This window comes from Pseudoalteromonas sp. NZS11_1, assembly GCF_015864275.1.
Classification (GTDB): Bacteria; Pseudomonadota; Gammaproteobacteria; order Enterobacterales; family Alteromonadaceae; genus Pseudoalteromonas; species Pseudoalteromonas arctica.
The window spans coordinates 1-57,671 of the sequence record NZ_JADYXK010000003.1 but is presented as its reverse complement, the minus strand read 5'-3'; the positions used below and the strand labels follow the sequence as shown (position 1 = coordinate 57,671).

Annotated in this window: 50 protein-coding genes, 8 tRNA genes and 1 pseudogene (1 of these 59 running past the window's edge); 34 read left to right on the top strand and 25 right to left on the bottom strand. The window is 39.1% G+C overall.

Going from position 1 to position 57,671, the window contains the following annotated elements; genetic code table 11:
- The 6 genes from I6F44_RS04050 to I6F44_RS04025 all read left to right on the top strand — a co-directional run.
- Positions 1-1,317, top strand: partial view of a TonB-dependent receptor domain-containing protein gene (locus I6F44_RS04050; RefSeq protein ID WP_121954055.1) — the 3' portion only. It extends 1,299 nt beyond the left edge of the window; 1,317 of the gene's 2,616 nt are visible here — the last part of the coding sequence; the start codon falls outside the window, past its left edge; it ends in the stop codon at positions 1,315-1,317.
- A gap of 732 nt (positions 1,318-2,049) precedes the next feature.
- A complete protein-coding gene (locus I6F44_RS04045) occupies positions 2,050-2,925 on the top strand; it encodes a class I SAM-dependent methyltransferase (protein WP_121954056.1) in 876 nt (291 codons plus the stop codon).
- 724 nt (positions 2,926-3,649) lie between these two features.
- A complete protein-coding gene (locus tag I6F44_RS04040; RefSeq protein ID WP_121954057.1) occupies positions 3,650-6,262 on the top strand; it encodes a TonB-dependent receptor in 2,613 nt (870 codons plus the stop codon).
- A 1,010-nt stretch (positions 6,263-7,272) separates the two neighbouring features.
- A complete protein-coding gene (locus tag I6F44_RS04035; protein WP_121954058.1) occupies positions 7,273-8,151 on the top strand; it encodes a tetratricopeptide repeat protein in 879 nt (292 codons plus the stop codon).
- A gap of 111 nt (positions 8,152-8,262) precedes the next feature.
- Positions 8,263-8,565, top strand: coding sequence for an H-NS histone family protein (locus tag I6F44_RS04030; protein WP_007586043.1), 303 nt, complete (start codon positions 8,263-8,265; stop codon positions 8,563-8,565).
- A 124-nt stretch (positions 8,566-8,689) separates the two neighbouring features.
- Complete coding sequence (locus tag I6F44_RS04025) at positions 8,690-10,441, top strand: DEAD/DEAH box helicase (RefSeq protein WP_121954059.1); 1,752 nt, start codon at positions 8,690-8,692, stop codon at positions 10,439-10,441.
- A 35-nt stretch (positions 10,442-10,476) separates the two neighbouring features.
- On the opposite strand, the gene I6F44_RS04020 is transcribed toward I6F44_RS04025, so the two are convergent.
- Positions 10,477-10,812, bottom strand: coding sequence for a ribonuclease E inhibitor RraB (locus I6F44_RS04020; RefSeq protein ID WP_007378192.1), 336 nt, complete (start codon positions 10,810-10,812; stop codon positions 10,477-10,479).
- 214 nt (positions 10,813-11,026) lie between these two features.
- On the opposite strand from I6F44_RS04020, the gene I6F44_RS04015 reads away from it, so the two are divergent.
- Genes I6F44_RS04015 through I6F44_RS04005 form a run of 3 tightly spaced genes read left to right on the top strand, consistent with a single transcriptional unit; the run spans position 11,027 to position 17,360 of the window.
- A complete protein-coding gene (locus tag I6F44_RS04015; protein WP_121954060.1) occupies positions 11,027-12,751 on the top strand; it encodes an autotransporter assembly complex protein TamA in 1,725 nt (574 codons plus the stop codon).
- Positions 12,751-16,440: an autotransporter assembly complex protein TamB gene (gene tamB, locus I6F44_RS04010; protein ID WP_121954061.1), complete on the top strand. Its 3,690-nt coding sequence runs from the start codon at positions 12,751-12,753 to the stop codon at positions 16,438-16,440. The genes I6F44_RS04015 and tamB overlap by 1 nt, the downstream gene beginning before the upstream one ends.
- Positions 16,441-16,472: 32 nt before the next feature.
- The gene (locus I6F44_RS04005) at positions 16,473-17,360 is read left to right on the top strand and encodes a peptidylprolyl isomerase (RefSeq protein ID WP_121954062.1); all 888 of its coding nucleotides are present in this window, start codon (positions 16,473-16,475) and stop codon (positions 17,358-17,360) included.
- 58 nt (positions 17,361-17,418) lie between these two features.
- On the opposite strand, the gene queF is transcribed toward I6F44_RS04005, so the two are convergent.
- A complete protein-coding gene (queF, locus tag I6F44_RS04000; RefSeq protein WP_024590784.1) occupies positions 17,419-18,264 on the bottom strand; it encodes an NADPH-dependent 7-cyano-7-deazaguanine reductase QueF in 846 nt (281 codons plus the stop codon).
- A 59-nt stretch (positions 18,265-18,323) separates the two neighbouring features.
- On the opposite strand from queF, the gene syd reads away from it, so the two are divergent.
- Entirely contained in the window at positions 18,324-18,863 is a 540-nt protein-coding gene (syd, locus tag I6F44_RS03995; RefSeq protein WP_197173327.1) for a SecY-interacting protein, read from the top strand.
- A gap of 63 nt (positions 18,864-18,926) precedes the next feature.
- On the opposite strand, the gene I6F44_RS03990 is transcribed toward syd, so the two are convergent.
- The 3 genes from I6F44_RS03990 to I6F44_RS03980 form a co-directional block, all read right to left on the bottom strand.
- On the bottom strand, positions 18,927-19,700 hold the full coding sequence (locus tag I6F44_RS03990) for a Zn-ribbon-containing protein (RefSeq protein WP_002958242.1): 774 nt from the start codon (positions 19,698-19,700) through the stop codon (positions 18,927-18,929).
- 13 nt (positions 19,701-19,713) lie between these two features.
- Positions 19,714-19,980, bottom strand: a complete 267-nt coding sequence (locus I6F44_RS03985; RefSeq protein WP_007378199.1) for a hypothetical protein — start codon at positions 19,978-19,980, stop codon at positions 19,714-19,716.
- Positions 19,981-20,076: 96 nt separating this feature from the next.
- Positions 20,077-20,313 carry a DUF2789 domain-containing protein gene (locus I6F44_RS03980; protein ID WP_002958240.1) on the bottom strand — a complete coding sequence of 79 codons (237 nt, stop codon included), beginning with the start codon at positions 20,311-20,313 and terminating at the stop codon, positions 20,077-20,079.
- Positions 20,314-20,466: 153 nt separating this feature from the next.
- Here I6F44_RS03980 and I6F44_RS03975 point away from each other — a divergent pair, with 153 nt between their 5' ends.
- Complete coding sequence (locus I6F44_RS03975) at positions 20,467-21,120, top strand: GNAT family N-acetyltransferase (RefSeq protein WP_121954064.1); 654 nt, start codon at positions 20,467-20,469, stop codon at positions 21,118-21,120.
- An 851-nt stretch (positions 21,121-21,971) separates the two neighbouring features.
- Here I6F44_RS03975 and I6F44_RS03970 read toward each other — a convergent pair.
- Positions 21,972-22,271: a DUF3301 domain-containing protein gene (locus tag I6F44_RS03970; RefSeq protein ID WP_002963032.1), complete on the bottom strand. Its 300-nt coding sequence runs from the start codon at positions 22,269-22,271 to the stop codon at positions 21,972-21,974.
- Positions 22,272-23,300 (bottom strand): DUF3549 family protein, encoded by a 1,029-nt coding sequence (locus I6F44_RS03965; protein ID WP_024593673.1) that lies wholly within the window; start codon positions 23,298-23,300, stop codon positions 22,272-22,274. It lies immediately after the preceding gene.
- Positions 23,301-23,404: 104 nt separating this feature from the next.
- On the opposite strand from I6F44_RS03965, the gene I6F44_RS03960 reads away from it, so the two are divergent.
- The 3 genes from I6F44_RS03960 to I6F44_RS03950 are packed head-to-tail and all read left to right on the top strand — an operon-like array spanning position 23,405 to position 24,931.
- A complete protein-coding gene (locus I6F44_RS03960; protein WP_010553682.1) occupies positions 23,405-23,725 on the top strand; it encodes a YqcC family protein in 321 nt (106 codons plus the stop codon).
- A complete protein-coding gene (truC, locus tag I6F44_RS03955) occupies positions 23,718-24,482 on the top strand; it encodes a tRNA pseudouridine(65) synthase TruC (protein WP_121954065.1) in 765 nt (254 codons plus the stop codon). The genes I6F44_RS03960 and truC overlap by 8 nt, the downstream gene beginning before the upstream one ends.
- On the top strand, positions 24,482-24,931 hold the full coding sequence (locus I6F44_RS03950) for a flavodoxin (RefSeq protein ID WP_197173326.1): 450 nt from the start codon (positions 24,482-24,484) through the stop codon (positions 24,929-24,931). Before truC ends, I6F44_RS03950 begins: the two co-directional genes overlap by 1 nt.
- 76 nt (positions 24,932-25,007) lie before the next feature.
- Here the strand turns inward: I6F44_RS03950 and I6F44_RS03945 are convergent, their stop codons facing one another.
- Both I6F44_RS03945 and gloB read right to left on the bottom strand, forming a co-directional pair.
- A complete protein-coding gene (locus tag I6F44_RS03945; RefSeq protein ID WP_007586008.1) occupies positions 25,008-26,588 on the bottom strand; it encodes a LysM peptidoglycan-binding domain-containing protein in 1,581 nt (526 codons plus the stop codon).
- A 155-nt stretch (positions 26,589-26,743) separates the two neighbouring features.
- Positions 26,744-27,517 (bottom strand): hydroxyacylglutathione hydrolase, encoded by a 774-nt coding sequence (gene gloB / locus I6F44_RS03940; RefSeq protein ID WP_197173325.1) that lies wholly within the window; start codon positions 27,515-27,517, stop codon positions 26,744-26,746.
- 53 nt (positions 27,518-27,570) lie between these two features.
- Here gloB and I6F44_RS03935 point away from each other — a divergent pair, with 53 nt between their 5' ends.
- A complete protein-coding gene (locus I6F44_RS03935) occupies positions 27,571-28,356 on the top strand; it encodes a class I SAM-dependent methyltransferase (RefSeq protein WP_101217180.1) in 786 nt (261 codons plus the stop codon).
- A 162-nt stretch (positions 28,357-28,518) separates the two neighbouring features.
- Here I6F44_RS03935 and rnhA read toward each other — a convergent pair whose 3' ends face one another.
- The gene (gene rnhA / locus I6F44_RS03930) at positions 28,519-28,983 is read right to left on the bottom strand and encodes a ribonuclease HI (RefSeq protein ID WP_007378210.1); all 465 of its coding nucleotides are present in this window, start codon (positions 28,981-28,983) and stop codon (positions 28,519-28,521) included.
- 68 nt (positions 28,984-29,051) lie between these two features.
- On the opposite strand from rnhA, the gene dnaQ reads away from it, so the two are divergent.
- From dnaQ to I6F44_RS03865, 13 genes are all read left to right on the top strand, one after another.
- A complete protein-coding gene (dnaQ, locus tag I6F44_RS03925; RefSeq protein ID WP_121955402.1) occupies positions 29,052-29,765 on the top strand; it encodes a DNA polymerase III subunit epsilon in 714 nt (237 codons plus the stop codon).
- Between the two features lie 9 nt (positions 29,766-29,774).
- Positions 29,775-31,145 (top strand): TIGR03503 family protein, encoded by a 1,371-nt coding sequence (locus I6F44_RS03920; protein WP_007586003.1) that lies wholly within the window; start codon positions 29,775-29,777, stop codon positions 31,143-31,145.
- Between the two features lie 97 nt (positions 31,146-31,242).
- A tRNA-Asp gene (locus I6F44_RS03915) sits at positions 31,243-31,319 on the top strand.
- A gap of 27 nt (positions 31,320-31,346) precedes the next feature.
- A tRNA-Asp gene (locus I6F44_RS03910) sits at positions 31,347-31,423 on the top strand.
- A gap of 41 nt (positions 31,424-31,464) precedes the next feature.
- Positions 31,465-31,541, top strand: a tRNA-Asp gene (locus I6F44_RS03905).
- A 31-nt stretch (positions 31,542-31,572) separates the two neighbouring features.
- Positions 31,573-31,649: transfer RNA gene (locus I6F44_RS03900), tRNA-Asp, on the top strand.
- 38 nt (positions 31,650-31,687) lie between these two features.
- Positions 31,688-31,764 (top strand) — tRNA-Asp (locus tag I6F44_RS03895).
- A gap of 37 nt (positions 31,765-31,801) precedes the next feature.
- Positions 31,802-31,878 (top strand) — tRNA-Asp (locus I6F44_RS03890).
- A gap of 54 nt (positions 31,879-31,932) precedes the next feature.
- Positions 31,933-32,009 (top strand) — tRNA-Asp (locus I6F44_RS03885).
- A 4-nt stretch (positions 32,010-32,013) separates the two neighbouring features.
- Positions 32,014-32,090, top strand: a tRNA-Asp gene (locus I6F44_RS03880).
- A gap of 399 nt (positions 32,091-32,489) precedes the next feature.
- A complete protein-coding gene (locus I6F44_RS03875; RefSeq protein ID WP_197173324.1) occupies positions 32,490-33,218 on the top strand; it encodes a helix-turn-helix domain-containing protein in 729 nt (242 codons plus the stop codon).
- Positions 33,219-33,509: 291 nt separating this feature from the next.
- Complete coding sequence (locus I6F44_RS03870; protein ID WP_121954355.1) at positions 33,510-34,100, top strand: ABC transporter ATP-binding protein; 591 nt, start codon at positions 33,510-33,512, stop codon at positions 34,098-34,100.
- The gene (locus I6F44_RS03865) at positions 34,097-35,212 is read left to right on the top strand and encodes a DUF6136 family protein (protein ID WP_121954354.1); all 1,116 of its coding nucleotides are present in this window, start codon (positions 34,097-34,099) and stop codon (positions 35,210-35,212) included. Before I6F44_RS03870 ends, I6F44_RS03865 begins: the two co-directional genes overlap by 4 nt.
- Here I6F44_RS03865 and fadE read toward each other — a convergent pair whose 3' ends face one another.
- Positions 35,213-37,669 (bottom strand): acyl-CoA dehydrogenase FadE, encoded by a 2,457-nt coding sequence (gene fadE, locus I6F44_RS03860; protein WP_121954353.1) that lies wholly within the window; start codon positions 37,667-37,669, stop codon positions 35,213-35,215.
- A 324-nt stretch (positions 37,670-37,993) separates the two neighbouring features.
- Between fadE and I6F44_RS03855 the strand changes: the two genes are divergently transcribed.
- A complete protein-coding gene (locus tag I6F44_RS03855; RefSeq protein WP_024591316.1) occupies positions 37,994-38,758 on the top strand; it encodes a class II glutamine amidotransferase in 765 nt (254 codons plus the stop codon).
- 38 nt (positions 38,759-38,796) lie between these two features.
- On the opposite strand, the gene I6F44_RS03850 is transcribed toward I6F44_RS03855, so the two are convergent.
- The 5 genes from I6F44_RS03850 to cmoA form a co-directional block, all read right to left on the bottom strand.
- On the bottom strand, positions 38,797-39,531 hold the full coding sequence (locus tag I6F44_RS03850; protein WP_007586948.1) for a DUF3108 domain-containing protein: 735 nt from the start codon (positions 39,529-39,531) through the stop codon (positions 38,797-38,799).
- Positions 39,532-39,547: 16 nt separating this feature from the next.
- Positions 39,548-40,195 (bottom strand): phosphoribosylglycinamide formyltransferase, encoded by a 648-nt coding sequence (gene purN / locus I6F44_RS03845; protein WP_121954352.1) that lies wholly within the window; start codon positions 40,193-40,195, stop codon positions 39,548-39,550.
- On the bottom strand, positions 40,195-41,247 hold the full coding sequence (purM, locus tag I6F44_RS03840) for a phosphoribosylformylglycinamidine cyclo-ligase (RefSeq protein WP_121954351.1): 1,053 nt from the start codon (positions 41,245-41,247) through the stop codon (positions 40,195-40,197). Before purM ends, purN begins: the two co-directional genes overlap by 1 nt.
- Positions 41,248-41,437: 190 nt before the next feature.
- Positions 41,438-42,406, bottom strand: a complete 969-nt coding sequence (gene cmoB, locus I6F44_RS03835; protein ID WP_007586955.1) for a tRNA 5-methoxyuridine(34)/uridine 5-oxyacetic acid(34) synthase CmoB — start codon at positions 42,404-42,406, stop codon at positions 41,438-41,440.
- A gap of 12 nt (positions 42,407-42,418) precedes the next feature.
- Positions 42,419-43,144 (bottom strand): carboxy-S-adenosyl-L-methionine synthase CmoA, encoded by a 726-nt coding sequence (cmoA, locus tag I6F44_RS03830; protein WP_007378000.1) that lies wholly within the window; start codon positions 43,142-43,144, stop codon positions 42,419-42,421.
- 116 nt (positions 43,145-43,260) lie between these two features.
- On the opposite strand from cmoA, the gene I6F44_RS03825 reads away from it, so the two are divergent.
- Entirely contained in the window at positions 43,261-43,947 is a 687-nt protein-coding gene (locus I6F44_RS03825) for a DUF3334 family protein (RefSeq protein WP_007586957.1), read from the top strand.
- Between the two features lie 47 nt (positions 43,948-43,994).
- Here I6F44_RS03825 and I6F44_RS03820 read toward each other — a convergent pair whose 3' ends face one another.
- The 7 genes from I6F44_RS03820 to I6F44_RS03790 form a co-directional block, all read right to left on the bottom strand.
- Complete coding sequence (locus tag I6F44_RS03820; RefSeq protein WP_121954350.1) at positions 43,995-44,981, bottom strand: IS110 family transposase; 987 nt, start codon at positions 44,979-44,981, stop codon at positions 43,995-43,997.
- A gap of 329 nt (positions 44,982-45,310) precedes the next feature.
- Positions 45,311-45,988: a response regulator gene (locus I6F44_RS03815; RefSeq protein WP_121954349.1), complete on the bottom strand. Its 678-nt coding sequence runs from the start codon at positions 45,986-45,988 to the stop codon at positions 45,311-45,313.
- 4 nt (positions 45,989-45,992) lie between these two features.
- Positions 45,993-47,351, bottom strand: coding sequence for an ATP-binding protein (locus tag I6F44_RS03810; protein WP_231612789.1), 1,359 nt, complete (start codon positions 47,349-47,351; stop codon positions 45,993-45,995).
- A 221-nt stretch (positions 47,352-47,572) separates the two neighbouring features.
- On the bottom strand, positions 47,573-48,079 hold the full coding sequence (locus tag I6F44_RS03805) for a hypothetical protein (RefSeq protein WP_197173322.1): 507 nt from the start codon (positions 48,077-48,079) through the stop codon (positions 47,573-47,575).
- A 37-nt stretch (positions 48,080-48,116) separates the two neighbouring features.
- Positions 48,117-50,300, bottom strand: coding sequence for a YHYH protein (locus I6F44_RS03800; protein WP_197173321.1), 2,184 nt, complete (start codon positions 50,298-50,300; stop codon positions 48,117-48,119).
- Between the two features lie 231 nt (positions 50,301-50,531).
- Positions 50,532-51,032: a M48 metallopeptidase family protein gene (locus I6F44_RS03795; protein ID WP_197173320.1), complete on the bottom strand. Its 501-nt coding sequence runs from the start codon at positions 51,030-51,032 to the stop codon at positions 50,532-50,534.
- Positions 51,033-51,056: 24 nt separating this feature from the next.
- Positions 51,057-51,905, bottom strand: a complete 849-nt coding sequence (locus tag I6F44_RS03790; RefSeq protein WP_197173319.1) for a DUF72 domain-containing protein — start codon at positions 51,903-51,905, stop codon at positions 51,057-51,059.
- Between the two features lie 247 nt (positions 51,906-52,152).
- Here I6F44_RS03790 and aspS point away from each other — a divergent pair, with 247 nt between their 5' ends.
- The 3 genes from aspS to I6F44_RS03775 all read left to right on the top strand — a co-directional run bounded on the left by aspS (position 52,153) and on the right by I6F44_RS03775 (position 54,892).
- Positions 52,153-53,931 carry an aspartate--tRNA ligase gene (aspS, locus tag I6F44_RS03785; RefSeq protein WP_197173318.1) on the top strand — a complete coding sequence of 593 codons (1,779 nt, stop codon included), beginning with the start codon at positions 52,153-52,155 and terminating at the stop codon, positions 53,929-53,931.
- A 117-nt stretch (positions 53,932-54,048) separates the two neighbouring features.
- Positions 54,049-54,279 carry a hypothetical protein gene (locus tag I6F44_RS03780; RefSeq protein ID WP_076924392.1) on the top strand — a complete coding sequence of 77 codons (231 nt, stop codon included), beginning with the start codon at positions 54,049-54,051 and terminating at the stop codon, positions 54,277-54,279.
- 16 nt (positions 54,280-54,295) lie between these two features.
- On the top strand, positions 54,296-54,892 hold the full coding sequence (locus I6F44_RS03775; protein ID WP_197173317.1) for a pentapeptide repeat-containing protein: 597 nt from the start codon (positions 54,296-54,298) through the stop codon (positions 54,890-54,892).
- A 72-nt stretch (positions 54,893-54,964) separates the two neighbouring features.
- Here the strand turns inward: I6F44_RS03775 and I6F44_RS03770 are convergent, their stop codons facing one another.
- A complete protein-coding gene (locus tag I6F44_RS03770) occupies positions 54,965-55,288 on the bottom strand; it encodes a hypothetical protein (RefSeq protein WP_010555318.1) in 324 nt (107 codons plus the stop codon).
- Between the two features lie 129 nt (positions 55,289-55,417).
- Here I6F44_RS03770 and I6F44_RS03765 point away from each other — a divergent pair.
- Positions 55,418-56,116, top strand: a pseudogene (locus I6F44_RS03765) (alpha/beta hydrolase).
- A 112-nt stretch (positions 56,117-56,228) separates the two neighbouring features.
- On the opposite strand, the gene I6F44_RS03760 reads toward I6F44_RS03765, so the two are convergent.
- The gene (locus tag I6F44_RS03760; RefSeq protein WP_197173316.1) at positions 56,229-57,431 is read right to left on the bottom strand and encodes a bifunctional alpha/beta hydrolase/OsmC family protein; all 1,203 of its coding nucleotides are present in this window, start codon (positions 57,429-57,431) and stop codon (positions 56,229-56,231) included.
- Positions 57,432-57,671 lie beyond the last annotated feature (240 nt).

Below are 57,671 nucleotides of genomic sequence, written 5' to 3'. Positions count from 1 at the left end.
TACGGTGGCTTAGCTTACAACCAAGCAAATGGAATTGATTTAGGTTCTGATGAAGGTGTTGCAAATATGAAAGCAACAACCCTACAAAGCTCATCTTCTACTTTCAATCAATACAATGCCGGCATCGGATTCGATTTGTTTGAATTACCAGGCGGTACGGTAGCGCATTATTTCGGTGCTGAATTTTTAGAGCAAACGTATGCTGATATTTACGATGGTCAGTCAGAAGCTGGTTTAATAGGCGGCTCTGCAGGTAACTCTGCGCTTGGTGATCGTGACATTACGGCTTTCTTTTATGAAGTTGCAATGCCAGTAGTAGATTCACTAGAAGTTAACATTGCCGTACGTTACGATGACTACTCTGACTTTGGTGATAATGTTGCTCCTAAGATATCTGCTCGTTGGCAGGCAACAGATACTGTTGTAGTACGTGCTTCTTACTCTGAAGCTTTCCGTGCACCAGGTCTTGACCAATTAAATGCCGCTACTACTTTTAGTGCTGAATCAGCGATTGATTACTCTCAAGGTGATACATCGTCTAAGCAAATTGATACATACTACAAATCAAATACAGAGTTAGGTCCTGAAACATCAGAATACACTAACTTAGGTATAGCTTGGGATGTGATTGAGAACTTCGGTGTTAAAGCTGATTACTTCAATTTATCAATTGATGACGTTATTCAAACTAAAACTGTTCAAGGTCTTCTATCGGATGAAGCGGCTGGCAGAATAACTGCTTTCGCACCTGGTTCTGATGTAAGTAATGAAACTTTTTACTTAATACGTTCAGAAACTGGTCGTTTATTAGAAGCTGGTACTGGTTACTTCAACGGCAATGGTTTTGAGATTGAAGGTTTAGATTTAACTCTTTACGGTCATATCGATACTAGTGTTGGTGAGTTCCGCATGAACACTGTAAATAGTTTTGTATTATCTTACGATGAAGAGCGTGGCGGTAGAGTTTATAATACTGCTGGTTGGAGTGGTCAACCTGACTTCAAATCTAATACTACATTAACTTGGGCGCTTGACGACCATAGTGTAGCTTGGAACATGAACTACACGTCATCTACTTCTGAGAATGAAGCACCAAATGAAGATGGTATTTTAGAGCAAGATGGTGAACTTGAAGATTGGTTGATTCATAACCTTACGTACAGCTATAACGCAGGTGTTTATGGTACAGTTCGCTTATCAGTAAGCAACTTAACAGACGAAGATCCTGTACTTACATCTACAGGCGCTTACGATAACGCTGATTTATATAACAACTATGGTCGTGATTACCGTATCAACTATACAATTAACTTTTAACTTGTTAATTTGTTAATAAAAAAGGGCTGAATTTATTCAGCCCTTTTTTTATAAAAATGCTTCGTATTAATGTCAGTTTATGCATCAGGATTTTTAAATGAAAAACCTAAAAACTTCGCGTACTACATACCTAAAATAAGACTATATCCAGAACTTTAAATTAGCAGAAGTAGATAAAGTGAAGGCATCGTTACTATAACAAGCCCTAAGTATAAGAGTGCCCATGATTAATACTGTATTTTTTATCTGAAATAGATTGGGTTGCTTGAAGCTAATATGTCCAAATCCTCGCACGAAGATTTTACACCTCTAACGCCAACTCGAAAAGTGAATGAAAAATCTCATGCTCAATAAAATGCTTTCTGTAATTGATAAAGAGTGTGGTGCAAATATAAGGAGAAATATGCAACAGATTTCCCTAGTAATGCACGACTCTGGAAATAACAACTCAGAATCTGTTTGCTTTGCTACTCATTAGTTACAATTTATATCAGTTGTATTGGCATAGCATAGAGAATGGTTAGGAGGTTTAAGCTAAAATTTTATTGAATAAATGTAACTCATTAAAAAGTATAATAATACTCGTTTAGCAGCCAATATTTATATACAATAAAATGAGACTGTACTTAATTATTAGAAATAAAATATCAAATTAAGTGCATAAAAAGCTCGGTACTTGAGCCACTGGCTCTCTATTAAAATCTTCAACTTATCTCAGAACAGGACAAAATAATGATGAAAAACTATTGGAGTGATTATTGGGCTCAAGGCTATCTAACCTCATTTGGACAAGATATAAAGAGTAATTACACGGGTAAATTAAAGTCTTGTTGGTTGGAGTTTGCTGAAAAGTTAAATTGTAATGACAAAGTACTTGATATTGGTACTGGGAATGGTGCTCTTATTCGATTAATTCAAGAGAATAGTAGCGTTCAATTTAATGTCATAGGTGTAGATAAAGCTATTGTTAACGAAAAAGTAGCCGGTATAGAGTCATCAAATATTTTATCTAATGTAAGCGCTGAAGTCTTGCCTTTTGAAACAGCAGAATTTGATGCGATAGTAACACAGTTTGCTATCGAATATAGCGAGTTAGCGAGAAGTATCCCAGAGCTTTTTAGAGTATTAAAGAAAGGAGGCCTATATCAAATTGTGTGTCACGAAATGGATTCGGACATAGTGAAGCCAAATGTACTAATATTAGAGTCTGCAATTCGGGTGCAGAGTGAATTATTAGTTCCTTTAAAACAACTAATAAGCGCACTAAAAAAAGAGAATAAAGATCTGATTAATAGCAATATTTCTATTATTAATGAATATGTGGAGCTAGAAAAAAAGATACACCCACTTGCAATAAAAGGTACCAGGTACACTGATTTTTATCATTTTATTTTAAAGAATAGAAAGATAGATCTCGAGAAAGCTTATTACCTATTTTCTCAAGAGTTAGAAGGGCTGATTTATAGGTTAACTGATTTAAAGCAAGCCGCTTTGAATGCCCAGCAACTTAAACAACTGTTAGCTTCAAGAGGGGATGTATATAAAGAAGTTCTTGTTGATTCAAATAAAGAGTATATAGGCACGCTTTACAGGGGCTATAAACGTTAAAATTAAGTTTTATTAGCCTATTCTAATATTAATATCCCTACCTGTTAAAAAGCAATAAAATCTCTCCATCTATAATTATGTCTCTTGGGGCATACCTAATGAGGCTGTCACTTCAACTGATAGAGTCGCAGCCGTCTTCGTATTCTTTAAACAAAGCTTTATTAAATTGTGTTGTTGAAAGCCAGCTTCAAATTTACTCTATAGTCCGACGAATTAGGGCAGTGTTTTAATATCGTTGAGTTATAAAAGTCATTAGTTGCGTCATATTGCTCCAGTCATAACGATAGCATATCTCCTCTGTTGCTTTGAATAAGGGACAATGTATGTTGCATATTTATACTACTGTTACCTAAAACTGTGCCTAAGCATTTTTTAGCGGGATATCTGTGCGTGCTTTCCGGTTCGCTTCTATCTCACCATTTTTTGCTACTTTTATATCTATATTTCTCATCCCTAAAAGAAAATTAGTAACTTACTTAAGATGATTATTAAGATTTAATTTTGCAAAAAAAACAAAAGTTAATGTTTTGCAATAATGCAAAAATAACATCATGTTTGTTTTTTGTTGCGTTAGATCGTTGTAAATAAAAGGGTTTATTTGGTTAGCTAAGTGTTGACCTTTTGCATAAGTTGGGACTACTATTCAAATCGAAATAGGTATTGTGATTAATTACAGACCGTTTTGAAAATAAAACAATTAAAATAGTATTCTAGGGAAAATTAAATGTTAAATAATAAAGTTTCAAATGCTGTTCGCTTGGCGATCGCTTTTGGTGCTGCTTCAACAGCAGCTTTTTCTGCAAGTTCATTTGCTGCGGAGACGGGAGTGGACAAAGTAGAGCGTATTGAAGTAACAGGCTCTCGTATTAAGCGAACTGATCTTGAAGGTGCATCACCTGTAAATATAATTACTTCAGCGGATATGAAGGTTGAGGGTAATTTTACTGTTGCTGATGCATTACGAGGAAGTAGTTTTAACTCTTTTGGCTCATTCTCTGAGCGCTCGGGTAGTTCAGCTCAATCTCAAGCTACTATCAATTTACGTGGAGCTGGCTCGAGCCGAACTCTTGTTCTGCTAGACGGCAAACGCATGCCTGGTTCACCTACATTAGGTGGTCAATCTGCAAATTTGAATTCTATTCCAATGGCAGCTGTTGAGCGTATTGAAATATTAACCGATGGTGCATCATCTACTTATGGTTCAGATGCAATGGCTGGTGTAGTAAACATCATAATGAAAAAGAATTATGAGGGTTTACAATTTCAAGCTGAAGCCGGTCATCGCGAGCAAGATCAAGGTACTACCAATACAGGCTTTTCTGTAACGGCAGGGTACTCTACCGATAAAGGTAATGTAACAATTGCATTCGATCATCAAAAAAGAGAGGGGATTGCTGATCGCGACAGATCTTATACAGCACCACAACTAATCGACCGTGATGGTGATGGTACTATTCAAGCATATGATGAAACTGTAGGCTGGTCTTGGTATGGCGCAACAGTTTTATCACCTGATTATTCTGAGGCACAAGCATCTCCAATTTGTGCAGATCAAGCTGCAAAATATGGTGATGATGCGTTTAAAGAAATAGCAGCAGATACTGATTATGCACCAGGCTCTAATTACTGCATGTATGCGCACGCTAATGTATCTTATAATAAAGCTTCTATTGATCGTAATACAGTTTACATAGACTCAAATTATGAATTAAGTGATTCAGTTGAGTGGTACGGACGTGCAATGTTTGTACAAAATAGTTCATTCGGCCGTTACGCGCCGGCTGCTGCACAATGGGCATCATTGAGTGCTGATAACCCAGTAAATCCTTATGGCGAAGATGGAGCATTAGGTTTATGGCGCTGGGCTGATTTAGGTACGCGTGATGGTAATGTAGATGATTATAGCCAAGATTATTTAACTGGTTTACGCGGAGATTTAGATTGGAACAATGCTACTTGGGATATTTATTTTCATACAAATAAAGCTGATAACAAATCGGTTGGCACCTATTACCTGAGTTATGGTGGGCTTGCACATAACGAAGCGAATGGTATTCCTCTTACATCAGACGTTGGTGTAGCTAATATGAAAGCTACCACTTTACAAAACTCATCATCAACATTTAATCAAATTAACGCAGGTTTTGGCTTTGATTTATTTGAATTACCAGGTGGCGATGTAGCACATTATTTTGGAGCTGAGTATTTAGAGCAAACTTATGCCGATATTTATGATGGTCAATCTGAGGCAGGACTAATCGGTGGTTCAGCCGGTAATAGTGCTAGAGGAGAGCGTGATATAACAGCCTTTTTCTACGAAGCGGCTCTACCGGTTTCAGATACAGTTGAAGTGAATTTAGCTGTTAGATATGATGACTATTCAGATTTTGGCGATAATTTAGCACCAAAAGCTTCAATTCGCTGGCAGGCAACGGATACTGTTGTTGTTCGCGCTTCATATTCTGAGGCATTCCGTGCTCCAGGTTTAGATGAATTAAATGCTGCAACAACATTTAGTGCTGAGGACGCAACCGATTTTGCTCAAGGAAGTACATCAGATCAGCAAGTTGATACATATTATAAATCTAATCCTGATTTAGGCGCAGAAACTTCAGAATATTTAAACTTTGGAGTTGCTTGGGATATTGTTGAAAACTTTGGCGTTAAAGTAGATTACTTTAATTTATCAATCGATGACGTAATACAAACTAAAACCGTTCAAAGTTTATTATCAGATGAGTCGGCAGGTTTAATTTCTTCGTTCTTACCTGGGTCAGATACATCCAATGAGACCTTTTATCTAATCCGTGCTGAAAATGGTCGCTTACTAGAAGCTGGTACGGGATATTTCAATGGTAATGGTTTCGAAATTGAAGGTCTAGATTTAACTCTGTATGGTAATGTTGATACTAATGTAGGTATGTTCCGCTTTAACTCTGTCAACAGCTTTACCTTTTCTTATGAGGAAGAAGTTGGAGGTAGGGTCTATAATACAGCGGATTGGAGTGGCCAGCCGGATTATAAATCGAATACAACGATAAGTTGGTCATTAGATGAGCACAGTGTTGCATGGAATATGTCTTACACAGCATCAACATCTGAAAATGAAATTCCAAATGAAGATGGTGTATTAATTCAGACTGGTCGCTTAGATAGCTGGTTGGTTCATAACCTTAACTATACTTATGATGCAGGTGATTTAGGCTCGATCAGTCTTGCTGTTAATAACTTAACAGATGAAGATCCAGTTCTAAATTCTAAAGGTGAATATACTAACCCTGAGTTATACAACAACTACGGTCGTGATTATAGAGTTAGCTATACTATAAAATTCTGATAGCAGTAACCAAATGCAGAATTTATTTAGTAATGCCGTTCACTTAAGGTGAGCGGCATTTTTGTTTCTGGCATACCATTGCTTTCAGGGCTTGGCTGATTCTGACGAAACTTCCTCTCCTAGAAGCCGTAGAAGTAAGCTTTCTGTGGTCGTATAAAATAACTAGGTATTATTGCCGCTACTAAGGAATACACTAACCTTATTATTTTAAATAAACGACTAATAAAACTCAGTTGGTACGGTAAAAAACCTCTCTTAAGTGTGTTGTGCACCCCATTATCTGTACGTAAAAAACTTCTTAATATTAATTGATTACCAAGCATATAATGCTTTTTCTTGATGACCAATGATTATATAAATTACTAATATTCGGCTGATAGGTAACTCATTGGCTCTGTCATCAAGGTCAGTATACTTATGATTTTCTTTTCGAGTAACTAACCTAGCAATAAGTATATAAGGAAGCGTTGGCCAATTGGCTCAATGTAAGTTGAATTGATTTATCACTGTATCCTAATGCGTTAATAACTTTATATAGAATATTCTTTAAGTGGAATTTCAAAATGAGATTTATTCTCAGCTGTTTGTCATTATCAATTACTATGCAGACCAAAAATCAAACTATTGATTCTAATGTCAGCCTTCTTTACCTTAAAGTAACAACCCTGGTCATTTTATAAGTTTCTTAGGTGAGCGATAAAGGAAGCAAGTCTACGAGTTTTTCTACTTAATAGGTTTGATGTTATTAATAATTTTGAGTGGGCTAGAAGTTTGCACTAAAAAATCTGAATTTCTCAAAGTAATTCGCCTCTCACATAGCCAAGGAGTTATTCAAGAGCTCTCAAAGCTTCTCAATTTTTTTGTATTAAAGTGTATTTAACTTTTTATTTTTAATTAAAGTTGGAAATACCTTAATTATTGATTATATTAAATGTTGTATATAATTTAAACTTAGTACGTTATAGAGTTTAAGATTGATTAATGGATATAATTCTTATAAAGAGGGAAATATGAAAGCGATAGTAAAGTTACTGCTCATTTTAAGTGTATTACTGTTTAGTCAGAATGGCCGTTCAGAAGAAATTACTGAGTGCGATACAAAAGTATGTAAGCAACGTTTTAAAGATTTTAAAAAATATGCGCGCAAAGATATCCCACAGGCGACGGAAGTATTAGGGACATTTTATTACAAAGGGTACGGTATAGAAAAAAATCATAGTAAGGCACGACGTTATTTTTTGAATAGTGCGAAATATGGAAGTCCCACAGCCCAATTTAAACTAGGGTTAATGTATTTAAATGGTGAAGGTGGAAATGTTGAAGTTAAAAAAGGAATTAATTGGTTAGAGTGGGCTGCTAAAAATGACGTTACTGCAGCAAATTACTTTTTAGGTCTATTTTATATTGATGGTAAACTAATTGATAAAGATTATAAAAAAGGTAAGACTTATTTAGAGGCTGCATCCAATGAGGACTATCATAAAGCTCAGTTTGTTTTAGCAAAGTATTATGAATTAGAGGAAAATAACCAAGAAAAAGCTGTTGAGTATTATAAAAAGTCAGCATATTTTGTAGAAGAGTCTAATCTTCGCTTGATCTCTCTAGGTATAAAACTGCCACAAACAGATCCTAACTTATCAATTGAGAGGATTGAAGTTAAATCAGAATCGTTAAACGACATGTTCGATGAATTGCTAGCTGCACTGAGATATATACCTGCTCCAGGCAAACCTACGGGTTCAAATGTAGTTGGAATGGGTTGCCGAAATCAAGATTCCAATTGCGGATTTATTGTCGATCCAACTGAAATTGAAAGATTTATTAGAGATATGCAGTGGCAGTTTTCTGATCCAACATTAACACAGGCTATGAGGCCAGTTGATTTGTAGTATTTGACTTAAATTCAATATAACATAGTAATTTAAAGTATTACTTGGTTTGTTCTAACGTATTAAATTACAATACTATCAAACTTGATTTACTTATTTAGCGAGATATAAATGAAAGAAGTCCGATCTTTTATTAAAACAGCATCATTAACGGATCTTGAAAAAGCCCAACAGCTTATCAATGATGCAATTTCAAAATATACCCAGCAGCAAAAAGCGAAACAGGAAGTTTTGGATCTTTTAAAAGAAAAAGGACTTACGCTAGAAGATTTACAAGATGGAGCATCTGACAAACGTACTAAAGTTAAGCCTAAGTACCGTATGGAACTTAATGGTGAGACTATTGAATGGACAGGCCGTGGCCGTCGTCCTAAAGCGTTTGAAGGTGTTGAGCTTGAGAAATTTTTAGCCTAAAGCTAAATATAAGAGAAGCTTCGGCTTCTCTTTTTTGTTTCCCCCTCAATAAAATATAATTAAAGTTTAAAACTCCCAGCTATTATTTGCTAAAATCTCTTCACTCAAACCTATTTGTTTTCCCATGAGCTATAAACTAAGACCTTACCAGCAAGAAGCCGTAGAACGCACCGTTTTACACTTTAGAAAGAGTAATGATCCTGCCGTTATTGTGCTACCGACCGGTGCAGGTAAAAGCCTTGTTATTGCTGAACTTGCCCGTATTGCTAAGCAAAAAATATTAGTACTTGCTCATGTCAAAGAGTTAGTAGAGCAAAATTCGCAAAAATATAAAAGTTTTGGTTTAGAGGCGAGTATATTTTCAGCAGGTTTAAAAGAAAAGTCATTAAACCATCAAGTAACCTTTGCCAGTGTGCAATCACTTTCTCGTAATTTAAATAAATTAAATGAGCATTATTCGTTACTTATTATTGATGAATGCCACAGGGTAAATGGGGATAAAAAAAGCCAGTACGGAAAAGTAATAAGTAGTTTAAAAGAATATAACCCTCAGTTAAAAGTATTGGGTTTAACAGCAACACCTTATCGGCTAGGAACGGGGTGGATATACCATCATCATTATCATGGCTTTGTTAAAGGGACTAATGAAAGCCCGTTTAAAAGTTGTATTTTTGAATTACCACTCAGGTATATGATCAAACATAATTATTTAACGCCGCCAAACGAAGTTGATGCAGCGATTAGCCATTATGATTTTTCGTCTTTAGATAGCAATGCATTTGGGCAATATACGACTGATGATATGAATGCGCTTTTAAAAAACAGTGAGCGCGCAACGAAAGCTATATTACAGCAAGTAATTCAATACAGTGAAGAGCGTGAAGGTGTTATGGTTTTTGCAGCCACGGTAATGCATGCTCAGGAAATATTAAGCTATTTGCCAGCTCAGCAAAGTGCACTTATAACAGGTGATACGCCAAACACTGAGCGCGATAAAATCATTAAGCAATTTAAAGCTAAGCAATTAAAGTATCTAGTTAATATATCGGTACTAACAACCGGCTTTGATGCGCCACATGTCGACTTTATAGCTATTTTAAGACCTACAGAATCAGTTAGTTTATATCAACAAATTGTGGGGCGAGGCTTGAGGCTATCTGAATCAAAAACGGATTGCTTAGTAATAGATTATGCCGGCAATGGTTTTAATTTATTTCACCCAGAAGTAGGCGATAAAAAAGGCGATAGTGATAATGAACCTGTGCAGGTACTTTGTCCTGGCTGTGGTTTTGCGAATATATTTTGGGGTAAAACTGATTCCGCAGGAAAAGTAATAGAGCACTTTGGCAGGCGCTGTAAAGGGCTGTTAGAAGATGATGATGGGCATAAAGAGCAGTGCGATTATCGTTTTAGGTTTAAAGAGTGTGAGCAGTGCGGTGCCCAAAATGATATTGCTGCACGTAAATGTCACGATTGCGGCGCGGTAATGGCCGACCCTGATGATAAGTTACGTAATGCATTAAACTTAAAAGACGCACTTGTGCTTCGATGTAGTGGGTTATCGGTAACTCAAATTAAAGATGAACTTATTAAAATAACGTATTTTGATGAAGATGGTGCAAGTTGCGATGAGGTATATAACCTCGCAAATAAAGGCGGGCAATTTATATTTAACAAGCAATTTGGTCTACGAGTAGGACTTGGGCAAACACCTATTAATTTTAAAACTGCAGCGCAAGTAGTAAACGCACAATTTGAATTAGTACCACCGGATTTTGTTATTGCACGAAAAAGCAAAAAGTATGGTTGGAAAGTGGCTGATAAGCTATTTGACTATAAAGGGGGTTTTAGAAAGGCAAATCAGTTAAGCCGCTAAGCTTAACTGATAGAGTACATTGAACTAAAAGGCGATTAAGCCTCGTCACCGTCCATTAATCCCCAGCCATCACCGTATCCATTAAAGCTATTAGCAATACTTTCAATGTATTGCTCTGCTTGTCCTAGAAGGGTGTGCTCTGGCACCATTTGTACTTGAGTGATTACTTCCCAAACGCCAGTGTCTTTACATTTTTCAAGCTCAGCATTTTGAACTAATGCATCAGAGACTATTTCTTTAGCAAATTTTTCAGCATCGGCTTCTTGTTCAAATAAAATAAAAAAATCGACTTGGTGCATTTTATTTAAATCAATGCCAGCAGCGGCTATTTCGGCTAAAAGTTGGCCGTTATCATCATCAGGGAATTGCATTAAAAACTCATTTAAAATTAATTTTTTATTCGTAGGCACTATTGTAACTAAAATATTGTCTTAACGCGTACTAATTTTAATTATGCTGATATTTATTCAAAGTTAAATTTACGCGTTAGATTGTTATTAAGTTAATGTGTTGCTCATTATGGCTATGCTAATATGCGGGTAATTAAACAGTTTTTTGTTAGATATTAAAAGTAAGGATATTTACTTGTTTATTAAGTTTTTACGTTGCATGTGTGTTGTGAGCGCTTTAATTGCGACAAATAGCTATGCGGCAGAAAAAGTCATAGAAGATTACGAAATTGAAGGGTTAAGTGGCGATTTAGAAAATAACGTAGCTCTTTACCTCAAGCAGTTAATTGGCGAGAAGCCAACCCGTACACTTCGCCGCTATGCTCAAAAACAAGTACTAAATAGTATCAAAGCACTTGGCTATTATAGCCCGACCGTCGAGGTTATTTATGATAAAGACGACAGCGAACTAATTGTTAAAGTTGAACGGGGGCCTGCAACTCGCATAGAAGCAATTAATATTACGCTAAACGGTGATGGTCAAAGCGATACCCAATTACAGGCATTGATTAAAAGCAATCACTTAAAGCAAGGTGATGTTTTAAATCATGGTAAATATGACTCTGCTCATAAAAAAATAGAATCTATGCTACTAGAGCTTGGTTATTTTGATGCTAAGTGGCCAGCGCGCAAATTAGAAGTATCGCTTAAAAAAAATAGTGCTGTTATTACTTTCATAATTGATACCGGAGTTAGGTATCAGTTTGGCGATATACAAATTGCTAGTAATAACCCAGCTGAAAAATATATACGTTCTTTAGCCCCCTTTACTCAAGGACAGCCTTATAAGTCAACAAAAATAGCAGACTACAATCTTGACTTATCAAGCACTCCTTATTTTGCAAGCGTGCGTGTTTATACCGATATTGTTGCACGTAAAAATGGCCAAGTACCTGTTAAAGTAGAGGTATCATCCAAGCCTGCGAATAGTTTTGAAATAGGAGCAGGCTTCACTGAAACAGAGCCTAGGGTTCGCTTTAAATGGACGAAGCCTTGGATTACAGAAAATGGGCATTATTTAGAAACAAATCTCAATGTTTCTGAAAAACAGCAGAATATTTCAATGGCTTATACCGTACCTGTAGATGATCCTAACGATGATCTATGGCGCTTTTCTGTCGGTTATAAATTAGAAGATGAGCTCGCTGAAGATACCTACAGCGAAATATTAACTGGCCAATTACAGCGCCAATGGTTAACCGAAAATAAGTGGGTGCGTACTGCATTTTTACGCCGCGACCAAGAAACCTACCGCATCGGTGATGAAGACGAAGCAAGTACCGAAATGTTAATGCCTGGCATTAGCTATGCGCGCAAAAAATCAAAAGGCGGCACGACTCCTTATTGGGGAGAGCAGTGGCTTATATCTGCTGAGTTTGGCTTAGATGATGTGCTTTCGAGTACTAATTTGATTAGGGTGCAAATGCAACATGCATGGCTACGCACTTATTTTGACCGCCACTTGGTGTTTTTAAAAGCGAATGTGGGGGCAATGCTTGTTGATGATATTGAAAACGTACCTTACTCACTGCGCTTTTACGCTGGTGGTGATCAAAGCGTTCGTGGCTTTGCATATCAATCAATATCGCCAGAAAATGATGATGGCGACCTCATCGGTGGTAAATACTTACTAACCAGTACAATAGAGTACAACTATCAGGTTGCTAAAAATTGGCGAGCAGCTTTATTTGTTGATGGTGGTACTGCGACTAATGATTTTTCGGATGACTTTGAAGTAGGTGCTGGTTTTGGTTTTCGCTATTTAACACCTGTAGGCCCTGTGCGTATAGACCACGCTTGGGGATTAACAAAAGAAAGTAAAAGCACACGTTTAAGTATTACCATAGGGCCAGAAATTTAATGTCAGTATTAAAAAAGATAACAGCCGCCGTAAGTGCTATTTTTGTCACGTTAGTTGTTGCACTATTTTGTTTGTTATTTACCGCACCCGGTAATCAATTTATTGCTTATAGTGCAAACAAAGCGGTAGATGGACTACATATTGAAATTAAAGATGGCCGTTTTATTTATAATGATGCCTTTAATGTACGCTTTGCTAGCAACGGATTGGACTTTAATGCACAACAATTGAAAATTGATTTGTTTTGGTGGCAGTGCGATGGAATTTGTATAGATAACTTAAGTGCTAAATCTATAAATTTAACATTACCAAAAACTGCAGAGTCACAAGAAGAAGCCGCGGCAGAGCCGCTTGAAAAAATCAGCTTACCTTTTAATATTGCTGTAAAAAACATTGCGATCAATAAATTTACTCTAGAGCATCCAAGTGCAAACGTAAGCGTTAATAACTTTAAACTCTCAGCAAAAGCAGAGGGTTCAAAGCTGACGGTTAAAAGCCTGAATATTCCCACCATACTTATTGCCTTAAAAGAGCAAGAACAAGATGCGAAAACACAAACGGCGCAAAATACTCAAGCGCCTTTAACGCACCTACCCGCATTGCCTAATATAGAATTTACTTCGCCACTTGATTTAGTTGTTGAAGACTTTGAAATAGCTAAAATTACGATTGAGCAAAACGAAGCCCAACATGTTATTGAAAACATCTCGCTGCAATTAAGTGTGGAAGATGCGGTTATTAATTTAGAGTCATTCTCAGCAAAGTATGAACAGTGGCAGCTTAATACGCATCTTAATGCTGAGCTTGCAGGGAATTTGCCCGTGAAAGGGGATGTTGTTTTACAAAGTGACGAGCACCAAGCCAATTTGCAGTTGAATGGCGACTTATCAAATCTAAACTTAAATTTAGAAACGCAGGGACAATATCCGCTTAGTTTAACGGCAACGGCAAATTTAAAGCAGAAAAACTATCCGTTTGAGTTAAATGGCAAAATTAAACAGTGGCTTATTGATGCACAAAGTAATGAGCTTAAAGTGCGAAATGTAAGCCTTAATGCACAAGGTAATGCTGACGACTATCAACTTAGCCTACAGGCGAATAGCCAACTAGGCGCGTACCCAGCTGTTGACTTAAATACCCAATTAAAAGGCAGTCTTACCAAAGCAACTTTACAAGCGCTAAGCATTAAAGCAAACGAAAGCAGTGCAACTATAAAAGCCAATGTTGATTGGCAAAAAGGCATACAGGCTAACTTTAATGGCACGGTTGCTAACTTAAAAGCGCAGTACTTAACTGATGCCGCTACCAGTGATATTTCGGGACAGTTTAAAGGCTCGTTTAATGCAGCTGACGATAAGTGGCAGCTACAAATGAATAATACAAAGTTAAGCGGATTATTTAACGACGTGCCACTAGAATTTGCCTCAAACTTTAAGCTCGACAACACGTTAAAAGCTAATATTGATAGCTTTTATTTAAGTAGCGGCACCAATAAATTAGCACTAAGCGGGCAAGTTGATGATACTTGGCAGGTTGATGGCAAAGTAACGCTAAAAAGTGATGAAAAAGCTAATATTCCATTTACTGCCGACGGCAACGCAAATTTAAAAGTGAGAGGGGAAAGGTTAACGCCCTCTGTTGATTTAGCACTAATACTAGATCGCTTTATTTTTGATGAAATAAACATTAATAAATTATCAGTAAAAGGGCAGTTAGATACCGCAGCCGATTGGCAAACCGATGTTTCGGTAAGTGTTGGTTCGGCGCTTGTGGCCGAACAACAAATCAATAGCGTTAAAATTGATATTAGCGGCGACAAAACAGATCACCAACTTACGGCATTTGTAGATGCTGAGCAAGGCAGTGTAGAGCTTGAAGTTAATGGCAAAGTTAATAATATCACTTGGAATGGCGAGCTTAGTAATGTAACGCTTAGCGATAAAAAGCTTAGTTTTAGTAATACTAAAAATATTGCCATTATGGTTAATACACAAAGTGGCGACTTTGATGTAAGTGCACATTGTTGGGCATCTGAGCAAAGTAAATTATGCATAGACACCTTAGCGCAGTCAAAAAATCTCGGTCAGTTAAATGCTAAACTAAGCAACTTAGCACTTGAGGAGCTTAAGCACTTTTTACCTGATAGCATTCGTACTCGCGGTAATATAGCTGGCGATATAGCACTTAATTGGCAAAGCGGCGCGCTTAAAACATTACGCGCAAATATCGATTCTAGCGACTTAGAAGCAGTGCTAACCTCGGAAGAAGATCGTTTTAAATTACCAATCGAAACATTAAGTATTAGTGCGTTTTCGGATTCTCAAATTGGCAAGCTTGAAGCTAATTTAGAATCAAGTGTATTAGGCAAAATTAATACACAAATTAATATCGACGATATACAAAATACGCAAGCGCTTAACGGCACTATAAATATTGATAAAATACTCCTTTCAGACTTACAACCTTTTCTTGAAACCCTCGAGCAGTTAAAAGGTGATATTAGCGGTAAAGTGGCGTTAGCAGGTACGTTAAAAGATCCTTTATTAAATGGGGAGCTTAATGTTAGCGATATTAGTTTAGAGGGCGAGCAACTACCTATAGCGCTGCAAAAATCAAATATAAATGTATTGTTTGATAAAGCAACAGCCACAATAAAAGGCAACTTAAACGACAATCAGGGCGGAAAAATAAATATAACCGGTGATGTTGATTGGCAAGGTGCGCAACCTGCTGTAAATGTGGCTGTAGTTGGCGAGCAGTTTTATGTACGCGCGCAGCAAGGGGTTACTTTTAAAGTATCGCCGGATTTAAAAATAGGCTTGGCTAATAATGCACTCAAGCTTGCTGGTGAGGTAGTTGTGCCTTACGGTCGTATAATGATTGAAGAGCTTCCTGAGGGCGCGGTGCAAGTTAGCGATGATGAAATTATTGTTGATCAAAATACCGAGGCCACCGAAACAGTTCCGTTTGATTACGACATAGATTTAAAAGTGATTGTTAAAAACGATGTAAAAGTAGAGTCGTTTGGCTTGGAATCAAAAGTTGCGGGTGATTTAGCGATAAAAATGAGTCAAGGTGCGCCAATTATAGCCACAGGTGAGCTTAACTTAATTGAAGGTACTTACTTAGCCTTTGGGCAAGATTTAATAATCAGCACAGGGCAAGTAGGTTTTAGCGGTTCAATTGAACAACCATTTTTAAATATTAAAGCAATACGTAACCCCGATACGACTGCAAATGGTGTGATTGCAGGGGTTACGCTCACAGGTAATGTTGAACAACCAACGCTCAAAATATTTTCTGAGCCTGCGATGGATCAAGCACAAGCACTTGCATATTTACTTAATGGCCAACCTTTAGGTGATGGAGAAAGTTCGTCAAGCGATGCTATGCTTACACAGTTATTACTTTCTCAAGGGGTTAGCCGCAGCGAAGGGGTTGTTTCTAAGGTCGGTGAAACCTTTGGGTTGTCAGATGTAAGTTTAAGCTCATCAGGTAGTGGTGATAGTACCAAAGTAGAAATATCAGGATACGTAGCACCCAGTTTGCAAGTTAAATATAGCGTGGGTGTATTTGATTCGCTCAGTGAAGTGGCTGTGCGTTATCAGTTACTTTCACAGTTATACATAGAAATAACGAGCGGCCTATACCAAAATGTTGATGTGCTATATAAGTTTGATTGGGAATAACCAAAACTATAATAATTATAAGGATATAAGCGATGAAAAAAATTATATTGCCAGCTCTGCTTAGTGTTTTTTTGAGCGGTTGTGCTCAACAACTCGGTGATGATGTTGCTAATCAAGAGCTACCTTTATTGAGCGCGAGTGAAGTAATTGCTAGTGCAACAGATAATGACTGGCGAGTAGTGAACGCTCAAAATATTTTAAAGATAACGCTGCCAACGGGCGATGCGTACATTGAGCTTAATGAACTGCTTGCCCCAAAGCACGTTCAAAACATTAAAAAGTTAGCGCGAGAACGGTTTTATAAAAATACTAGCGTTTATCGGTTTGTTGAGGGTTTTGTAGCGCAAGGTGGCGACAGCTCGGGTAAAAAGTTAATTAAAACGGCAGATAAAACAGTCCCTGCTGAGTTTTATTTAACAACAAACAAACCACTTTTAATTACTGAGCTAAATGGCGACGGATATGCACCAGTTACTGGCTTTTTAAACGGCTTTGCAGTTGCTCAAAATTCAGCACATACGCAAACATGGCAAGTGCATTGTAGTGGTGTGTTTGCAATGGCGCGCGATAACGATATAAATAGTGCGAGTACGGAGTTTTTTGTAACAATAGGACAAGGCCCACGCTACCTTGATAAAAACATTACGGTGTTTGGTCGAGTGCTCGAAGGTATAGAGCATTTTAATCGTTTAGCGCGTACACCAACTGAAGGTAAAGTATTTAACCCAATTACCAATATACAAGTTCTTGGCGATATACAAAGCGATAAAAGTATATTTAAAGTGATGAAAACAAACTCACCGGTGTTTAAAAACTTAATTAGTGCTCGTAAAAACCGTGTTGAACCATGGTTTGTTAAAGCACATAACTACGTTGATGTGTGTGGTATGCCCATACCCACTAAGCGCGAAGTTAATTAAAAAATGTAAAAAGGAGCCTAGGCTCCTTTTTCAATATTTATATTCCAGTGCAAAAAATCTATTGACGATTAATTTTAACTGCAAATGGCGTGTCGTTATAATGCGTAGAGCGATACGGGTTTATATCAAGCCCGCCGCGACGAGTATAACGCGCGTAAACCTCTAACTCTTTAATATTAAGTTGTGTTGTTAAATCGCTATAAATACGCTCAACACACTGCTCATGAAATTCGTTATGTGTTCTGAACGAAATTAAATAACGCAATAACGACTCACGACATATTTGCTCGCCTGTGTATCTTATGATCACACTTGCCCAGTCAGGCTGAGAGGTAATTAAACAGTTCGACTTAAGTAAATGGCTATAGAGCGTTTCTGTAACTACGTTATCACTTTTTGCTTTAAGTGAATTAGCATCAATATCGTAATTATTAATTTCAATATCTAAGTCATCAATACATTCACCTGGCAGCGCCGTACACGGTAAGCAATTGTAATCATCAGGATTGTATAAAGTCACTTTGACAGGGCTGTTAACTGCGTTTGATAAGTCATCAATTAAGTGCTGTTTTACTACATCAATGCTTTCAAATCGGGTTTGGTTAAAGCTATTCAAATAAAGTTTAAACGACTTTGACTCAATAATATGGCTGCTTTGGCATTCAAAGGTAAATAAGGCTACGGCAACTTGCGGTTTACCTTTATTGTTTAGCCATGAAAGCTCGTAACCTGTCCAAATATCTTGGCCTTTAAATGGAAGCTCTGCTTCGTCAATATTTAAAGCATCACGATTTAGTTTGCGCGCAATAGGGAAAAGCAAGCTTGGCGTGTACACATCTACATACTCAGTAGATTGGCCTAATACGCTACCTTTAAGGTCTGGAGAATTGCTGTAATCTGTCATGTTTGCTCTTAAATAGTTACAATAGGGACATTATATCTAATTTAAATGAGTTTCACAGTATGTCTGTTGCATTGCTTATAGAACAACTTCATCAAACATTTAGCGAAAATACCCTGAAAAATACCGCAAAGTACCCACTTATTGCGCACGACGAACAATGGCCAAGCCCGTGTGAAGTTGGCGAGGTTGACGAGCAAGGAAACATTCAATGGCAGGGCGCGCGTCAGCAACCTGCAGGTTCGCTTAATGATTTAGCCAGTGCACTTGAGCTTGAGTTTCCAAAAGAGCTTAGCGAGCTATATGGGCATATGTACGGTGGAAGCATTTCAGCAAGTATTGATGGGCATCAGGTTGAATTACTACAAGCATGGAACGAAGAAGGCTTTAATTTGTTACAGCAAAATATAACGGGTCACGTTTTAATGAAACGCAAGCTCAAGCAGCCAGAAACGGTATTTATTGGTTTAACAGATCAAGATGATTTACTAGTGAGTGTATTGGTGCACACTGGTGAAGTATGTTTAGAGCACGTAGGCAAAAAAACACACCATGTACTTGCACCTAACATTAATGCTTTTTTAAAGGCATTAGAGGTTTAAAACGTGTTTAATAAATCAGCTTAGCGTCATCACTAAGCTGATTTTAAGCGCTCATTAAAGTGGTTACTGAAAATCCCACGATATATTAGACACTAAGCCACACGGCTCACACCTAAAGTCGAATAACCCAAACCACGACTCAGGTAATTTCCAATCGCCATTGCAGCTAGGGCATTTTCGTTCAAGTTCAGACGCTTTATCTACGCCGCCTACACGGTACAAATAATAATAGGTTGGCTTTTTAGTTAAAAAACTAATTCGCTTTGTTATGTCTTTTCCGCGTCTGTATAAGTCGCTTTGGATACTCGATATTTCTTCAAGTGCCGGAAACTCACAACGGGTTGCGCCATTAATTTGAATTTGATCGCAGGCTTGCCAATCTTCTTGCCATTTTATAAGCGTTTTATAGTCACCATTAGCAATTGCCGGAATACGAAATAGCGGCACAGGCAAAAAGTCATCACCACAATAAAGCGGGCTGCACGTATGCACATAGGTTGTATATAAAATATAACTTGATGGTTCTTTGCAGCAATCAGCGCCGTTGGAGTGAATATCTTGTCCGATCACTTTTACTTTTGGCGCAAGTAGCCCAGCACTATGTAACTTTTCGATACTGTGCTTAACAAACGGGCTGTTATTTAGCGGGTGCATTGCATCTTCAGTAGGGCACATTACACGGGTAATAAAAAATCCATCTTTTAAAACGGTTGGAAATTCTTCGCCCATTATTTGACCATTAAAACGCAGTGCATTTACTAAGCGATTTATTGCTTGTTCGGCTTGTTCTAGGGTGGTGTCTTGGTAGCAATCAAAAGTTAAATCAACAACGAACATTTATAGTCTCAAATTATTTTTGTTCTAGCAGTGCAAGAAGTTTATCGAGTTTTTGCTCAATTCTATCTAATTGACTTGTTTTAAGCTCAGTATTATCTGACTGCTGTGGGTTTCTCATGAAGTTATTAATTGAATCAGGATTGTTTTTATATTGGCTTACTGCTGCAATAATCATCGGCATTGGAACCGGTTGTGCCAAACGGCTTTTAGTTAGTGCTACAGTAGGGGTTTTGCCTTCATCAAGAAGGGCTTTAATTGCATCAAATACAACTGAATTCATTAGATATATAACTCTTTAATAAAATAAATACGCAGCATATAAATGCTGCGCAGATGCTATGTTAGCAATAAATAAGGGAGGGTACATTAAATAAAATTACTTACTTTGACGAATGCGTACATCTAACTCGTCAATTACTTCACTCCAATCACCGTCTTGTGCAAGCGATTCAGCTAAAAAGTGCTGTTGTGCCTCATCCCAAAAAGAAGCTTCTTGGAGTAGTGTTGTGTCTTCTAATTCATGTGAGGCAATAAATGCATCTATTTGTTCATCAGAATTAGGTAATCCAAGCTGTGCAAATAGTGTATTGATGTCGTGTTTAGTCGTATCCATGATATTGCTCCTTTAAACGAATGAAAACTTATTCTAAGGATTAACTCTACTCCTAGCTAGTTAAACTCTCGCTGAATTTACGGTTAATAATTTTAGGTATATAGTTAGGTATAAAGTTAAACAGTCTACAGCTAAAATAATAAAGGAAATACAATGAGTGTAACCACGCCAGCTGATACGTTCAGCGTACAGTATTTAGCCGCAGAAGATATTAGCACTGCAGCAAGCCTAATTTATCAGGCTTATCATGACGATCCTGTATTACAAAACATGCTTAGCTACAATGACGAAAATAAATCAGTATACGAAAAAAAATTACGATCATTAATTCGCGAAGAGCTCAGTAGTTTTTGGCAAGAAAAGCAGCCATTAATTGGTTTATACCGCAACGATAAATTAAAAGCAGTAGCGTGTGTATTTGAATCTAATAGCCAATTACAAGCGCAGCGTTATTGGCACTGGCGTTTAAAATTAATGCTGAGTGCGGGCTACTTACAAACAAATCAATTAATAGATAAAGAACAAACAATTAGAGATGCCCTTAAAGAGAAAGGCAATTACTACTTTTTAGCTTTTATTGCCGTAGATCCACATTTTCATGGGCAAGGGTTTGGTCGTTACTTACTACGAGGGCTTGATGATTTAGTTAAATGTAACGCTGAGTCAACGGGGATGGCTGTATTTGTAACGCGTAGAGAACACACTGAATTTTTTAAAACCGAAAAGTTTGAAGCATTTAAACACCTTACTTTTAACCAAGTAGAGGGCGAGTTACTATTTAAATCAATAATTGAGCCAACTATTTAAAATTATGATGTAAGCCAATGCGCCCAAACGGACATAAGGCCGTGAGATATATCTCACATTATCGTGAGCATTGTCAGTTAAAGGCTATTAATAAGTAGCCTTTTTTCATTCAAGTTATTGTTATTTAAAGTTTATTTTTATTTTTCATTTTTGTGACGTTTATTTATTTAGTGTTAAGTCCTACTTCTCCCCCCTGATTGCTTTAAACTTCTCTTTGTCAAGACGACATAGCTCAATGATTGAGTTACTGCCAAGGATACGGAATAGGCAACATAGCGGACGCTAGCAGGAAGCATAAAGGACAAGCTAAAACGGATACAAGGAAGAATAAGGAAGTGCATGAAGCACTTAGTAGCTAGGAGTTACTTTAGGATAATCACGGATGACGCTACAGGAAGTAGCAGGAGCGTTAGTTTACGTAGGACGGCCAAGATGGCAAGTGGACATTGCAGGATGCAAAAGTGGCAGGAGCTACTTTAAAGGATTACCAGGGATGATGCTACGGGATGTAGCTAAACGATAGATTTCGTGGGTTTGCCAAGATGGCTATGGATATTGCAGGATGCAAAAAGTGGCAGGAGCTACTTAAAAGGATTACCAGGGATGATGCTACAGTATGTAGCCAAACGATAGATTTCGTGGGTTTGCCAAGGTGGCTATGGATATTGCAGGATGCAATGTGAGGGTAAACAAGGTTGTTTACTCGTTCAGGGGATGATAATACGGATTTAAGATAATGGATATCTAGCAGGATGCAGTCCAATTGGGGCGTAACTTTAGTTACGCCTTAGTTTTTTGTGTTGAATTAAGTTTATCAACTTAAGACAAATACTCTTAAAGTATATTCAGTTTTATATTTTATGCGGTGGAACAACCACACTTTTCAAAAACTCATTTTCCATAATTAACACACCTTGATAAGCATTTTCACCATCGCTTGAAAATTCAAATATAAATTCACTTTTGATGCCTGGCTTGCCGTTCTTTAAAAAACCAAAGCGGCGTTTTGTGCATGCAACACTCATCAACTGCACCTGCAATTGCTCACTTTGACGTTTAGCATGAACGTTCGCCGCTTCAGCAACCTTTCGGTTAAGCCAAAATAAGTAAATTACACTACCAATAAGTATGAACGTCCATAAACTTGCCATTTAAGAGAATAACCTTCCAATTGCACGCGCGAGGGTTTCGCTACGATTTTCTTTACGTAATAAGCCTAATAAATGCGGGCGAATAGTCGGTATTGCAACTAAGTCAGCAAAAATACTTGGAAACAATTCTTCAATTTTTTGATGATGTGCGCAATTATCCATAAATACATGTAAGCGTTCAGGGTTCTCTAATTGCTTAAAACACCGCCCAGCTATTGTTAGTAACACGTCAGAGTCGTGCCTTACCGGCGAGCTTAGTACAGTATCAACTAATTGAGCGCATAACCCTTGAGCTTGACCTTTTGAAACAGATCTTAGTGCTGCGGTTATAGCTAATGTATCGTTATTACTAATTGCGGTCTGTGTGTAATCAACAAGTAACTCACTCATTGATGTTGGTATTTCAACGTGTTCAAGCATGGCACTGAGTGGTTGCAGTACTTCTATAGGTAAATGCGCCCATGCTTTTTGCAAATTACTTAAGTTTGTATCGCTGTCTAAGCGTAGTGCAAAATCGGCAATACCCTGCAGTGCAACACCTTGCCAATTATCAAAACCAATTTTACCGCTAAAGTATAACTGTGCATGCTCGTAATACTGAGATGCAGGCTGTTTTAATAGTACTTTTACTTGGGCGTTAAATGCCGCTAATTTATTTGCGTTTGGTGTAAAAACATAAGGGTTATTATCAAGTTTTCCATCGGCTTGCTCACCTGTGATTTCAGTGCCTAGCGCTTGAATAACCATATCAGCAAAGTGATCGCGGCTAGCACTTACAAGCATACTTTGCTCATCAAGTGGAAACTTTAAAAACCATACATACGGTTCTTTACTGGCTTTAGTATCCCAAAATTGGATAGCGAGCCAAGCATGACCAGCAAGAGGATAAGGGTAAGGCACTTGAGCTTGTTCAATAGCTAAAAATTGTTTTTTATCAAGCTTAGTAATGTGCCTGCCAATATCAAAAGCACGCCACTGAGTACCCGCACCATCTAAAAGCTGACCTAATGTAGCTATTTGATCACTCATTGTTTTCTCAACTGTTTTTACTGCAAAATTACATTAATTATACGTCATAGCCGCCTATGAGGGAACAGGGTATAATTGCATTACATATATAAAAGAGGGTGGTTATGTACCAGCAAACCCAAACTTATTTAGTGCAGCTAACGGCACTTTTACAAAAACACGCGCTTTGGCAAAGTGAGCCAATAGACGCTGATGCACTACTTTCAAATACTCCTTTTTGTCACGATACAATGGCGTTTGAGCAGTGGTTACAATTTGTATTTATTAATAAAATACAGCAATTAATAACACATAAACAACCACTGCCTCGTAACTTTGCTATTGCTCCTATGGCGCAAATGACACTTGTGAGTAAAGCAGGGAGCGATGAAATAATTGAATTACTAACAGCCCTTGATACCTTTTTAGGAGAACCAAATGAGTGAGCGTCCGGCGCCTATAGAATATGGCGAGCTGACTATTTTGTATCAAGATGAAAACTATGTGGCTATAAATAAGCCTTCAGGTTTATTAGTGCATCGCTCGTTTTTAGATAAACACGAAACCCAGTTTGCCATGCAAATGCTGCGCGACCAACTAGGGCAGCATGTATTTCCAGTACATAGGCTCGATAGACCTACGTCGGGCGTATTGCTGTTTGCACTGAGCTCTGAAGCAGCTCGCGATATGAACCAGCTATTTATTGAAGGTACTATTGCTAAACGCTATTTAGCCTTAGTGCGCGGCTTTGCGCCAGAGTCAGTATTTTTAGATAAACCGCTTAAAGAAGAACTTGATAAAATAGCCGATAAGTTTGCAGATCAAGACAAAGCACCGCAAGAAGCGCAAACCCAGTTTAATTGCTTGCACCAAGTTGCACTGCCAATTCCTATTGGTAAGTACCCAACAGTGCGTTACTCGTTAGTTGAGTGTTTTCCAAAAACAGGGCGCAAGCATCAAATTCGCAGACACTTAAAGCACTTATCACTGCCTATTATTGGTGATGTAAATCACGGTGATAATCAGCATAATCAATTTTTTAGAGATCATTTTGAGCTAAGACGCTTAATGTTATTTGCAACAGAGCTTAGTTTTGTGCACCCTTATAGTAATGAATCAATAACAATTAAAGCGCCACTAGGTGAAGACATGCTTGAAATATGTAAGCAGCTAGGTTGGCCAGAGCAAGAAAAGGATTATTAATGGCACATATTAGTATTTTTGTAGGCAGCGTTAATGGCGGTGCAGAGCGTTTAAGCGATGAAGTTGCAACCACAATTGAGCAAGTGGGTCATACTGCTACAGTAATTACTGAAGCATCACTTGATGATATAAAAAATGCATCGCATATTTTAATTGTTACCTCCACAACAGGGCAAGGTGATGTACCGAGTAATTTGGCAGGGTTGTACTTTGCAATGAATAGCACTTTCCCAATGCTTACCGATAAACCGTTTGGTGTAATTGCAATGGGTGACAGATGTTACGGCGATACATTTTGTGGCGCAGGGCGAAGCTTTGACGAGCTACTTCGCGATTTACAAGCAAAGCCTGTGGGCAACCGCCTAGAAATAGATGCATGTGAAGATTTTGAACCATGGCCGGTAGCCGAGCCTTGGTTAAAAGTATGGCTAGAAAAACTACCTGCTTAATCCTTAACGTTAAAGTATTAAAAAAGGAGCGCATGCGCTCCTTTTTACTTTTTTACTTTTAATATAGTTTTATAAATTAACTACTTCTGACATCTACTTTAAGTTTTAGCTTTTGGCCAGGTTGTAAGTATTTTTGACCGGCTAAATTATTCCACTTAATAATTTCGTTAACGCTTAGATTAAACTTAGACGCAATACGTGCAAGTGAGTCACCACGGCGTACTTTGTATGTAATAGTACGGTTGGTACTTGCCGTTGCTTGTGGTTTATTAGCTGACTTATACACAGTTAGTTTTTGATTTAGGCGCAGTACAGAGTTTTTCTTTAGCTTATTCCATTTAGCCAGCTCATCCATAGTTACGTCATATTCGCGGCTAATGTCCCATAATGTATCGCCACTTTTAACTGTGTGCGAAAGCTTTGTGCGAGTTGCTTTATTAGCAGCTAAACGCATCTGCTTTGGTAAATGCTCGCTATTTATAGCGCCATCAGTAAGCGGGACTAATAACTCTTGGCCTACTTTAATCGTATTTGATTTGAGTTTATTAAGCGATCGGATTGCACTTGAGCTTGTTGTAAACTTTTTGGCAATTACCGATAAGCTGTCGCCTCGAGCCACAATATAACGCTGCCAGCGTAATCTGTTTTTAACATCAGTGTTTGCTAGTTTTTGGCTAAATTCCTCTGCTTTATCAACAGGCAATAATAAAGAATGAGGGCCATTAGGATCAGTTGCCCAGCGGTTAAAACCAGGGTTTAATCTGTATAACTCAGTAAGCGTCATATCAGCCATATCAGCAGCAAGCGCTAAATCTATTTGCGATCCAACATCAACCACTTCAACCACTTGTGCATTAATTACTGGTTGCCATGTAACGTTAAAATCATCTGAGCGTTTTAATAAATCGGCAAGTGCTAATAACTTTGGTACGTAGGCTGTTGTTTCGCTAGGTAAATCAAGAGACCAAAAATCGGTAGGTAAATGCTTTTTACGATTCTTTTTAATAGCGCGCATCAAGCGCCCTTCACCCGAGTTGTAAGCAGCAATCGCATTTAGCCAATCGCCTTCAAGTGTTTTATGTAAATACGATAAGTAGTCAAGTGCTGCGCGAGTCGACTGCACTATGTCGCGACGACCGTCGTACCACCAGTTTTGTTTTAAATCGAATCGCTCACCGGTTGCAGGCATAAACTGCCAAATGCCCGATGCGCTGCGATTAGAATAACCAAACGGGTCAAATGCACTTTCTACAATAGGCAGTAGTGCAATTTCGATTGGCATTTCGCGCTTTTCTACTTCTTCAACTATAAAGTGTAAGTAAGGTTCTGCACGTTTAGAAATACGATCTAAATAAGCTTGGTGGCGAGCGTAATAATTACGTTCAGTAACAACAGGGCGGTTTTGCGGTATTTCGATAGAAAGTTGGTAGCGAATTCGCTCCCATACATCATCAAACACGGGAGCTTCTTGCTCATCAGGGTCAACTTGCTGATATTGTGCGTTTACCATCAATGCATTGTTAATGTCGTTAGGACTTGCGCCTTCGAGTTGTTGGTTTGCTTGCGTGGCGACTTGAGAGTCTGAGTCTAGAGTTGTCACAGTTTGACAACCACTTAGCGCTAACGCCAAGGCTACTAATAGGGGAGATTTATTCATAAATACCAATACATCGGGTAAAAAACTCGGCGAATACTACCTGTTATGAGTTAACATTGCCACTTAATGACTTTTTAAAACGCAGAAATAGAATCATCACTATATCTTAAGTTAATGATTCTAATAAAATAAATATTAAAGTATTAGTTTGTGCATTAAAAATTGTCTTTGAACTGTCTCAGACTAGCAAAGTTTCCCCAAGGTTCATTGTTTTTTGTAACCGAGATGAATTTTTCTGGCACTAACTCTGTAATGGTTGGCAAATCGCTACGCATAAATGGATTTATTTTTAGCTCCTGTCCAATAGAAGTGGGTAGGGAAATTTGGTTATTACTGCGTAATTCATCTACTTTTTTACTGTACGCGAGTAGTTCTGGGTTACGTGGTTCAACCGCTTTGGCAAAGGCAAGATTAGCTTGCGTGTATTCGTGCGTGCAATACACACTGCAGCTTGCAGGCAGCTCTCTTAGTTTATTAAACGATTCCCACATTTGCTTTGGCGTGCCTTCAAATAAGCGCCCACATCCACCGCTAAACAATGTATCGCCTGTAAAAGCAAGTTCATCATTTGTATAGCAAATATGATCAAGCGTGTGCCCAGGAGTTGCCAAAATATTAAAGTTAATATTAAGCACACTGATGCTTTGACCATCAGTGAGTGCGTGAGTGATGCCTTTAAATGGACTATTTGCGGGGCCATAAACCGATATATCTGGATAGGCGTCAACTAATGCAGCTACGCCATCAGTGTGGTCGTAGTGATGATGCGTAATTAAAATACCACCAAGCGTTAGTTTGTGCTCAGCTAGATACGCTAATATGCTCTGTGCTTGGCCTGGATCGACTACCCATGCTTGGTTACTATTATCGGTAGTTAAACACCAAATGTAATTATCAGAAAAGGCTTTAATTGCTTTGACTTGCACCATGGTAAATTGCTCTATAAAGTGACACTTACCGCATAGTATAACGAGCTCAAAAAATGAAACCAGCCCTTAGTTTTCAAGAAGGACCCAAACCACTGTCGTGGCAACAGTTTCCTCATGGGGATTATTTGCGCAAAGATATTGAACGCAAAATGGAGCAATGGCTGCCGCGTATGTTTGGCTATCATATGCTTAAGCTAGGTAATTTAAGTGGCGAATTAAATACAAGTATAAGTACGATTAAACACCAGGTGTGTGTTGCAGAGCCTGGGCCTTACACTGGGGTAGTTGCTGACATAGATGAACTGCCATTTTACGAGCACAGTATTGATGCATGCATACTAAGTCACTGCTTAGAGTATCATTCAGACCCACATCACATTTTACGAGAAGCACATCGCACACTTATTCCGGGCGGCTATATAGTAATTACGGGATTTAATCCGTTTAGTTTGTGCGGACTTGCACAAATGCTGCCTTTTAGTGGTCAGAAATTACCATGGACGGGGCGCTTTTTTACACCCGCACGGGTTAAAGATTGGCTAAACTTACTTGGTTTTGAAATTGTAAGTGACGAACGTTTTATTTATTCATCACTGGCAAGAGGTAATAGGCTATCAAGATTTGAGTTTTGGCGGACTTTTGCAAAACAGTATTTAAAACCGATGGGCAGTGTTTATATGCTGGTGGCACGAAAAAGAGTTGCGCCACTTACGCCAATAAAACCTAAGTGGCATGCAAGGCCGCAGTTTGCGCCAGTAAAAGGGGCAGGGCTTAGACAAACGTCAAAGCAACACTTTAAATCGTGCGAGCAAGAAAATAATACCAATTGCATTAAATAAGTGATCTATTATAGCGCTAAGAAAATAGCACATTAACAAGGCGAAAATTGTGACATGTAGTTGTTCTATATGAATGATTTTTAACGCAGTTAGTGAGTTATTTAATGCAATAGAATGAACATGTTTTTAATAAAATTGGTATAACAACTAGCTTAGAAAAAATTAAGGCTGGTAGCCTACATCTTCTAGTAAATCTTTACTGCCAGCGGCATCGCGCGCTAAATCGTCAACTATTTCGTTGTACTTATGGCCGCTATGCCCTTTAACCCATTTCCAGGTTACATTGTGCTCGCTACAGGCTTTATCTAGGCGTTTCCATAAATCGACGTTTTTAACCGGCTTTTTAGCTGATGTTAACCAGCCACGTTTTTTCCAGTTAGTGATCCACGATTCAATACCTTGCTTAACATATTGGCTATCGGTTGTTAGATTTACTTCGCATTCTCGAGTGAGTGATTCTAGGGCTACAATAGCCGCGAGCATTTCCATTCGGTTATTCGTTGTGAGTTTATAACCTTGGCTCATTTCTTTTTCGTGGCCGTTATAAATCATAAAAATACCATAACCGCCGGGGCCTGGATTACCTAAACATGAGCCATCGGTGTAAATCTCTACGGTTTTTTGCACTGTTTTACCTTGATCTTATGTACAATAAAGTGATTATAGAAAGATACCAGAATCAGGCTAAATTCGATATGGCACGTAGACAAATAGTTTTAGATACAGAAACCACCGGCATCGACCCTAAACAAGGGCACCGTATTATAGAAATTGGGTGTGTGGAGTTAGTAAATCGCCGTTTAACAGGCAATAATTTTCATGTTTACATAAACCCACAACGCCCAAGCGAAGAAGAAGCAATCGACGTTCACGGTATCACTAACGAATTTTTACGTGATAAACCGTTGTTTCATCAAATTGCCCAAGAGTTTTTCGACTATATTGAAGGGGCAGAGTTAGTTATTCATAACGCCCCGTTCGATGTTGGTCATATGGATAACGAATTTGCGCTGCTTAATCAGGGCTACCCTAAAACAAATACTTTTTGTCAAGTTCTCGACACGCTTAAAATGGCGCGTGACTTGCATCCAGGTCAAAAGAACAACCTTGATGCATTATGTCGTCGTTACGATGTAGATAACGGTAAACGAACGCTTCACGGCGCGCTACTGGATTCTGAGATTTTAGCCGATGTGTACCTTGCCATGACGGGTGGTCAAACAAAGCTAAATTTGAATCAAAATAAAGATGACGGCAGCGAGCAACAGAAGGGCGGTATAAAGCGTTTAAATAGTGATAGAGCCCCATTAGTTGTTCTGCGGGCAAGCGACGCTGAGCAAAGCGCACACGAAGCACGATTAGATCTTGTAAACAAAGAAGGCGGCCAATGTATATGGCGCGCTGAATAAGGCGATTTAATGAAAACGATGTATTTTGTAACAGCGTTATGTGCAGCTAGTTTATTTACTGGCAATGCATATGGCGTAAAACAAGTAGAAGTGCTCAAGCGCGATGGGCATCAAAATGAGATCCCTTTACTTGATAATCGTTTTCGCATAGATAGCAAAATAGATGAAATAACACTGCTTTTTTTTAGAAAATCAGGTGCACCTGCTGTTATTTTAGTGAGGCCCGATGGCAGTAAGTACTTTGCTACTGACTCAGTTAAAAACCCTAACTTAGATTGGTTTGATGAACTCAGCTACGATTTAGTAACCATAAAAAAACCTATGGCAGGTCCTTGGCAAGTAATAGGCAGTATTTTACCCGACAGCAGAATAGTTGTATTAGGCGAGATATCTCTTGAAGCAGAGCCTCTTCCTTCAATGTTGTTTAGGGGGGAGACAATAAAAATCACCGGAAAAATACTAAATGACGGTGAGCCAATTAATACAAACCTATTTAGAGATGTTGTGAGCCTTAATGTTGACTTTGTAAGTACCAACAATGAAAACTTTGCTAACTTTGGCGCAGGCATTCAAGAAGTAGCTGAATTTAAAGACGATGGACGTGGATTTGATGAGCGCCCTAAAGATGGTGTATTTACCGGCGAGTTTACTTTAGATTTCCCTGCGGGTGAATGGACACCAGAACTTTACGTGGCAACACCTCTGCTGCAGCGTCGCATTGTGCAAAATACAATAGAAGTGCACGAGCCACCTTTTGTAACCGAAGTCGCGTTAGCAGAGCAAGACACAGACGAGCATCTGTTAACTATAAATATAGACCCAAGTATTGTTAAGCCAGAAACAGTCATCATCCAGGGAAAAATCTACTATCCCAATAACGAAGAGCAAATGTTTACCATAGATGCTGCTGCTAAAGACTCACGACAACTTAGTGTTAAAAATTATGATTGGGGTAGATATAGCGTTGAGCTGTCAGTTTTTGGGACTAATATTAATGGTCGTGAATTTATGGCAACGCTACCAACGTATAAATTTGAGATAGAACGACCCATAGAAGCGGTGCCCGAAATTGATCCGGCAACGATTATTACGCCAGATAAAATGATTGAGAGTGAGCCTGTTGAAGAAAAAATGGCCACATCTACAATTATTAGTTTAATTGTAGGCTGCAATACGCTCATTTTATTACTCGGTTGGTTGTTAATTCGTATATTTGTTCAGAAAAAACCGATTAAATTTAAAGTGAAGCTGCCTTTTTTAAAGAAAAAGAAAACAAGTGAAGGTGATGTTGCCGACACAGGAAAAAATCAAGTCGGTAAAAATGGCTCAAAAAATGACAGATCAGGTGAAATTTTAAACCTTTCGATGACAGATGACTAAAAAACCTATAAAAAAACAAAAAAGCCCTTGACGAAATAGGGGTTGGTTCGTATTATTCACGCCGCTGTCAGGGAGACCTAAACAGCAACGGAAATATGGAGTGGTAGTTCAGTTGGTTAGAATACCGGCCTGTCACGCCGGGGGTCGCGGGTTCGAGTCCCGTCCACTCCGCCATTTTCGTAAAACTTGTAAGTAAAAGCTGGAGTGGTAGTTCAGTTGGTTAGAATACCGGCCTGTCACGCCGGGGGTCGCGGGTTCGAGTCCCGTCCACTCCGCCAACACTTACACAACGTATGGTTGTAAAACATATTCTTATTATGGAGTGGTAGTTCAGTTGGTTAGAATACCGGCCTGTCACGCCGGGGGTCGCGGGTTCGAGTCCCGTCCACTCCGCCAATAAGAAAAAATAACAGTTTAAATATGCGCTGGAGTGGTAGTTCAGTTGGTTAGAATACCGGCCTGTCACGCCGGGGGTCGCGGGTTCGAGTCCCGTCCACTCCGCCAACTATTTAAACAATGTTATATTACAAAATTTGTATGCTGGAGTGGTAGTTCAGTTGGTTAGAATACCGGCCTGTCACGCCGGGGGTCGCGGGTTCGAGTCCCGTCCACTCCGCCAACAGATTAAGTAATAACAAGTATAATGATATCTCTGCGGAGTGGTAGTTCAGTTGGTTAGAATACCGGCCTGTCACGCCGGGGGTCGCGGGTTCGAGTCCCGTCCACTCCGCCATTTGATATCATGATTAAAATTAGTAAGTGCATTACCCCATGCACATACCACTGCGGAGTGGTAGTTCAGTTGGTTAGAATACCGGCCTGTCACGCCGGGGGTCGCGGGTTCGAGTCCCGTCCACTCCGCCANNNNGGAGTGGTAGTTCAGTTGGTTAGAATACCGGCCTGTCACGCCGGGGGTCGCGGGTTCGAGTCCCGTCCACTCCGCCACTTGTTATTTCCTCAATAATAAGTTTATAAAACCCTTGATTAAATAATTAAATAAAACATTCTTTGACTATCAGCTATCAGCTATCAGCTATCAGCTATCAGCTATCAGCTATCAGCTATCAGCTATCAGCTATCAGCTATCAGCTATCAGCTATCAGCTATCAGCTATCAGCTATCAGCTATCAGCTATCAGCTATCAGCTATCAGCTATCAGCTATCAGCTATCAGCTATCAGCTATCAGCTATCAGCTATCAGCTATCAGCTATCAGCTATCAGCTACCAGATCGACTCCTTTATACTAACCTGCTAATATTCCAGCTTATTCTTTAATATTCAGCTTTTTATATCTGCATGAATAGCCAAGAATCTAGTCTCACTTTAAAAACGGAAGCACTAAAATGAGTACATTAGGTCAACAACTAAAGCAGCTAAGAAATGACAAAAAATTGAGCCAGCCTGAATTTGCAGAGCAGGCGGGGATAGAGCAAAGTTATTTATCAAAACTTGAAAACGATAAATCAATTCCCTCAAATGAAATATTTAGATCCTTATTGATAGCATTAGATCTTTCAATTGATAAGTTTATGGAACCCCTCGTATCCAGTCATGATAAAGCTAGGTTAATACAAATACCGGATGTCGAACAGTGGTATAAAAATAAAACAGTGAAAAACTCGGCCACGCAATGTAAGTTTATTTACTTGGCTATGTTTTTAATATCTATTGGTTGTGCGTTATTTTATTCAGGGTATAAAAATGATGTATTTAACGAAAACTTTTATGAGTACAAATCATTCGGTGTGGTGAGAGCAGATGAACCTCAAGATATTTTTGAAAATTGGAGGGACTATACACTATTTATCCCAGGTAAAAGTAATGCATTCAAAGAGGGGCGTTATGAAATGCAGGTTAGGCGTAAAGAGCTTTACAAGTTAATGGGTGAGTATGTCGGTGAGTCATTTGTAGAAAAGGTTGAGGGTGGTAAGAGAGTTTATCTTTTAGTGAAGGTGGAGCCACATACGATTGAACATATGGGTAATAGTTGGCTTGAGTTTTTAGGCCTTTTTGCTGCTGTGTTTGGTTTGGTGCTTTCAGTGTTACAGCCAAGGTTAACAAGCTGTCAGTAATAAGTTTAAATAAGTTATAGTAATTTTTCATTATATTTATAGCAAAAAACTTTCAGGTAGAGTGCATGTATTAGCCAAAGGCTTCCTATGGGGTCATACTGAATAAAATTGCCTTTAACAAACATGTTATTATTAAAATACTTATTAATGACAGAGACTGTATCAGGGGGAGCTAAGCCTTGATCCTTTTTTATAAACTGTTTAGCGCTATTAGCTAAAATATTACTTCAATCATGAACTGTTTCTCATAACAGAACTCTTATAATAAATAATTAATTTAGAGGGATGTTTATGATTGAGGTTATAGGCTTAAATAAGCAATTTACAGGCAATGTTGTTTTTAAGGATTACAATAAAGTTTTTTCAGATCAAAAGGGGTGTATTGAAGCGCCTAACGGCCATGGAAAAACGACATTACTTATGATGCTAGCAGGACTCGAAAAGCCCCAAAGTGGTTCACTTTTATTCGCTGGTAGCCGATTGAACACTCCAACAAAAACCGTAGCAATTGCCAGTGACCGTATTGCGTTACCAGATTTTTTAACTGCAAATCAAATTATTGATTTATCTGTTAACACATTAGGTTGCGATTGGCCCCATTCGCTGGTTAACGGGTTTAACTTTAATGCATTTTTAAATACGCGATTCGAAGCACTGTCGTCGGGCAATCAAAAAAAATGCCAGCTAATTTTAGCATTAATGCGTAAATCACCTTATTTATTATTAGATGAGCCAAGTGCTGCGCTCGATCAAACCAGTATTCACACTCTTTTAAGCCAACTCGATGCTTATTTGGCTGACAAACCCAATGGGCAAATTATCATTACTTGCCACGAGCCCGCTGTGTTTATTGAGCATGGTTTTAAGTGTGTCTCGCTATGAGTATCATAAGCATAAAAAGCAAACTTAATCAGTATCTCGCGTTTATAGGTTACCGGTATTTAGCGTACACGTTTGAGCTTAAGCAATTGCTTCAACAGCTAAAAAACTTTGGTTTGTTATTTTTAGTGGTGTTGGGATCATCCGCTCTTGGTTTTGTATTATTGCTTTTTTTAGGCTTAGGGAAAATTATAGATAGTGCAGATACGCCTTTATATGGCGCGCAAATGGCACTATTTTACTTGTTATTGCAAAGCGTGATGATAAGCGCAATGAAACTGGCGATTAAAAATAGTAACCAACGGCTGTTTCAACTTACGATCGCTCACCCTAGCTGGCTTCACCTTGCCGATATTAAATTGTTATTTATCAGCAATGGCTGGCTTATCGCTAGTTTGTTGATAGCGCTTGATCTTACCTTTGAACAGTGGTTAAAGGTGCCGCATTTTATAGTATTTATGTTTATTCAGTTAGGATTAGGCATTGTGTGTTTATACAAACCTAGCGCACTAGTTTATGGTTTTATGTTAAGCGGCCTTTTTTTATTCACTCCCATCAACATACCGCCGCTTATTTATCATATTGTTTTTTCAATCATCTTTAGCATTAGCTTGCTTATACCTAGAGTTAATATAAATGGGCATGTCAGTGTTCGGTCATTATTTGGCTTTTGGTTTTGCTACTTTATAAACCATAGCTGGACACTGGTATGGCGTATGTCGTTACTTTTATGTGTGTTTATGGCCTCGACTACGTTAGTCGCTGAGCGTGCTGATCTCGTTAATATACTTGATGCTGTGGCGATGGCTTTTATTGTATTATTTTGCAGCTCATTACAATTTGATTGCGCTAAAATTTATGCACAATATCGCTTGTTTTTTAATACATGCCAAAAAGCACGGACGTTTTATATTAGCCAGTTTATACCTAGTATGCTGTTGTTTTTAGCGACCTTTGTAACTTACAGCATTACGTTTGAGAGATTAAACATTATTTTGTTGAGTTTAGGTTTACCGTGGTGTTTGTTGCAGGTTAATTTTGCACAAAAAAAACCAGCGCATTATGCGCTGGTTTGGATTTTTTTTACAGCTGGGGTGCTTGCTTTACTAAATTAGTTAAGCAGCATCAGCTTCTTTTTTAACGCTATTACGTGCGGCTTTGCCTGCAAGTAAGTCAGCAGGGTCGAAGTCATCAACGTTAATAACATCTAAACGCGATTGCTCAACAGCAGCTAGTTTATCAGCCTCTGCTTGGCTTAATATGCCTGCTTCAAGCCCCATTTGCGCTACTTTATCAAGCTGGAAGAATGGCAGTTTAAGACCTTTTTCTTTGCATACACGGTCAAATAATGGCTCAACAGCAAGTACGTCTTTAAGCGTTTGCTCTTGACGACCTACAAGGTTGAGCGGCTCATTTGTTAAGTATACATAGCTTGCTAAACGGTTACGCGTTTCGCTAGGTACTTGTAGTAGTTGCGCAAGTTTATGCTCAAGTTGGTCAGTTGGTTTACGAACCGGGCGACCAAACGGGAATAACAATACTTTTAACACGGCACGTAGTGGAGCCGAAGGCATGTTATTAATTAAATCAGCAAGTGCACGTTGGCAATGGTAAAGGTGATCTTGGCAACTCCATTTTACTAGAGCAAAATCTTCTTTTTTACGGCCTTCGTCGTTGTAACGCTTAAGCGTTGCAGACACTAAGTATAAGTAACTAAGTAAGTCACCTAAACGTGCTGAAATACGTTCTTTACGTTTTAGTGAACCACCAAATACTGCCATGCTAATGTCTGACATAAGAGCAAGTGATGCACTAAAGCGTGACGCTATACGGTAAAACTCAGCGGTTTCGTCGTTGTACGGCACACTTGTAAAACGAGCGCCGGTAAGAGCAAGCCACTTAGTACGTACAAGGTTCGACATAGTAAAACCAATGTGACCCATTAGCGCTTTATCAAATACGCTAAGCGCTTCTTCACGGTCTTCAATTTCGCACGCACCTAGCTCGGTAAGTACAAATGGATGACAGCGAATAGCACCTTGACCATAAATAATCATATTACGGGTCAAGATGTTTGCACCTTCAACGGTAATGGCAATAGGTGCACCTTGATAGCCACGACCTAAATAGTTATTTGGCCCAAGCATGATGCCCTTACCGCCAAGTACATCCATTGCATGAATAGTTGCATCACGCATTTGCTCTGTCAGGTGGTATTTAATAATGGCAGAAACAACAGATGGCTTTTCGCCTAAATCAACAGCACCCGTAGACATACTAACCGCAGCATCAGAGCTGTAAGCGTAACCAGCTAATTTAGCAAGTGACTCTTCAACACCTTCCATTTTACCTATAGGTAAACGGAACTGACGACGAATGCGGCTATAAGCACCTGTCGCAATAGCAATCATTTTAATGCCACCGGCAGAGTTTGACGGCAATGTAATTGCACGACCAACCGATAAACATTCAACCAACATGCGCCAGCCTTGACCAGCCATATCTGGACCACCAATAATATAATCAAGTGGTACGAAAATGTCTTTACCGCGAGTAGGGCCATTTTGAAATGGTACGTTTAGTGGGAAGTGTCTACGACCAATTTCTACTCCAGGAGTATCCGTTGGAATAAGTGCACATGTAATGCCTGGCTCTTTATTGTCGCCAATTAGGCCGTCTGGATCTTGTAATTTAAACGCAAGTCCAAGCACGGTAGCCACTGGGGCAAGTGTAATGTAACGCTTATTCCACGTTAAACTAACACCCACAACCTCTTCACCATTCCATTGCCCTTTACATACCACACCGTAGTCTGGAATTGAACTTGCATCAGAACCCGCTTCTGGCGAAGTTAATGCAAAACATGGAATTTCTTGACCGCTCGCTAGGCGCGGTAAGTAATGATCTTTTTGCTCTTTTGTACCATAGTGTTGTAATAATTCACCTGGGCCTAAAGAGTTCGGTACACCCACAATTGACGAAAGTAATGTTGATTTACTTGTTAGTTTTTGAAGTACACAAGACTGTGCAAATGCAGAAAACTCTAAACCGCCGTATTCTTTTTTGATGATCATGGCAAAGAATTTATTATCTTTTAGATATTGCCATACATCTTGAGGAAGGTCGGTTAACTCGTGCGTTGCTTCCCAATCGTCCAACATGCTACATACTACTTCAACAGGGCCATCAACAAAGGCTTGCTCTTCAATAGTAAGTTTAGGAACTGGGTATTGGTGAAGTTTTTTCCAATCTGGGTTACCGCAAAATAAGTCAGCTTCCCACCACGTCGTACCGGCATCAATAGCTGATTTTTCAGTATCAGACATGCTTGGCGTTACTTTTTTAAACGTAGCAAAAATAGGCTTGATGATATATTGCTGACGAAGGCCAGTAACAGAAAGAGGAACCGCGATGATCAAAAAGATCAACCAGCTAATTAAACCAAAAGCACCTGCAAAGGTACCAATTAATAAAGTTATAGCCGAAACACCAAGTGCTGTGTTCCAACTTGCTCTGTGGTAAACCGCAGTGCAAAGCAACGCGATTAGAACCAGTGTAAATATGAGTGTCATTTTTATTCCTTAATAGAGGTCAGACCACCTCACTTAGAGTAGCGCTAGTAACAGTAATTTTCAAGTACATAACGATGTTAAATTGTAGTAGAAAGTAACTTAAATACGATATTTAATTACCCGACAGAGGAACGCACAATAACTATCGTATAGTCAAAGCATTAACCGTAAGTAGTGTTAACGTAAAAATAAATAAATCTAATAGCAAAATGACACTTTTTAAGTAAGTATAGCCGTTATAGCGGGCTGCAAATTAGTGTACGCTTAATACACAAATATAACGCTATTTATTTTAATGTATGGTTTTTAAGGGTTATTTTATTAATGTGTGAATTACTTGGCATGTCAGCCAATGTGCCTACCGATATTTGTTTTAGTTTTTCAGGCCTTTTAGAGCGTGGCGGAAACACGGGACCACATAAAGATGGTTGGGGTATTACATTTTACGAAGGTAAAGGCTGTAGAACCTTTAAAGATCCTGAGCCGAGTTATCAATCTGAAATTGCAAAGCTCGTCAAAGCATACCCCATTAAAAGTGTCTCGGTTATTAGCCATATTCGCCAAGGTAACCGCGGGAGAGTATGCCTTGAAAATACTCATCCTTTTACGCGAGAGTTATGGGGGCGCGAGCTTACTTACGCTCATAACGGGCAGCTATCTAATTATCATGATTTAAAACCGCAGTACTATCGCCCAGTAGGTAACACCGATAGCGAACTCGCTTTTTGTTGGTTACTTGATAAAATTCGTGAAAAATACCCAAAGCGTCCAAGTAATATGGCGTCGGTTTTTAGATACGCCGCTAAGCTTTCGCATACCCTTCGTGAAAAAGGGGTGTTTAATATGTTATTGACCGACGGGGTGTTTGTTTTAGCGTATTGCACTAATAACTTACATTACATAACGCGCCGTGCGCCATTTGGTAAAGCAACGTTGATTGATGCCGACATGGTGGTTGATTTTCAACAAGAGACTACACCAAACGATGTAGTAACAGTTATAGCTACAAGGCCTTTGACGAATGATGAGCGTTGGCAAAAAATGGAGCCGGGGGAATTTGCATTGTTTAAAATGGGTGAGCTAATTTAGCCCACCTATTTTAAATATTAACTTTAGTTTAATTAAATTTAGTTAGCTTCTTGAGGTTGTTGTGCTGTTGCAGGCGCAACAGCTGTAGGCGCAGTAACAGTAAATGAATTCATTTGAACTTCAAACTGCTCCATACCTTTTTCGCCTTTCCACATACGTACCAGCATGTAATCCATTTCTGGCGCAAACCATGCAATTGCTTGGCGTTTATCGTTATCGTATAAACGTTTTACTTTAATGGCTTCTACATTACCGATAGGTAGGGAGATCATCTCTTTTTCAACAACTTCAAAGTTGTAGTCGCGGCGGTTACCTTTTTTGTCTATAAGCGGGAATGAAAAGCTCGTTTCGCCTTTTTTCAATCCTTCGCGCACTTGCACTTGGTATGAAATAGCATCCTGAAATTCATCAGTCCATTCGCATTTAAGTGGGTATTCGCTAGCGCTGCTAGTCACTACTTTGTTTGTTGTATCAAAATCAATTTTATAATCTTTATCTGGGCCTGTACCGGTGCGGATCATATTGTAATGATGCGGGGTAACCTTGCCATCTTTAAAGGTAAACTTTGATGTTTCTTCACGAGAATCAGAGAAAATCATCCACTCAATATTGCTGTGGTATGTTAGTTCATAAGTATCGTCGCCCATTTTTTTGAGCTCACGAACAGCCTCACCATGATTTTTACCTTTGCGTAAAATATCGTAGTTAGCTTGATATTGGGTCAATTCGCCTGCAATTAGGCTAGTTGGAAGTAAAGCGCCCGCACATAACAACAGGGCACTTATTTTTTTATTGTGAGTAGTGCGCGCCGTGTGCAGGAAGTTGTTTTTTGTCAAGAACTGCATAATCTGCTTCCATAGTAAGTCTGTGTTCACTGAACCACTTGACCACCAAAGGATAAATTATATGCTCTTGCTCATGCACGCGTTTTGCTAATGTTTCTGCTGTATCATCCTTGAGTACAGGTATTTGCGCCTGAAGAATAACGGGACCGCCGTCTAATTCTTCAGTAACAAAGTGAACACTTACGCCATGAACATCGTCTTTTGCATCAATTGCTCTTTGGTGGGTATTCAGCCCCTGATACTTAGGCAACAAAGATGGATGAATGTTCAACATTTTTCCAACATATTTTTGCACTAAGCCAGGAGTAAGAATACGCATAAACCCAGCTAATACAACTAGATTTGGCATAAAAGAGTCGATAACGTTCATTAATTGCGCATCGTACGCTTCGCGCGAGTCAAAATCTTTATGACTGAGCACTTTTGTAGCAATACCTGCTTGTTTTGCACGCTCTAGGCCATAAGCGTCTGCTTTGTTACTAATAACAGCCGCTATATGTCCGTTTATCTCGCCACGTTCGCAGGCATCTATGATGGCTTGTAAATTAGAGCCACTACCTGAGATTAAAACTACCAGACGAGTTGGTGCCATTACTTAGCACCACCTACAATTTCAACTTGCTCTTCGCCAGCTGCTGCATCTTGAATTTCACCAAGGTGCCATGCATTTTCGCCCAAGTCTTTTAGCATTGTTAAGCTTTGCTCAAGTTTGTCTGCAGGAACTACTAAAACCATACCTACACCACAGTTAAATGTACGGTACATTTCGTGTGTAGTAATATTACCGTTTTCTTGTAACCAGTTAAAAATAGGTGGCCACTGCCAGCTATCACCTTTAACTACAGCTTTTGCTGAAGCGGGTAATACGCGTGGAATGTTTTCCCAAAAACCGCCGCCAGTAATATGCGAAAGCGCATGTACGTCAACGTTTTTGAATAACTCAAGTAAAGGTTTTACGTAAATACGCGTAGGCTCAAGTAAGGTTTCGCCTAAAGTTTTACCTTCAAATTCAGCGCTGGTATCAGCTTTTGACACTTCAAGTACTTTACGAATTAAAGAGAAGCCATTTGAATGAGGGCCGCTTGAAGCAAGTGCAATAAGCTGATCGCCTGCTGCTACTTTTGTGCCATCAATAATTTTAGATTTTTCTACAACGCCTGTACAAAAGCCTGCCATGTCGTAGTCTTCACCATCATACATACCTGGCATTTCAGCTGTTTCGCCACCAATTAGGGCACAACCTGAAATTTCACAACCTTTGCCAATACCTGTAACTACGTCAGCTGCTGTGTCTACATCTAGTTTACCAGTTGCATAGTAATCTAGAAAAAACAGGGGTTCAGCACCTTGAACAATTAAGTCGTTTACACACATCGCAACTAAATCAATACCAACAGTATCGTGTTTTTTTAAGTCGATTGCTAAACGTAGTTTAGTACCAACGCCATCTGTGCCTGCAACTAATACTGGTTGCTTGTAGCCTTCAGGAATTTCGCAAAGTGCGCCAAAACCACCAATTCCGCCCATTACTTCAGGACGACGAGTTTTTTTAACTACGCCTTTAATACGCTCAACAAGTGCATTACCAGCGTCGATATCTACGCCCGCGTCTTTATAGCTTAGAGACTGTTTTTGTTCGCTCACAGGTTTTCCTCAAAATAGTTGTTTTGGGTTGCTTAGAAACGCGCGTATTTTACAACAATTGCAAGGTCGCGGCTAGCTCAAATGTAATTTTGAAATAATTAACAAGGACACTTGTCCGCTGTCTGTTGTTTAAATAAACAAAAAAACGCCCATAGGCGTTTTTTTAGTATTAAAGGCGTTAAATTAACAGCTATGCTTTTGCGGTTAATATGGCTCGAAGTGGAGCGGGGTAGCCTTCAATTGTTTTACTTGTATCGTTTGGATCTAAAAAGTCGATTAACGATTCGTTTTCCATCCAGTCTGTTTTGCGTTGTTCTTCAAGCGTGGTAATAGCGCAATCTTTTATTTGTACATCTTTAAAGCCAACGCGTTCCATCCACAGTTTTAATGCTGCAGTACTTGGAATAAACCAAACGTTGCGCATTTTAGCGTAGCGGTCGGTAGGCACTAATACTGTGTTTTCATCACCTTCAATTACTAGCGTTTCAAGTACGAGTTCGCCGCCGGGGCGAAGCTGGGCTTTTAACTGCGCTAAAAAGTCGATAGGTGAGCGACGATGATAAAGTACGCCCATCGAAAAAACCGTATCAAACGCTTTAAGCTCAGGTAATGCTTCAACGCCTAGTGGCAGTAAATGCACGTTTTCGTCTGGGTTGTAGTGTTTAATTGCCTGAAACTGACATAAAAATAAATCAGACGGATCAATACCCACTACAAACTCTGCGCCTTCACCGCGCATACGCCATAAATGATAACCTGAGCCACAACCAATATCTAATACGGTGCGGCCTTTTAATGGCTCAATATGAGGAAGCAGGCGGTCCCACTTCCAATCACTGCGCCACTCTGTGTCTATTTCAATACCATGCACACTAAATGGGCCTTTGCGCCATGGCATCATGCGTTTTAATAAATGCATGGCTTGCTTTTGCTCGCCATCACTCATCTCCCCTGGTGCGCCAATTTCTACCTTAGTAGAAATATCAACGTGTGTTGTAGCCACCTCTGGCAAGTTTTTAAGTACTTTTTGCCATTTAGGTAAATCACCGTGGCTAGCCTCGTTTTGCCAATGTTTTAATTGTGCAGGCAAGGTTTCTAGCCAATGACTAAGTGGGCTTTGTGCGATAGATGCGTAAAATTGGTTAAACCATTGAGACATGGATGACTCTCTTTATTTAATTGCTACCATTGAGCAAAAATTAAAACATTGATACCACACTTGAGTTTGGCTAAAACCAATATCTTGTAAGCGAGTAAAGTGAGCGCTTAGTGTATCTGGGCGCATAACGTTTTCGATGGCGGTACGCTTTTGGCTTATTTCAAGCTCAGAGTAACCATTGTGTCGTTTAAAGTCGTGGTGCAAATCAATCAATAAATTGTCGCATTGCTCGTTTTCAGCTTTAATTTTTTCGCTTAACAGTAATACGCCGCCAGGTTTTAAATTAGCATATATTTTTTCAAGCACAGCTTGGCGCTGCGCATGTGGAATAAACTGCAAAGTAAAGTTCATTGCTACTACTGAGGCGTTTTGAATCTCAAGCTCGTTAATATCGCCCAAAGTAACAGTAACAGGCACATCTGATTTAAAACCTTGTAAATGTACCTTACAACGCTCAACCATAGCTTGAGAATTATCTACCGCTATTATATGGCAGTTATCGGTGCGAATATTTCGTCGCATGCTAAGCGTTACTGCACCCAGTGAACAGCCTAAATCATAAAGATTTGAGTTACTTTGTGCATACTCACCCGCAAGCTTACCCATTGTACTGACAATAGTTGCGTAGCCCGGTACCGAGCGCTGAATCATATCTGGAAAAACTTCGACTACATTTTGGTCAAAGCTAAAATCTTTTACTTGTTGCTCAGAGGCATAAATACTGTCTTTTATGGTCACGAAGGCAGTCTCTTTGTAAATAATGGCGCTATTTTAACATTTTATACTGGATAGTCAGTGATAAATTCAGTAGCTTGACTAGAATTATGAATAATAAGTATAAAAGAGAAGATTAAATGAGCAAAAGTAAGGTCATCAGCACAGACGATATATTAGCAACCCTTTGTCATTCAGTGACAGGCGTACTCACTTCAGCCAGCGGTAATGGTATTAGCTACTCAGCCATGGTGCAAAAAATAACACGTACATGTATGCGACCAGATATTGGCTGCTTTGTTTTATTTGACGGCGGTTTTACAGGGCTTGTAATTACCAACTTTACTTCGCAAGCGGCGATGGAAATTTATGGCGATTACATGCGCAACATGGGGATGCCAGAAGATGAAATAGCGCATAGCCATTTATCAGACGACGTATCAAACGTACTAGGCGAGTTGATGAATCAAATTGTTGGCGACTTTACGTCTAAAGTGCGCGAGCAGTTACATACTTCAATTACGCAAAACCAGCCAAAAATGATGGCAATAAACAAGCAAGTGCAAATATCGGTAGATACCACCATGGATCGCCCGCAAGCCCGCCGCGTAACATTCACTACAAGTAAACAAAATATCTTTTACTTGGAATTAGCGATGGATAAAACAGAGTTTATTAAATTACACGACTTTGATATTGCAGAAGCACTAGACCCTGATGACATAATTGAAAACGAAGCACGTAAAAAAGCGGATAAAGAAAAAGCATCTACCGCAGTAGAGCAAGACGATGCCGATGATGATTTTATGGCAGGCTTAGGACTTTAAGCCTATTTACGTAGATACCATCTCTTCTAACCAGCCTCAAGCTTTCTTTAAATAGCTTGGGGCTGATATTCAGTTTGATTCTTCACAACACCAAAACAGATATGTGTCAGCTTTCTCATTGCAGCACCAATTGCCTGCATTTTTGTTTTACCTTGCTCCACTAATCGCTTATTTTGGGCTTTTATATCTGGATTATGTTGTACAGCTACTACAGCAGCCATATACAATTTAGCCCTTATATACCCAGGCCCTTCTTTGCTTAAGGTTGTTTTTCCAGCCCGTTTGCCTGACTCATTAAGCTTAGGTATTAAGCCTAAGTAACAAGCTAATTGCTTGGCATTTTTAAACTGTTTACATGCCATCAAGGACACCATCATACGTGATATTACATCTCCAACACCTTTGATACTTTGAAGCAATTGGCGGTTCTTTTTTAATTGTGGGTGTCTATCAATATGCTCATCAATGTCATTTTTTAGCTTGCCTATCTCAGTTTTTAGTGCAGCTATCATATCTTCAATTGACTGAGTAACTCGAGTAGATGCACCTGAGAAACCAACAGCTTCATAACGATTTTCTTCGCGACGTAAGTCTTGCTCAAGTGCTTCAAGTCTACGCGCCATTACTTTTAACTCTCTCGCTTCAACAGGCTCAGGCTGCCAACTTAAAAGTGAGTGCTGTTGGTCATGACCATAACGAGCAAGCATTGTGGCGTCTGACTTGTCTGTCTTATGGACAAGCCCTAATGAACTTGCGTACTGTTTTGCTTTACCAGGATTTACATGTAATAAAATAAATCCTTGCTCATATAGGAAATACATCAGCGGCTCGCTATAAACACCTATGGGCTCTGTTGTAATAACAATATCTTGTGCTTCTAAATTTGTATTCTTTATCAACCAGGCAACTAACTCTTGATAGCCCTGCGGGTTATTTTTAAAAATCTTCGTTTTCTTTTTACTTTTGACTACATCGCGTAGCCAGGAAATATCTAACTTTTCTTTACCCACATCAATGCCAATAAAAGCTTTCATCTCTATCTACTCCCCTTGTACATGCAGCGTCACCCTTAGTTGGGGCGCTAGGATACCATTCAGTTTAATGGAGGTTAGGAAGTCAGGGCTCAATCTACGTCACAGCATTTTCACACTCTGGTTGGGTACGAGCTCACTGTCTTCCCGATGTGACAAGTGCTAGCTAAACACTCATCAAGAAGAGATACAAGGTTGGGTTGAGTGAAACGAAACCCAACGTTTGCTCTGCTATTAATCCTTAGTTATGAGTGTTCAGGTTAGTGATTAAAATAAAAGCGCGATTTATATCGCGCTTTTTCGTCATGTTAGCTTTATTTGAATAAGTAAACCTACTCTTTAAACTTATAACCCACACTATAAACCGCAGCTATTGGGTTTAGTCCTGCTTGAACGTCGTTAATCTTTTTTCGTATATTTTTAATGTGTGTATCTATGTTGCGATCGAATATGTCGGTTGTATCACTGTATACGTTATTAATAATATCTTCGCGGGTAAAAACACGACCTACGTGGCTTATAAATAGTAAAAATATTTTAAACTCGACGGCGGTAAAGCCAATACTTTTGCCGTTTAGGCGGGCTTCGTAATCGTCTTCGTGTAATTGAAAATTATTATAAATGATGATGTTGGTTTTAGGCTGGCTGGTCCTTCTTAGTACAGCTTTTATGCGCGCTATAACTTCTTTAGGGCTGAAAGGTTTGCATATGTAGTCATCGGCGCCGAGCTCTAAACCCAGTAAGCGGTCTATTTCTTCACTTTTTGCGGTAAGCATAATAATAGGCACGTTTGAAAAGGCTCTAATTTGCTTACATAGTTCTATGCCATCAACATCTGGCAGCATTAAATCAAGAAGTATTAAATCTACAGCGTTTTGTTTTACAAAACTAACTACACCTTTGCCGCTATTAAAGTGCTCAGTTTCGTAATTTTGTTGCTTAGTATAGGCAATAAGTACCTCTGCAATGTTTTCTTCGTCTTCAACGATAAGTATTTTTTGTGATGCCATTATTTTAACCTAAAAGTGTCAGTGTTATTTTTACTTCTAGCCCACCGAGTGGTGAGTTGTGCAACGATATTTGACCGCCATGTGCCTCTACTATTTGTTTGCAAAGTGCAAGTCCTAAGCCCGAGCCGCCGTGCTCTCGGCTTCGAGATTTTTCAACGCGATAAAAACGCTCAAATAATTTTTGTAAGTCGTTTGGTAAAACACCTGGGGCTGAGTCTTGTAAAATAAGCTCAATTTTATTAGGTGTTTTGTTGGCAAGTATTATTACTTGCCCACCTTTATGCGTGTATCTGCAGGTATTTTCTAACAGGTTTGAAAATAGTTGCACAAGGCGTTCTTTATCGCCATTTATTATACATTTACCGGCTTTGGCTAAGCTTTTGCTATCTACATTTAATTCACGCTCTTTAAAGCGAGCGGTGTAGTTTTCAATTGATTGCTCAAAAATGCTTATTAAATCAGTACGCGCATTGTTATAGGTTAAATTAACGCTATCTGTTTGTGCTAGTTGGGCTAGGTCGTCAACAATGTGACTTAAATTATCTACTTGGTTTATGAGTAAATTAATGCGCTTTGTGTCGGCTGTAAATACACCATCTTGCACAGCTAACAAGTGCGAACGTAGTACGGTAAGTGGGGTTCTTAATTCGTGGGATGTGTCTGACACCCATTGAAACCGCATTTGTTGGTTTTGCTCAAGCGTGTGGGCTAAAGCATTAAAATTGTTGGATAGGGTAGCTAGCTCATCTTTACTAGAGGGAATTATTCTGCTGGCAAAGTTTCCTTTTGTTAACTCATCTGTGCCAGTCACTATTTGCTTTATTGGTTTTATTAAATGGCGGGATAACACAATAGCCATAATAAATGCGAGCGCAATAACGAGTAATGTGATCATAAAATAGTTATGAAATTGCGCTGCTAAAAACGCTTTAGCTGGGCTACTTTGCACAAGTTTTGAAGGTACTAAACCTATCCAGCCTATAACGTTATTGTTTAATAAAATAGGTTCTATATGTGGGTTGTCGTTTAAATTAGCTCTACCAACAACAACTTTTTTATTTTGATCATATAAACTTATACGCTGCCCAGTTTTAAGGGAACCTGCAGGTAAGTGTACCCACAATAAAGAGGGCGTTGCATTGCTGCTATTTGGTTTGGGTGGGGTGCTTGTGTGTTTATTCGTTTCAGGCTCGCCTGGCTTTTTTTGTGGCTCCACAATAGAGCGCCATAATTGTGTGTTTTGCGTAATGGGTTGCCAACTGCCTAATTCGCTATAAAGCTCAATAAGTTGCTGCTTAACCGTTGCTACATGCTTTGTTTCTTCTTGTTCAACAAAGTCGTTAAACCCTGACGAAAAGGTCATGTATATAAACACAAACATAAGCCCAACAAGGGCGATATTAGTGATAAAAAAAGCTAAAAAGAATTTATGTATTAATTTCACTGATTGGCAAATAGTAAAAATCATGTGTTAACGTACCAAGCAGTATTGCATATTGATTATGTGCCTACAATTAGCGTATTTAGGGAGTTGCTTACTAAAATCCTTTTTAAGTAAGCTTTTTAGGTATGTTGATTCTTGGGCTAAAACTTTATTTTTTCGGTATCGCCAGCACCCAGTAACTTATATTGTGGTTTTACAAAGCTTGCGTGTACTGCACCTAAACTTTTAGGGAACGATATAGCAAGATCATCTACTGTTGTAAATGTGTGCTTCGCTTGAAAAACAATTTCTAGGTCGTGCGCTTCGTTGTTGCTGGTGGTAAAAGCGACGCGTTCAAACACGATAACTTGCTGATTTACACGTAAGCTCGTTTTTTGTTTAAGTGCATTTTTTACAAACTCTTCTTGTTGCTCTGCACTTAAGTTTGTAGGCATAAGCTTATCAATATCGCCCATAAGCCATGCTTGCTCGCTTTGCAGCGCTGAAATTAAATGCTCAGCATTAGTTAATACTTTAACCTCAACTTGCCCGTCTCTTAAAATTACTTGGGCTGTTGTGTTTTTTAACACATGGGCGCTCACTTGAGTGCTCATACTTGTTAAAATACACGATAGCATTAGCCATTTTAATTTTTTTAAAAAATACATAATTACTACCTTTTATTGAGGCGGTTGACCTTTTTGTTTATTGATGTTGCTCAATAGTTGCTTTACAAATAAGGGTGTTGTCGGTTTCTAAGTCTTCGCCCCATATGAATTTTGCGTTTTCATCCCAGTTAATATCGTCGTAACCGTCTTTTGGTCCTACACCGGCAAAGTTGTGCTCTACTGCATTAGCCCAGTTTGCGTTATCAAAGTTACTTTGCAGCCAGTTAGTTGGCGCTTCTTTTGACATAAATGTACAAACACCTTCGCCTGCGACAGGGTTTGATTCGCTTTCGCATAATTTGTTAAGCGGCGCTTTGTGAAGTATTTCGCATTTAAAGCTTTGATCGCTTACGGCAACTACTTTATTTGTATCGGTGTCGGTAAGTTGCATAATGAAACCGCCATCACCCATTTGCTGATTTTTAGCACCGATGTATTCAAGCCCAGTGTCGTTTTGCTTAAAGTCTTTAATTATTAAATTAAGCTCAATAGGGTAGTTTGCAGAAAACGTAATGCTTTCGGCATTAAATGAGCGCTCTGTGGTTATAGGCACCGAATCTTCAACAAGTAACTGCTCGCCTATGTAGGCTGTAAACCAGTTATCAGCCCATGCTTCTAGCTTTAAGTTATGCTTGCCTGTAATGGCAGGATTTGTATTTTGCTTAGTGACTGTTGGAGTAAGGTGATTTGGCTGCGGGCCTCTACAAAATGTACCTGTTTGAACTTTGCCACCATTACTGATGGTTTTTTGTTTAAAGCTATAGCAGTCTTTTCCCTGTGATGCAGGGCTGTAGGTAGTAAAGTAGTTTTCACCTTTGTATGAATAGCTCATTGTACGGCTGCCATTTTCAGAGATTGCGTGCGTTAAGTTTTCAACGCCTCCTTGTGGCGGGCGCAGATCGGCTCTTATACCTTGAGTATCGCCACTAAGTGGTGACACTCTTGGTAATTTTGCGGTATCTACTTCACCTACTAAGCACTGAATAATATACGGCGGTGTAGCTGATGTTTGGTAGCGATAACCAAATGTGTCGTCGGTTTGTCCGTTACATACATCAAGGTCACCTTTGGCAATTGCACTGCCGTCTGGGTTTTTACTGCCATACAGCGGGTAACCATCGTAAGCCCAACCAATAATGGCATCGCTTGATTGGTTTTTCATTGTGTCAATCATACACGTTGGCGATACATGATAATGGTAGTCATCACCTCGTCCTGCGTGTCCGCCACATATATCTAACTGTCCGAGTGCTAAAGTGTCGTGTTTTTCATCGTAGCTATTTACGTCCAGTTCACCTTGCGAAGAATAGTCGTATATTGGTACGCCATTAACGGCAACACCTACGGCTGCATCAATTGTTGTTATTGCTTTTGCTTTTTTAGGATTTAGCTTTATAGGTGCGGCGTAGTCTTTAGCTGGAACAGGTATTTGCTCGTTAGTACCTGTAATACCAGTCATTACGTCATGATCAGGATAAGTAGATGAGGCAATATAAGCATATTGTTCATCGCACGTAACAGATACGCTTTGATCAAACCCTGCATTACTTACTGATTGTGTAATAGCATCACAACGAGGTGATTTTACGTTAGCGGTTAAATATGATTTGTCAGGCTTTGGTTGCTCGTTTGGTGTTGGTTTTGAATCCGGTTTTTGCTCGGCGCTATTAGCGCTTCGCGAGTATTTAACCGTCATACTTGCAGTATCGAGAGTAATATCTTTTACAGCGGCGAGTAATGCTGAGCGATCTACTTTTGTATCACTGTTAAAGGTAACCGGTGCAGATAACGCGTACACAGTATAAGTATAGCTTTTTTCACCTGGGCCTTTAGAGCAAGGCGGCGCATATTGGTTTAAATCGTTTACGCTATTAGAGCCTACTTCACCGAGAGTTTCGCCCGCTTTAATTTGTGTTTTATCGGCGGCAATATTGTACATGGTCCAATACCAATGCATTCCCTCTGGCGCTTTATGATCCATAATTAACGCATAATATTTGGTTGTGTTAGGTGCACCGCTCCAGTTAAGTGGAGGGCTAATGCTTTGCCCATCGCACGTATAAGTTATAGGCAAGTTACCGCCATCACTTACTTTTGAGCTTGTTAGAGTAAAATCATTGAGGTTTGATTGTTCAAGTGATTGGCTGTTTTGCTCGTTGCAGGCACTTAAGGTTACACAGCACAGTGCACTGAGTAAAAAGGCATGGGTATTTTTCATCATTTAAAACTCCAAAGATTAAGAGTACATAGAAAGAATTAGCTATTAAGAGTGTAGTTCTCAAATGTAGGGCAATTATGTAGTTTTAAACTTTTTTGTTTTTATTAAGCGATAAGGCGTTTAGTTGTGAGCTGCTTACGTGGATAAGAGATTGGGTATGTGCGCTTGGGCATGAAAGGAAATATTAACTTAAGCATGGCGTTATTTTCACTCATTTAAGTAACGCTAAAATCCTTATTTTAAATAAGGATTTTCACCCATTGCGACTACCACACAAAAAATTCTTAAATCTAACTCTAGCTGGTGGTAACTCGGTTCCATATGGCAGCAAAGTTGATAAAAGCCTTTGTTATGGTCTTTTTCTTTAAAGTGGGCGAGTTCATGTACCACTAACGCTTTTAATAACGGCTCGGGAGCGCGCAGCAAGTCGCTGTTTATCGCTAAATCGTGTTTGCGGGTTTTACCTTGCATTCGATACGTATGTGTACCGAGTGCATTGGTGACCATATCGCCTTGCTTTTTAAAAGCAGCGCGCCCAAATGGTGGCGCATTTTTTAAATATTGTTTTTTAAGCTCGGTTGCATAGCTATAAAGTAGTTTATCGCTGGTAATAGTGTGAGCTTGCGGATACTTTTTAAGTAAGTAGTCACATACCTTTTTGTTATTTATAAGGCTTAATATTTGCTCAACAATATTAGCTGGGTAGCCGGTAAAGTAACGTGCGTATTCACTCATTATTATTTCTCTGTCGTTTTACTTTTAGAAAAGTGCTTGCTGGTGGGCTTCTTTTTCGCCAGTAAATGGGTTTAATGCTTTGTGATTATAACCAAGGTCTTTACAAAACTGCCTTGCTAATAATGGCGCTTCTCGGTTATCTGCCGTATGAAAAAACACATAAGGCGTTTTATCCTCATCAAGCCATTGTTTTACTTTACTTAGCCACGGTTTATAAAAGGATTTATAGTCATTTTGTAAATCGGCTATTACAAAGCGCGCCATGGGTTGCGTGCTTGTAGCAATGGCATGCACGGGTAAATGCGGCTTTTTTTGCTGTGCATCTATTAGCGCTTCGGTTGTTGGTTTTACGGCAAATAGGGCGCGAGTATCCATCGATATGCGATTTATGTTGTTTGCCATTAATAACTGATTAAGCGCTATTTCGGCTTCGCCCTTTTGAAAAAACGCAGTATGACGTACCTCTACACCGTAATTAACCTCTTTTGGTAATAGGCTAATAAATTGTGCGAGTTTGGGTAAGTCACCAGGACCAAATGCTTTAGGTAATTGCAGCATGATTTGCCCAGTTTTTTCTAAAATAGGGGAGAACAAGTTAAGCCAATCAGTAAGCTCGGTTTGAACATTAGTTAGGTGCAGCTCGTGGCTAAAGCGACGATTAAACTTAAAAGTAAATTTAAAATCGTCGGGAACGCTATTTGCCCAGCGCAACACGGTGCTTGGCGAAGGATCAGCGTAAAAGCTGGTATTGCCTTCGACTGAATTAAAATGCTGAGCGTATTGGCTAAGCATATCGGCGTTTTTACATTGGCTTGAAAATAAATTGCCTTTCCATGCATTGCTCGACCACTGCGGGCATCCAATATATAACATACAAACTAGCGCCTTATTATAAAGTGGCGATAGTGTAGCAAATAACAAAACGAGCTGCTGTAAATTCAGGGGCAAAAGCGGCACACGCCCTAGCATCTTGATACTACTTGGGTATAATGCAGGGCTTAATTTGATTATTTTTAGATTGCTAGCGGCTTTATTTGTATTGTGGTGACCTGTTTTTTAAATCACACGCCTTAAAACAAATAAGTTTAGCCGTTTAAGCCTTTTATCTGACAGGAAAACTATGCGCTCTATATATTGCGGACAGCTAAATAAAACTCACGTAGATCAAGAAGTTGAACTATGTGGCTGGATCAACAAACGACGTGACCTTGGTGGACTTATCTTTGTCGATTTACGCGATAGAGAAGGTTTAGTACAAGTTGTATTCGATTCTGACATTGAAGAATTAATGAGTTCAGCTAACACACTTCGCCAAGAATTTTGTGTTCAGTTAAAAGGTGTTGTTCGCGCACGCCCAGACAGCCAAGTAAATAAAGACATGGCAACAGGGGAGATCGAAATTTTAGGTAAAGAGCTTAATATTATTAATCGCTCAGAGCCATTACCACTTGATTTTAACCAAGTAAACTCAGAAGAGCGTCGTTTAAAATACCGTTACCTAGACTTACGTCGTCTAGAAATGAGTGACCGTATTAAATTACGTGCTAAAGCAAGCAGCTTTGTTCGTCGCTTTTTAGATGAAAACGGCTTTTTAGACATCGAAACACCTGTACTTACTAAAGCAACACCTGAAGGCGCGCGCGATTACTTAGTACCGAGTCGTGTTCATAAAGGTAGCTTTTACGCTTTACCACAGTCTCCACAGTTGTTTAAGCAATTGTTGATGATGTCGGGTTTTGACCGTTACTACCAAATTGTTAAATGTTTCCGTGATGAAGATTTACGCGCCGATCGCCAACCAGAATTTACCCAAATAGATATAGAAACCTCGTTCATGAACTCTGATCAAGTACGTGGTATGACTGAAAAAATGATCCGTGAGATGTGGCAAACATTGCTCAACGTTGATTTAGGCGATTTTCCAATCATGCCTTACAGCGAGGCAATGAGCCTTTACGGTTCTGATAAGCCAGATTTACGTAACCCAATGAAATTAGTTGATGTTGCAGATTTAGTTAAAGACGTAGAGTTTAATGTTTTCTCAGGTCCGGCTAACGACGAAAAAGGTCGCGTTGCTGTGTTAACTGTACCGGGTGGCGCTAAGCTTTCTCGTAAACAACTTGACGATTACACTAAGTTTATTGGTATTTACGGCGCTAAAGGCATGGCGTGGATGAAAGTAAACGACCACACTGCAGGCGCTGAAGGTGTTCAATCGCCAGTGGCTAAGTTTTTAAGCGAAGACGTAATCACAAAATTACTTGAGCGTACTAATGCACAGTCTGGCGATATTATTTTATTCGGTGCCGATAAGCGCAACACAGTAAATGAAGCAATGGGCGCACTGCGCGTTAAGATTGGTGTTGATTTAGAAATCACTAACCTTAATAGCTGGGCACCACTTTGGGTTGTAGATTTCCCAATGTTTGAAGAAGATGACGAAGGCACATTACATGCTGTACATCATCCATTCACTGCACCAAAAGACATTAACGCAAGTGAGCTTGAAGCAAACCCAGCCGCTGCTATTTCAGACGCCTACGATATGGTATTAAACGGCTACGAAGTAGGTGGTGGTTCGGTACGTATTCATAATGCAGATATGCAAGAAACCGCATTTAGAATTTTAGGTATTAACGAGCAAGAGCAACAAGACAAGTTTGGCTTTTTACTTGATGCACTTAAATACGGTACACCACCACATGCAGGTTTAGCATTTGGCCTTGACCGTTTAGCAATGCTTTTATGTGGTACCGATAACATTCGTGACGTTATTGCTTTCCCTAAAACAACACAAGCGTCGTGTTTATTAACTAACGCACCTAGTAAGCCTAACCTTGATTCGTTAGCTGAGCTTGCAATTAGTGTTGTAGAAAAAGAAGTATCAAGCGAAGAGTAATTATTACTTAGCTTTTGAGCTGAATTTAAAAACCCTTAAGTTATATGCTTAAGGGTTTTTTTATGGTTAAATTTATAGCAGAGTGTGTTTTAAACGAACAGATGAAAAGGAATTATTATGTCGATCAATGCAACCTTATTTGGTGAGTTTTTAGTTTTTATTATTGTGCTGTGTATTCCTATTTTTGCTGTAATTAGCTACAAAATAGGTAAGCGTAAAAGTACTATGCCGGGTGTTTTAGCGTTTGTGGGTGGCTGTTTAGCACTATTTCCACTACTTGCTTTGATTTTTATTGCAGTGCTTGCGCTTAAAAAAGATTTACCTAAAAGTAATGGCTACACGGGTTAAATTTAATAGGTGAATTGTGTTGTTAAGTAATAATAACCAGTATTTTGATGAACAATTTGATGCTTTACAGTACGCAGAGCAATTAACTGAAAACTCTGAGTTTGAAGAGTGTATATTTATTGATTGCGACTTTTCAGACGGGCAGTTTAAAAATTGCCGATTTATAGAATGTAGTTTTAAAAACTGTAATTTATCGTCACTTAAATGGAACTACAGTTCGCTTGAAAATGTAAGTTTTAGCCACTGTAAATTAAATAGTTTGCAATGGGCTGATGTAGATTGGCCAGCGCTTAGTATTAACGCACCGGTGAGTTTTAATTATTGCGAGCTCAGTAATAGTTCTTTTTTTGAATTGACTCTCAAAGCCCTCAAACTAACACACTGCTTTGCCAAAAATGTTGATTTTAGACACGCTGATTTAAGCGGTAGTATATTTACAGGAACAGATTTTCGCGATAGTGAGTTTTTTCAAACTAACGTAACAAAATGTGACTTTGTAGGTGCTACAGCGTTTAATATTGATTTGAATAATAATATGTTAGCGAATGCTAAGTTTGATCGCTTCGAAGCACTTAATTTGCTTACCAGTCTTAATATAGAGCTTTGTGATTAATTTAGTTTAATATGGTTACATACCTAGAAGCGACAGCTTAGCTGGGCTTCTAGATACTGCGTGACTGCGTAATTAACGGCTTGGGCCATTTTTATTACGTGCACTGGCAAGCTGTCTTGCGATTTCTAATAACGCAGGTGAAATATCTTCAGCGCCATCTTTAATTAGTTTTGTAACATCACCTGACGAAAACAGACCGTCACGTGGTGATTTAATACCTAACTCACGAACAAAATCCTTCGTTTTACCTGTGCTGCCTGTTTCAATAAACTTAAAAATAATACGTTCATTGTTGTTTTTAGCAGGTGCTTTTAGTGTTTCGATTTCGTCATGTATTGCAGTTAGTTTGTCTTCTAAAATTTCTATACGTTCTTGAATGCTATTGTATGATTTCATTTATTGGATCTTTTACTAAATATATTTAAACAATGGCGGCTATTATCGCATAGTTTGACAATAGAGAATGCAAACCTATAAAGTAAAAGTTATTTTTAATTAAAAACAATAATTTATATAAGTTTGAACATGCAAAAAACACTTAAAAAGCTTTTTATGTTAAGCGCACTAGCTCTAAGTGCATCAGCAATAAGCGCAACAAGCTATGCAAACGATGGCGTTATAACCGATGAAAGCCGTAATCGCACTATTCCTATCAATATCACACTACCAAGTAACAATGCTAAGTGCACTGAACAAGTAAAATGCCCTGTAGCGTTTATTAACGCAGGTTAAGGGATTAGCCATAACGGGTATACGTTTGCCAGTAATGCGTTTAATCAGCGTGGGTATTTAACAGTAGCAGTTGCACATGAACTAAAAAGCGACCCTTACTTAAACCGTGAGCAGCCTTACTTAACAACTCGCATGGAAAACTGGCATCGTGGCGTAGTAACGCTTAAGTTTTTAGTTAATGAGCTATCGAGTAAATACCCAGCATACGACTTTACAAAACTCACCTTATTTGGGCACTCAAACGGCGGGGATATTTCGTCATTATACGGCTCTATTTACCCCAATGAAGTAAGCCAAATTATTACGCTCGATCATCGCCGCATGTTGATCCCGCGCAATAAAAACATTCGCGTACTTACACTTCGCGGTAGTGATTACCCAGCTGATGCGAATGTGCTGTTAAACGATTCAGAGCTGGATAAGTTTCCTGTTACACAAATAATGATAGAAAAATCACGCCATAACGATATGTACGATGGCGGGCCAATATAGCTGGTGGATAGAATGAGTAAAGAAGTAGAGGGATTTTTAGATAGTAAAAATTAGGTTTATAAAAGTTAAATCATAGCGCAGTGTTAGCTGCGCTATATTACTTTTATGGTAGTTACTCTACCAATTCACTTACAATAACAGGATTGTTATGTAGTGTTTTATGCACAGGACATTTGTCGGCTATTTCGAGTAAACGCTGGCGCTGCTCTTGTGTTAAATCACCGATTAAAGTGATTTTACGGGTAATGGCTTCAAGGTTGCCGGTTTGCTCGCAATCGTCGCAATCTTTGTTGTAATCTCGAGTGTGATCAAGTTCTACTTTGACATGCTCTAGCGCTAAGTTTTTACGTGTAGCGTACATGCGCAGTGTCATTGCTGTACAGGCACCAAGCCCCGCCAATAAGTGATGATACGGATCGGGGCCTAAGTTTTTACCGCCTACCTTTATTGGCTCATCTGCAAGCCAAGTATGATCTTTGGTGCTTACGTGCTGAGTAAATACATGATCTTTTTCTTCAACAAGTACATTGCCACCCGTTAGGCTTGCGGCGTATTTTGTTTTGTCATATTTAACGTAGCGATTAGCCCACGTTGCAATAATTTCTGCAGCGTAGTCGGCATCGTTTTTATTAGTAAGTAAGTGATCGGCGTTATCTAGGCTAATAAAACTTTTAGGATGCTTAGCTGATGCGTAAATTTTTTCGGCTTCGCTAATATTTACAGTTGCATCAATAGGGGAGTGCATTACTAATAATGCGCGCTTAAGCTTACTAATGTGGCTTTTATCGTACTTGGCTATATCGTCTATAAACTGTTTTTTAATGGTAAATTCGCGGCCTGCTAGGCTTACTTTTGCTTCGCCGGCTGCGTTAATTTCATCGAGATGTGCTTCAAAGTTATGCGCTACGTGTTGCGCATCTGACGGTGCACCAATAGTTGTAATGGCCGATACTTCAGGAATGTGCTCAGCAGCAGCCAGTACCGCAGCGCCGCCTAAACTGTGGCCAATGAGTAATTGCGGCGCTGCAAAGTGCTTACGCAGATGATCAGCCGCTGAAACTAAATCTTGAATGTTCGATGAAAAGTTACTGTTAGCAAAGTCGCCATCGCTATTGCCTAAACCGGTAAAGTCAAAACGCAGTACAGCTATGCCTTGTTGCGTAAGTGCACGGCTTATACGTGTAGCTGCTGCTATGTCTTTTCCGCATGTGAAGCAGTGTGCAAATAGCGCGTAAAACTTAACGTCACCAGAGGGAAGTTCAAGTTGGCCGGCAAGTTCTAAATCGCCGCTTTTAAAAGATACTTTTTGTCGCATGGGAAGCCTTATTTACACAAATAAAATACATTATATTAGGGCGTGTTGACCGTTGTGGATTGAAATTTGTTCAATCTAGGGGCGATTTAATCGCGGCGCGAGGTTTGTAACCTAGTGGACTAAGTAAAAACCGAGCAAAGCTTCCGCGTCCTGCTCACGCCCCTTACCTACATCCATGTCATAGGTAAGATCTTAAGAAATTGAGTTGAAGCTCAATTCATGATCAAATGGTTGTTACCA

Bases quoted from the DNA above. Each gene is read 5' to 3' on its own strand.
- I6F44_RS04045 (WP_121954056.1), top strand. From the start codon at position 2,050: ATGATGAAAAACTATTGGAGTGATTATTGGGCTCAAGGCTATCTAACC.
- I6F44_RS04040 (WP_121954057.1), top strand. From the start codon at position 3,650: ATGTTAAATAATAAAGTTTCAAATGCTGTTCGCTTGGCGATCGCTTTT.
- I6F44_RS04035 (WP_121954058.1), top strand. From the start codon at position 7,273: ATGAAAGCGATAGTAAAGTTACTGCTCATTTTAAGTGTATTACTGTTT.
- I6F44_RS04030 (WP_007586043.1), top strand. From the start codon at position 8,263: ATGAAAGAAGTCCGATCTTTTATTAAAACAGCATCATTAACGGATCTT.
- I6F44_RS04025 (WP_121954059.1), top strand. From the start codon at position 8,690: ATGAGCTATAAACTAAGACCTTACCAGCAAGAAGCCGTAGAACGCACC.
- I6F44_RS04020 (WP_007378192.1), bottom strand. From the start codon at position 10,812: ATGCAATTCCCTGATGATGATAACGGCCAACTTTTAGCCGAAATAGCC.
- tamB (WP_121954061.1), top strand. From the start codon at position 12,751: ATGTCAGTATTAAAAAAGATAACAGCCGCCGTAAGTGCTATTTTTGTC.
- I6F44_RS04005 (WP_121954062.1), top strand. From the start codon at position 16,473: ATGAAAAAAATTATATTGCCAGCTCTGCTTAGTGTTTTTTTGAGCGGT.
- queF (WP_024590784.1), bottom strand. From the start codon at position 18,264: ATGACAGATTACAGCAATTCTCCAGACCTTAAAGGTAGCGTATTAGGC.
- syd (WP_197173327.1), top strand. From the start codon at position 18,324: ATGTCTGTTGCATTGCTTATAGAACAACTTCATCAAACATTTAGCGAA.
- I6F44_RS03990 (WP_002958242.1), bottom strand. From the start codon at position 19,700: ATGTTCGTTGTTGATTTAACTTTTGATTGCTACCAAGACACCACCCTA.
- I6F44_RS03985 (WP_007378199.1), bottom strand. From the start codon at position 19,980: ATGAATTCAGTTGTATTTGATGCAATTAAAGCCCTTCTTGATGAAGGC.
- I6F44_RS03980 (WP_002958240.1), bottom strand. From the start codon at position 20,313: ATGGATACGACTAAACACGACATCAATACACTATTTGCACAGCTTGGA.
- I6F44_RS03975 (WP_121954064.1), top strand. From the start codon at position 20,467: ATGAGTGTAACCACGCCAGCTGATACGTTCAGCGTACAGTATTTAGCC.
- I6F44_RS03970 (WP_002963032.1), bottom strand. From the start codon at position 22,271: ATGGCAAGTTTATGGACGTTCATACTTATTGGTAGTGTAATTTACTTA.
- I6F44_RS03965 (WP_024593673.1), bottom strand. From the start codon at position 23,300: ATGAGTGATCAAATAGCTACATTAGGTCAGCTTTTAGATGGTGCGGGT.
- I6F44_RS03960 (WP_010553682.1), top strand. From the start codon at position 23,405: ATGTACCAGCAAACCCAAACTTATTTAGTGCAGCTAACGGCACTTTTA.
- truC (WP_121954065.1), top strand. From the start codon at position 23,718: ATGAGTGAGCGTCCGGCGCCTATAGAATATGGCGAGCTGACTATTTTG.
- I6F44_RS03950 (WP_197173326.1), top strand. From the start codon at position 24,482: ATGGCACATATTAGTATTTTTGTAGGCAGCGTTAATGGCGGTGCAGAG.
- I6F44_RS03945 (WP_007586008.1), bottom strand. From the start codon at position 26,588: ATGAATAAATCTCCCCTATTAGTAGCCTTGGCGTTAGCGCTAAGTGGT.
- gloB (WP_197173325.1), bottom strand. From the start codon at position 27,517: ATGGTGCAAGTCAAAGCAATTAAAGCCTTTTCTGATAATTACATTTGG.
- I6F44_RS03935 (WP_101217180.1), top strand. From the start codon at position 27,571: ATGAAACCAGCCCTTAGTTTTCAAGAAGGACCCAAACCACTGTCGTGG.
- dnaQ (WP_121955402.1), top strand. From the start codon at position 29,052: ATGGCACGTAGACAAATAGTTTTAGATACAGAAACCACCGGCATCGAC.
- I6F44_RS03920 (WP_007586003.1), top strand. From the start codon at position 29,775: ATGAAAACGATGTATTTTGTAACAGCGTTATGTGCAGCTAGTTTATTT.
- I6F44_RS03875 (WP_197173324.1), top strand. From the start codon at position 32,490: ATGAGTACATTAGGTCAACAACTAAAGCAGCTAAGAAATGACAAAAAA.
- I6F44_RS03870 (WP_121954355.1), top strand. From the start codon at position 33,510: ATGATTGAGGTTATAGGCTTAAATAAGCAATTTACAGGCAATGTTGTT.
- I6F44_RS03865 (WP_121954354.1), top strand. From the start codon at position 34,097: ATGAGTATCATAAGCATAAAAAGCAAACTTAATCAGTATCTCGCGTTT.
- fadE (WP_121954353.1), bottom strand. From the start codon at position 37,669: ATGACACTCATATTTACACTGGTTCTAATCGCGTTGCTTTGCACTGCG.
- I6F44_RS03855 (WP_024591316.1), top strand. From the start codon at position 37,994: ATGTGTGAATTACTTGGCATGTCAGCCAATGTGCCTACCGATATTTGT.
- purN (WP_121954352.1), bottom strand. From the start codon at position 40,195: ATGGCACCAACTCGTCTGGTAGTTTTAATCTCAGGTAGTGGCTCTAAT.
- cmoB (WP_007586955.1), bottom strand. From the start codon at position 42,406: ATGTCTCAATGGTTTAACCAATTTTACGCATCTATCGCACAAAGCCCA.
- I6F44_RS03825 (WP_007586957.1), top strand. From the start codon at position 43,261: ATGAGCAAAAGTAAGGTCATCAGCACAGACGATATATTAGCAACCCTT.
- I6F44_RS03820 (WP_121954350.1), bottom strand. From the start codon at position 44,981: ATGAAAGCTTTTATTGGCATTGATGTGGGTAAAGAAAAGTTAGATATT.
- I6F44_RS03815 (WP_121954349.1), bottom strand. From the start codon at position 45,988: ATGGCATCACAAAAAATACTTATCGTTGAAGACGAAGAAAACATTGCA.
- I6F44_RS03810 (WP_231612789.1), bottom strand. From the start codon at position 47,351: ATGACCTTTTCGTCAGGGTTTAACGACTTTGTTGAACAAGAAGAAACA.
- I6F44_RS03805 (WP_197173322.1), bottom strand. From the start codon at position 48,079: ATGTATTTTTTAAAAAAATTAAAATGGCTAATGCTATCGTGTATTTTA.
- I6F44_RS03800 (WP_197173321.1), bottom strand. From the start codon at position 50,300: ATGATGAAAAATACCCATGCCTTTTTACTCAGTGCACTGTGCTGTGTA.
- I6F44_RS03795 (WP_197173320.1), bottom strand. From the start codon at position 51,032: ATGAGTGAATACGCACGTTACTTTACCGGCTACCCAGCTAATATTGTT.
- I6F44_RS03790 (WP_197173319.1), bottom strand. From the start codon at position 51,905: ATGTTATATATTGGATGCCCGCAGTGGTCGAGCAATGCATGGAAAGGC.
- aspS (WP_197173318.1), top strand. From the start codon at position 52,153: ATGCGCTCTATATATTGCGGACAGCTAAATAAAACTCACGTAGATCAA.
- I6F44_RS03780 (WP_076924392.1), top strand. From the start codon at position 54,049: ATGTCGATCAATGCAACCTTATTTGGTGAGTTTTTAGTTTTTATTATT.
- I6F44_RS03770 (WP_010555318.1), bottom strand. From the start codon at position 55,288: ATGAAATCATACAATAGCATTCAAGAACGTATAGAAATTTTAGAAGAC.
- I6F44_RS03760 (WP_197173316.1), bottom strand. From the start codon at position 57,431: ATGCGACAAAAAGTATCTTTTAAAAGCGGCGATTTAGAACTTGCCGGC.